The following is a 56147-nucleotide window of genomic DNA, read 5'->3' on the forward strand; positions in this document are numbered from 1 at the left end:
CGTTGCCCCGGCCCCGGCCCCCGTCCACGTCCACATTCGTGCCGGTGCCGGTGCCCTCCCTCGGGCCCCGGCCCCCGCTCTCACCCCGGCCACGGCCCTCGTCCACGTCCGTGTCCGTGCCCCCGCCGTTGCCCCGGCCCCGGCCCCCGTCCACGTCCACATTCGTGCCGGTGCCGGTGCCGGTGCCCTCCGCCCGGCCCCGGCTCTGGCCCCCGCCCCGGCCCCCGTCCACGTCCGTGCCGGTACCCGTGCCCTCGCCCTGGTTCTCGTCCCGATCCCGGCCCTCGCCTACGCCCTCGCCCTCGCCCCGGGCGGCTCCGCCGTCGGCGCCACCCGCGGGCGGTGGCACCACGGCTCCCGCGGCCTCGACCGCGCGCGCCGCCCCGGCCCCCGCCCCCGCCCCCGCCCCGGCCTCCGGCGCGGACGCGGGCTCCGGTGCCGTCTCCGCAGCCCCTCGCGACGCCCCCGCCCCAGCCGGCACGGCCCGCGGCACCCCCACACCCCCCGCACCGGCCCGTCGCCGCGCGTCCGCCAGCAGCCACGCCCGGTGCAGTTCCACGGCCTCCCCCTGCGAAGCCCCGCAGGCCCGCGCGAAGCGGTCCACGGCCGCGAACTCCGTCGGCACCGCCTCGCCGTTGCAGTAGCGGTGCAGGGTCGAGGTGCTCGTGTGGAGCTTGCGCGCCAGGACTCCGTAACTCAGCCCCGCCCGCTCCTTCAGCTCCCGCATCAGCCGCGCGAACCGCTCCGACTCGCCCGTCCCCGTCCCCGCGCGGGCCCCCGCACCCGTTCCCATGCCCGTCCCCGCATCCGTTCCGGTCCCCATGTCCGTTCCCCCGCCCACGCCCACGGCGTTCCCCGTCCCACGACGCCGTTCCATGCAGGGGGTGTTCCCCCAGGTGACAGCACGTACGGCCGTTCCAGTGTCCCGAATCCCCCGCGATCCGTCGCCCGACACCCCGCGCCCGGGCAGGGTTGTCCCCGTACCGCAACGCACCGACACCCACGGGGAGATCCACCGATGTTCCGACGCCCTGGCGCCTCCGCCACCCTCGTCTCCACCACCTTTGCCACCGCGCTCTTCGCGGCGGCCTCCGCGCTCGTCCTCACGGCCTCGTCCACGGCGACGGCGGCCGTCGCCGCCCCCGGGTTCCTCACCGGTACCGACCTGCCGCCGCACGCCAGCTCGCCTTGGTACTCCGGCAAGGTCACCAAGGGGCTGCCCGAGACCGCACCGTTCTGCCTGGAGGGCGCGCTCCCCGCGGCCGGCAGCTGGCACCGTTCGTTCGGCACCGACGTCGACGCCGGCGCCGTCCAGGTCTCCGTACGGGCCGCCTCCGACGCCGCGGCCGTCAAGCTCGCCCGCGCCCTGGAGCGCAAGGTCGCGGCCTGCGCCTCCGACTGGCTGCGCACCACACCGGGCGGCACCGCCTCCTGGCAGGACTACGGGAAGCTGCCCGTCGAGGAGGGCGCCCACGTCTACGGCGTGCACACCTCGATCCCCGATTCCGAGCCGGGGGTGGCCCTCTTCGGCATCGGACGGGACGGCTCCACGGTGACGGTCGTCAAGTGGGGCCAGATGGGACACCTGACCGACGCCCCGGTCCCGGCCTTCAAGAAGACCACCACGAAGGCCGTGAACAAGCTCAATCCCTGATCCGGGAGGCGATCGCCCCGCTCCCGCGGCCTCCCGGCCCCCCGCCGCCGCGGCCGCGGTGGGACCATGGGAACCGAGGCGATGAGCATGCGTACGGGAAACGAGCCGGTGACCGCCCGCAGCCCGCTGCGGCTGCGGTTGTGGCTGAGCCTGTGGGGGCTGCTGTGGGCCGTCGGCGGGGCGGCCGTGTTCTCGCTGGCCGGCCGCCCCGGGTGGGCGGCGGCCTGCGGGGCGCTCGCGCTGCTGGCGGCCGTGGACCTGGCCGTGGTGGTCCGCCGCATCCGCCAGGGGCCGCACTACCAGCCCGGCCGGGACGTCCCGCCGTACGAGCCGCCGCCCGGCTCCTGAGGCCCGTCAGCGGACCCGCCCACGGGCCCGGTCCGTCCGGCCCTGGAGCGGCCTTGGAGCCGTGGCTCAGTCCTCGAAGCGGGCCGCCGCCAGGTACTCGGGCCGGGGGTCGAGGGCGGCGGCGAGCCGGAAGTGCTTGCGGGCCTGCTGGGGGCGGCCGGAGCGCTCGTGGGTACGGGCCAGTGCGAAGTGGGCGAAGGCGTTGTCCGGCTCCCGTTCCAGGACCAGCTCGAACTCCAGCTCCGCCGGGCGCAGTTGGGCGGACGCGAAGAAGGCCCGGGCGCGCAGCAGCCGGGCCGCGGTGTTCTCGGGGTGGGCGGCTATGACGGAGTCGAGCAGCTTGACGGCGCCGCGCGGATCACGCGCGGCGAGCAGTTGCTCGGCGGCCCGGTAGTCGATGACGTGCGTCTCCGGGCTCGCCGCACCGGACGACGAGGACGAAGACGAGGACGGCGACGACGGCGGCGTGGTGTCGGACACGAACTGTTCCTTCCCCCTGCGGGCGCGTTCGACGCATCCGTCCCAGGCGGCCTCTTCCCGATCTCGCCTGGACCCGGTCCCACCCGGCCGGATCTCGTCCCGGCCCGGTCTCACCTCGACCCGATCTCACCCGACCCGATCCCGTCTCGGCCCGGTCCCACTCGGCCCGATCGCACCTCGGCCCGATCTCACCTCGGCCCGATCTCACCTCGACCCGGTCCACCCGGCCCCGGCCCATTGCCCCTGCCGCGGGCGACCGCGGCCCCGGCGGCCGCGCGCGTCAGGCTCCGGCGTCCGGCCGCGCCGCCGCCCGCGCCGCCACGAGCTCCTCCCAGACCGTGCGGACCTGCGGTTCGAGAGCCTCCAGGGGCCCGTCGTTGTCGATGACGAGCGTCGCCACCGCCAGTCGCCGCTCGCGCGTGGCCTGCGCGGCCATCCGGGCCCGTGCCTCCTCCTCGGCCATGCCGCGCAGGTCGACGAGCCGCGTCAGCTGCGTCTGCGGGGCGGCGTCCACCACGACCACCAGGTCGTACAGCGGGGCCAGCCCGTTCTCCGCGAGCAGCGGTACGTCGTGCACCACGATCGCGTCGGGTCCCGCCGCGGCTTCGAGCTCGGCGGACCGTGCCCCGACCAGCGGGTGCACGATCCCGTTCAGGGTCCGGAGCTTCTCCGGGTCGGCGAAGACGATCGATCCGAGCCGGGGCCGGTCCAGCGTCCCCTCGGGGGTCAGTACCGCCTCCCCGAACGCCGCCACGACGGCCGCGAGCCCTGGCGTTCCGGGTTCCACGACCTCCCGCGCGATCCGGTCGGCGTCGACGACGACCGCCCCGTACCCCGCGAGCAGCCGCGAGACCTCGCTCTTGCCGGCGCCGATTCCGCCCGTCAGTCCTACTTTCAGCATGCCCCGCAGCCTAAGGGGTGTCGTTCCCCGTGACGGTTCCGGTGTCAGTTCTCGCCCTCGCGTTCCGCGAGGAACTTCTCGAACTCCCGCCCGATCTCGTCCGCCGACGGGATTTCGGCCGGCTCGGCGATCATGTTGCCCCGGGTCTCGGCCCCGGCGGCCGCGTCGAACTGGTGCTCCAGCCCCTGCACGAGGGCGACCAGCTCCTCGTCGCCCTCCCGGATCTGCCGGTCGATCTCCGTCTGCGTACGGTGCGCCTCGGTCCGCAGCGCGTGCGCCACGGCCGGCAGCACCAGCCCCGTGGCCGCGGTGATCGCCTCCAGCACCGTCAGTGCGGCGTCCGGGTACGCGGAACGCGCCACGTAGTGCGGCACGTGTGCGGCGACGCCCAGCACGTCGTGCCCGGCCTGCCCCAGCCGGAACTCCACCAGGGACTCCGCGCTCCCGGGCACCTGGGCCTCGTCGAAGGGGCTGCGGTGCCCCGGCATGAGGTCGGTCCGGTTCCCGTGCGGGGTGATGCCCACGGGGCGCGTGTGCGGGACGCCCATGGGGATCCCGTGGAAGTTGACGGAGAGGCGGACGCCGAGGCGCTCGACGATCTGGCGGACGGCGAGCGCGAAGCGCTCCCACTCCACGTCCGGCTCGGGGCCGGAGAACAGCAGGAAGGGCGCGCCCGTGGCGTCCTGGACGAGCCGGACCTCCAGCCGGGGCTCCTCGAACTCGGCCCAGTGGTCGCGCTGGAACGTCAGCAGCGGGCGCCGGGCCCGGTAGTCCACCAGCCGGTCCGCGTCGAAGCGGGCCACGACCTGGTGGGGCAGGGTGTCCAGGAGCCGTTCGACGATCTGCTCCCCGGCCTCACCCGCGTCGATGTACCCCTCGAAGTGGTACAGCATGACCAGCCCGGCCGAGTCCTGGGTGAGAGCCAGGTCGGCCACCGCCAGGCCCTGGGCGTCCCATTCGTACAGACCCTGTGGATCAAGCACCGTCACCACTCCTCCTCGCCTCGTTCTGTGGAAGAACGTCCAAACGACCGCCGTCATTCCCCAGTTGACGCCCTTCACGAGAACGCGACGGATCATGTCCGGCCGCCGGCACCGGCGGCGGGCACATCGGCCGGGCACGTCGGCCGGGCACCGCGCGGGCACAGCAGTAAGGCCCGCCCCCCTGAGGGGACGGGCCTTACCTTTCAGCTCTGTTCAGCTCTGCTCGGCATGCTCACACCGGAGTGCGAAGCGTGCTGCGATCAGCTCTGGCCGCCGGCCAGCTTCTCGCGGAGCGCGGCGAGGGCCTCGTCCGACGCCAGGGCGCCGGAGGTCTCGTCCGACTCCGAGGAGTACGAACCACCCGAGATGCCCGCGCTGACGTTGCCGCCACTCGCGGCCGGAGCGGCAGCGCCCTCGGCAGCGGCGGCCTCGTCGGCCTCGCGGCTCTTGATGACCTGGGCCTGGTGCTGCTCGAAGCGCTGCTGCGCCTCGGCGTACTGGCCCTCCCAGGCTTCGCGCTGCTTGTCGAAGCCCTCGAGCCAGTCGTTGGTCTCGGGGTCGAAGCCCTCGGGGTAGATGTAGTTGCCCTGGTCGTCGTACGACGCGGCCATGCCATACAGGGTCGGGTCGAACTCGACCGACGCCGGGTCGGTACCGAAGGACTCGTTGGCCTGCTTCAGCGACAGCGAGATCCGGCGACGCTCAAGGTCGATGTCGATGACCTTGACGAAGATCTCGTCGTTGACCTGGACGACCTGCTCCGGGATCTCCACGTGGCGCTCGGCCAGCTCGGAGATGTGGACCAGACCCTCGATGCCCTCGTCCACGCGGACGAACGCACCGAACGGAACCAGCTTGGTGACCTTACCCGGGACGACCTGACCGATCTGGTGGGTCCGGGCGAACTGCTGCCACGGGTCCTCCTGCGTCGCCTTCAGCGACAGGGAGACGCGCTCGCGGTCCATGTCCACGTCGAGGACCTCGACGGTGACCTCCTGGCCGACCTCGACAACCTCGGACGGGTGGTCGATGTGCTTCCAGGACAGCTCGGAGACGTGCACGAGACCGTCGACGCCGCCCAGGTCCACGAAGGCACCGAAGTTGACGATCGAGGAAACGACGCCGGAGCGGACCTGACCCTTCTGCAGGGTGGTGAGGAACGTCTGACGCACCTCGGACTGGGTCTGCTCGAGCCAGGCGCGGCGGGACAGGACCACGTTGTTGCGGTTCTTGTCCAGCTCGATGATCTTCGCCTCGAGCTCCTTGCCCACGTAGGGCTGGAGGTCGCGGACGCGACGCATCTCGACGAGAGAGGCCGGCAGGAAGCCGCGGAGGCCGATGTCGAGGATGAGACCACCCTTGACGACCTCGATGACGGTACCGGTGACGATGCCGTCTTCTTCCTTGATCTTCTCGATGGTGCCCCAGGCACGCTCGTACTGAGCGCGCTTCTTCGAGAGGATCAGGCGGCCTTCCTTGTCCTCCTTCTGGAGAACCAGGGCCTCGATCTCGTCGCCGACCTTGACGACGTCGTTCGGGTCGACGTCGTGCTTGATCGACAGCTCGCGGCTCGGGATGACACCTTCGGTCTTGTAACCGATGTCGAGGAGAACCTCGTCCCGGTCAACCTTGACGATGACGCCATCGACGATGTCGCCATCGTTGAAGTACTTGATCGTCTCGTCGATCGCCGCGAGGAACGCGTCCGCGTCGCCGATGTCGTTGACCGCAACCTGCGGAGTGGTGGCGGTGGTCTCGGTGCTGCTCGTCATGTGGGAAAGGGCTCCGGTTACGGACAGAAAGTCGTAGGTACTGCTACGCCGGGAGCCCTTATCGGCATCTGCCGAAGCCGGACAGCCAAGGAGACCCCCGTTCCGCAGATGCGGAGGGGCCTCGAAAACCGAGGGGACCTCAACAAATACAAGCGCAGCCTGCTAGGTCTGAGGAGCACAGGCTCGCAGCGCAACTTGTAGCATACGGGGGCAGCCGGACAGGGTCAATGCGCGAAGGCGCACACCACGGGCAGATCGCCGCATCACCGGCACAATTCGTGGGCGGGGTCGCCCCGATGGGACTTCCCTGCCGGATTCCAGCAGACATTCGCAGACTACGACGACGGGCCCCATGAACCAAGAGGACTACGCCCACGAAGACGCCCGCGGAGCCGATCCGGTCCCCGAGGACGACGCCGAGGCCACGCGGCGTGACGCCGGGGAAGCGGAGAGCAGCCGAGCGGCCCGCGGCTGGTGGGACCGCAACGCCGACGACTACCAGAACGAGCACGGCGCGTTCCTCGGCGACGACCGCTTCGTCTGGGGTCCCGAGGGGCTCGACGAGGCCGAGGCCGCTCTGCTCGGTCCCGCCGCCTCCCTGAAGGACAAGGACGTCCTGGAGATCGGCGCCGGCGCCGCGCAGTGCTCGCGCTGGCTGGCCGCGCGGGGTGCCCGTCCGGTCGCCCTCGACCTCTCCCACCGCCAGCTCCAGCACGCCCTGCGCATCGGCGGCTCCGACGCGCCGGCGGTCCGGCTCGTCGAGGCCGACGCCGGCCGGCTGCCCTTCCGGGACGCCTCCTTCGACCTGGCCTGTTCCGCGTACGGCGCCGTCCCCTTCGTCGCCGACCCGGTGAACGTGATGCGCGAGGTCCACCGCGTCCTGCGGCCCGGCGGCCGCTGGGTCTTCTCCGTCACCCACCCCCTGAGGTGGGCCTTCCCCGACGAACCGGGTCCGGAGGGACTGTCCGTCTCCGCGTCCTACTTCGACCGGACCCCGTACGTGGAACAGGACGAGGAGGGCCGCGCCGTCTACGTGGAGCACCACCGCACGGTCGGCGACCGCGTGCGCGACGTCGTCGCCGGCGGCTTCCGCCTGGTCGATCTGGTCGAGCCGCAGTGGCCCGCCTGGAACAGCCAGGAGTGGGGCGGGTGGTCCCCGCTGCGCGGCAATCTGATCCCCGGCACCGCGATCTTCGTCTGCGAGCGCGACTGACCGTGTCCCCGACCCCGCGCACCTCCGACCTCGACGCCCTTCCCGTACGGGAGGCCCTGCCGGCGCTCACGGCCGCGCTCGACGGCCACGGCGCCGCCGTGCTGTGCGCGCCGCCCGGCACGGGCAAGACGACCCTGGTCCCCCTGGTCCTGGCCGGCCTGGCGGGCGGCGGGCCCCGCCGCCGCGTGGTGGTCGCCGAGCCCCGGCGGATCGCCGCCCGGGCGGCGGCCCGTCGGATGGCCTGGCTGCTGGGCGAGCGGGTGGGGGCCTCGGTGGGCTTCACCGTGCGCGGGGAACGGGTCGTGGGCCCGTCGACCGCCGTCGAGGTGGTCACCACGGGCGTCCTGCTCCAGCGGCTCCAGCGGGACCAGGAGCTGGGGGGCGTGGACGTGGTGGTCCTGGACGAGTGCCACGAGCGGCACCTGGACGCCGACACCGTCGCCGCCTTCCTGCTGGACGTACGGGAGACCCTGCGGCCTGAGCTGCGCCTCGTGGCGGCCTCGGCGACGACCGACGCGGAGGGCTGGTCCCGGGTGCTGGGCGGCGCGCCGGTGGTGGAGGCCGCGGGGACCGCGTACCCGGTGGAGACGGTCTGGGCGCCGCCCGCCCGCCCGGTGCGGCCGCCGCACGGGATGCGGGTGGACCCGGCGCAGCTGGCGCACGTGGCGTCGGTGGTGCGGCGGGCGCTGGCGGAACGTTCCGGTGACGTGCTGTGCTTCCTGCCCGGCGTCGGGGAGATCGCCCGGGTCGCCGGGCAGCTGGGCGGGGTGGACGCGGAGGTGCTGCAGGTCCACGGCCGGGCCCCGGCGGCCGTGCAGGACGCGGCGCTGACGGCTTCGGAGCACCGCCGGGTGATCCTCGCGACGGCGGTCGCGGAGTCGAGCCTGACCGTGCCGGGGGTGCGGGTGGTGGTGGACTCCGGGCTGGCGCGCGAGCCCCGGGTGGACCACGCGCGGGGGCTGGGCGCGCTGGCGACCGTACGGGCGTCCCGGGCGGCCGGGCGCCAGCGGGCGGGGCGGGCCGGGCGCGAGGCGCCGGGCGCGGTGTACCGGTGCTGGACCGAAGCGGAGGACGGCCGCCTCCCCTCGTACCCGGCGCCCGAGATCCGCATCGCCGACCTGGCCCAGTTCGCCCTCCAGGCCGCGTGCTGGGGCGACCCGGACGCGGCCGGGCTGGCGCTGCTGGATCCGCCGCCGGCCGGGGCGATGGCCGCGGCGCGGGAGGTGCTGCGCGCGGTGGGCGCGGTGGATCCCGCCGGGCGGCCGACGCCGCGCGGCGTGCGCATGGCCCGGCTGGGGCTCCACCCGCGGCTCGCCCGGGCCCTGCTCGACGGCGCCCCGGCCCTCGGGGCCCGGCGGGCGGCCGAGGTGGTGGCGCTGCTGAGCGAGGAGCCGCCGCGGGAGTACGGGGACGACCTGGCGGGCGCGTGGCGGGCGGCCCGGCGGGGCGGCGACGCCTACGCGGGCCGCTGGCGGGCGGAGGCCGGCCGGTTGGAGCGCGCGGCGGGATCCCCGGGAGCCGACGTCGGCGCGGGCGGCGACGGCGCGGGGGCGGCCTCGGGCGGCGCTGCCGCAGGGGCCGCGCCCGGGGACGGCGCGGGGCGGGGCTCCCGTGGCGCTTCGGGCCGCTCCCCCGGTGCGGTGCTCCCCGACGACGCGGCCGCCGGGCTCGTGGCCGCGCTCGCGTTCCCGGAGCGGGTGGCGCGGGCGCGGGGCGACGGGGCGTTCCTGATGGCGTCCGGGACCGGAGCCGAGCTCGGCGACGGGTCGCGGCTGCGCAGCGCGCCCTGGCTGGCGGTGGCGGTGGCGGACCGCGCCCCGCACGCGGCGTCGGCCCGGGTCCGGCTGGCCGCCGTCATCGACGGGGACACGGCCCGGCTGGCCGCCGGGCACCTCCACTCTGACGCGGAGGAGGTGTGCTGGGAAGACGGCGACCTGACCGCCCGCCGGGCCGAACGGCTCGGGGCGATCGAGCTCACCGTCCGGCCCCTGCGCGCCCCGGATCCGGCGCTGGTGCGCGCGGCCCTGCTCGACGGGCTCCGCACGGAGGGGCTCGGCCTGCTGCACTGGTCGCCCGACGCGCGGGCGCTCCGGGCCCGGCTGGCCTTCCTGCACCGCACCCTCGGCGGGGGCTGGCCGGACGTGGCGGACGACGCCGCCCTGCTGGACCGGGCCGACGACTGGCTGGAGCCCGAGCTGTCCCGGGCCCGGCGCCGCTCGGACCTCGGCCGGATCGGCGCCGCGCAGGCGCTGAACCGGCTGCTGCCGTGGGCGACCGGGGAGGCGTCCCGGCTGGACGAGCTGGCCCCGGAGCGGATCGGGGTGCCCAGCGGCTCCCGGGTCAGGGTGGACTACTCCGGGGAGCAGCCGGTGCTCGCCGTGAAGCTCCAGGAGCTGTTCGGGATGGCCGAGACGCCGCGGGTGGCGGGGGTGCCCGTACTCGTCCACCTGCTGTCCCCCGCCGGGCGGCCGGCGGCCGTCACCGCCGACCTCGCGTCGTTCTGGCGGGGCGGTTACCGCGCCGTCCGTGCCGAGCTGCGCGGCCGGTACCCGAAGCACCCGTGGCCGGAGGACCCGGCCACTGCGGAGGCCACCCGGTACACCAGCGCCCGGCTCAAGCGCTGAGCGCGCCGTCCCCGCCGTCCGGTCGGCGCCGCCGCCCCCGGGCCTCCAGCCACAGCGCCACCCCCAGGAGCACCAGCCCGCCGGCGGCCAGGCCGGTGGGGGCGTACGTGTGGAGCGCGAGGACCTTCGTACGGTTCGCCCGGACGAGGTCGACGGTGTGGTCGCTGTAGTCCTCGCGCATCTTCACGTGACCGGCGAAGGCGGTGATCCTGCCGTCGGGGGCCGCTGCCGCGAACCCGCCGCGCATCTCCTGCTGGATCTGCTGCTCGGCGTTGACGGGCGCGCCGGTCACCGGGTCGACCCAGAACATCGCCTTGGTGGTGTACCAGAGGCTGGTGCCGGTGGTCTGTTCGAGCGTCGTCGGGTCGATGCCCTCGATGGGCATCTTCTTGGGCATGGGGACCTTGGTCCAGGGGACGGTCTGCTCGAAGTAGTAGACGTCCATGCCCTTGAAGGTGCGCGGGCCGACGTAGTGGACGGGCGACGAGGTGCGGGTCTGCGCGTCGAAGTACAGGTAGTCGCGCGGCTCGGTGAAGAAGGGCCATTTGAACTCGATGCCCTCGCGCCTGACGGGGTCCCCGTCGACCATCTCGCCCGTGGCGTGCACCGGGTCCTGGGTGTGGGCGTCGAAGATGTAGCGCTCGGGGATCTGGGAGACCGTCTTGCCGTCCGGGCCCATGATGTGGGACAGGGTGTCCCACACGACGACGTCGCGGCCCGCGCTCGCCTCGATCTCCTTCGAGGCCTCCACGTTGCCCTTGAGGGTCTGGACGATGGTGACCTTGTCGACCTTCTTGGGCTTCATGCCGTCGAGGTAGTCGATGAGGGTCGCGTCCTTCGCCTCCAGGACCATCTCCTGGTACTGGTTCGGCGGGATCTTCGCGAGCCGCGGGTACGCGTACCAGCGCAGGAGCGGCGCGAGGGCCGCGCAGAAGACGGCCAGGGCCAGCAGGACGAGGCTCGCTCTGCGTCGCATCGCCGGGCCCTCCTCTACTTTCCGGGCGCGGGGGGCGCGGTGGTGAGCAGGGGCTTGGGGGAGGTCTGGCCCTCGGGCGCCCCGAGCGCCGTGATGGCGAGGACGAGGAGCACCGCGAGGACGAGCCCGCTGGCGGCGGCGACGAACGGACGCATGCCGGGCCTCCGGAATCTGATGGGGCGTCAGGGCGGAGGCACCGTAGCAATGTGCGGCCGAGATGAGAACCGTCTGGACCCCGGATCCGGCGGAAACCCTTGACCTGCGGGGCCGAACCCCGAGGCGGTGGCTCGGCACAGCCCGGACCCCGCCCTCGTCACCTCGTCGGCGCCGGCCTTCGGGCGGGCCCGGGCCGGGACCGCCGGACCGGCGGGCAGCCCCGGGACACCGGCGGCACGGTGTACGGCCGCAGGGTGGAGCCCCCGACCAGGAGCGGCCGTGCCGGAGCGCGCTTGCGGGGTGGTGCGCCGGCAGACCCCCCGTCGCCTCCGGCGGACGCCGGCCACCGGGACGCCGGGCGGTGTCGCGGGGCCGGGCGGTGTCGCGGCGCCGGGCGGTGCGGGACGGGCGCCGCCGGGGCTACGGGGTCGGGCTCGGGGCGGCCGGGCGCGCGGCGGAGGGGGAACCGGACGGGGACGGGGAGGGGGACGGAGACGCGGACACTGTCGCCGTCGCTGTCGCCGTCGCTCCGGGCTTCGGGGACGCGGCGGGCTTGGTGGGCGTCGGCGTCGGCTTGGGGGACGGGGTGGCCGTAGGAGTGGGCGTCGGAGCCGGGGTGGGGGTGGGCGTCGGGACCGGCGTGGGGGTCGGCGTGGGGGTCGGGGTGGGGGGCGGGGTGGGGGTCGGGGTGGGAGGCGGCGTCGGGACCGGGGTGGGCGTCGGAGCCGGCGTCGGCGTCGGCCTGGGAGGCGGCGTCGGGCTCGGCGTGGGCCGGGGGGCCGGCGCCGGGGCCGGGCCGGGGTGCGGGCCAGGCTTCGGCCGGGCGGCCGGGGCGGCCGGGGCGGCACCCGTACCGGGGCCGGTACCCGTGCCGTCCGGGACCTCGTGCGTCCCCTTCAGGTAGTACGCGAACCAGGACCGCACCGTCCGCAGGTACTCCGTGGACTGGTTGTACGAGAGCACCGCCCGGTCGAGGTCCGCCGCCACCCGCAGGTCCCGCGTGCCGGCGCACAGGTAGCGGCCGGCCGCGAGGGCCGCGTCGTGCACGTTGTTCGGGTTGCGCCGGCCGTCGCCGTCCGCGTCCTGGCCCCAGGCCGCCCAGGTGGAGGGGATGAACTGCATCGGTCCGACCGCCCGGTCGTAGCGGGCGTCGCCGTCGTACGCCCCGCCGTCCGTGTCCGAGATGTTCGCGAAGCCGTTCCCGTCGAGCACCGGCCCCAGGATCGGCCGCAGTGTGGTTCCGGCCGCGTCGACCCGACCGCCGCGCGCCTGCCCCGACTCCACCTTGCCGATCGCCGCGAGGAGCTGCCAGCGCAGCCCGCACCCGGGGTCGCTCTTCCCCACCGTGCGCTCCGCGTTCCGGTACGCGGCGAGGACGCTCGCCGGTATCCCCTGCGCGCCCTCGCCCGCGCCGGTGACCACGGGCTCCGCGCCCCCGGTCGCCGCCGCGGCCTGCCCGGCCGGTGCCGCGGCGTCCGCGGGCGGTACGGCGGGCAGCGGCTCGGGGCCGATCAGCGGGGGCAGTTCGGTGAAGTAGGAGGAGTCGCCGCCGGATCCCTTCTCCGGGGCGGACCGCGCGCTGTCCTCGCCGGCCGTGGCGATGCGGTCCGTGCCGCCCGCGCCGGGCCCCTGGGAGGCCGTCACCGCGGCGACCACCAGAGCGGAGACCAGAGCGGCGGCGCCGCCCCTGCGCACCCTGCGTCCGAATATGCGAGCCGACATGAGCCGGACCCCTCCCCCTCGACGTCCGCGTGACCCTATGTCAGTTCGCTGCACAGGGCACGGACCGCGGTGTGGAACTTCACCACATCCCCACGTCCCTGCGCAGGTCACGCATACTGTCCGGACCCTTCGGGCCGCATTGGCCTGAACTAACCGAAGTAGAGGGCGGGTCCCCGGCCCCGAAGCCCCTCCACAGCCCGCACCGCACACCGCACACCGAGAAGAGGCGCCATGCCGTTCACCCTCAGCCACGCGGCCGCCGTCCTGCCGGCCGTCCGCCGGACCGGCCGGGCGCGCGGCCCGCTCGTGGCCTCGGCGCTGGTCCTGGGGTCGTTCGCCCCGGACACCTTCTACTTCGCGGACGCGGTGGTCGGTGGCGTCATGTCGTACGGCTCCTTCACGCACACGCTGACGGGCGTCCTCACCGCGGACGCCGTCCTCACCGCGGTCCTCGCGGCGTGCTGGCTGCTGATGCGCGAGCCGCTGGTCGCGCTTCTCCCCCGCGGACAGCGGGGCAGGGCGTACGCCCTCCTGCGGGGTGAGCGGTGGCGCGGCCGCCGACTCCCGCTGCTCGCGGGGTGGTTCTACGTCTCGGCGGTCATCGGCTCGCTCACGCACGTCGTGTGGGACAGCTTCACCCACCTGGACCGGTGGGGCACCGACGCGCTGCCCGCGCTCGGCGAGCCGGTCGCCTACGGCCTGCCCCTCTACTCGTACCTGCAGTACGGCACTTCGGCGGTCGCCGCCTGCGTCCTGCTCTGGTTCACGGTGACCGCGCTGCGCCGGATCCCGGCCGCTCCGGCCCCGGCGTCCGTACCGGTGCTGACCCGTGCGGAGACCGTGGGCGCGCTCGTGCTGGTCGTGGTGTGCGTGGCGGTGGGGGTCACGGTGCGCGTGATCCGGTTCTTCACGTTCTTCGACCGGGTGAGCCACCCGCTCGACCTCGTCCCGACCGTCTGTTTCGGCGCGGGCGGCGGGCTCGCGGTGGCCCTGCTGCTGTACGGGGTCCTCGTCCGGCTGCGCCACCGCCACGACCGTACGGCGCGGGCCGCGGCCACGGACTCCGGCACCGGCACCGGCACCGGCACCGACGCGGACGCGCGAACGCCCGTCCCCAGCGCCTAGCGGGGACGGGCGTTCCACGTACGGCGGACGTCAGTGCGCGGCGGACTCCCAGTCGGGTCCGACACCCACCGACACGTCCAGCTCGGCCCGCAGATCGGCGGCGGCGCCCATCTCGCGCCGCACCAGCTCCTCGACCCGCTCCCGCTCGCCCGGGGCGATCTCCAGCACGATTTCGTCGTGGACCTGGAGGAGCATCCGCGACGACAGCCCGGCCTCGGTGATCGCCTTGTCGACGCGCAGCATGGCGACCTTGACGATGTCGGCCGCGGTGCCCTGGATCGGGGCGTTGAGCGCCATCCGCTCGGCGGCCTCGCGGCGCTGGCGGTTGTCGCTGTTGAGGTCGGGCAGGTACCGGCGGCGGCCGAAGACGGTCGCCGTGTACCCGGTGGCGCGGGCCTCGTCGACGACGCGCTGGAGGTACTCGCGGACCCCGCCGAATCTTTCGAAGAAGGTGTCCATCAGGCCCCGTGCCTCGGCGGGCTCGATGTTCAGCTGCTGGGCCAGGCCGAAGGCGGACAGCCCGTACGCCAGCCCGTACGACATCGCCTTGATCTTGCGGCGCATCTCGGCGTCGACCTGGGACCGCTCCACTCCGAAGACCTGGGAGGCGACGGTGGTGTGCAGGTCCTCGCCGGTGGCGAAGGCCTCGATGAGGCCCGCGTCCTCGGAGAGGTGGGCCATGACGCGCAGCTCGATCTGGCTGTAGTCCGCGGTCATGAGGGATTCGAAGCCCTCGCCGACGACGAACCCGCGCCGGATGGCGCGCCCCTCGTCGGTGCGCACCGGCACGTTCTGCAGGTTCGGGTCCGTGGAGGACAGCCGTCCGGTCGCGGCGACGGTCTGGCTGAAGCTGGTGTGCACGCGGCCGTCGGCGGCGACGGACTTGACCAGGCCCTCGACGGTGACGCGCAGCTTGGCCTGCTCGCGGTGGCGCAGCATGATGACCGGCAGTTCGTGGTCGGTCTGGGTGGCCAGCCAGGCGAGCGCGTCGGCGTCCGTGGTGTAGCCGGTCTTGGTCTTCTTCGTCTTCGGCAGGTCCAGCTCGCCGAAGAAGACCTCCTGGAGCTGCTTGGGCGAGCCGAGGTTGAACTCGTGGCCGACCGCGCCGTGCGCCTCCTTCACCGCCTGCTGGACGGCGCCGGCGAACTGCTGCTCCATGGCGTCCAGGTGGTCGCGGTCGGCGGCGATGCCGGCCCGCTCCATCCGGGCGAGCAGTTCGGACGTCGGGAGTTCCATGTCGTGGAGCAGTTCGGTCGCGCCCACCTCGTCGAGCTTGCCGGCGAAGGCGTCGCCCAGGTCCAGCACCGCGCGGGCCTGCGCCATGAGCGCGTCCGCCTCGGCGGTGTCGTCGGCGCCGAAGGCGAGCTGGCCGTCGGCGGCGGCGGGGGCCAGCTCGCGGTGCAGGTACTCGTTGGACAGGGCGTCCAGGGCGAAGGAGCGGCGGCCGGGCTTGACCAGGTAGGCGGCGAGGGCCGTGTCCATGGTGACCCCGGCGAGGGTCCAGCCGTGCTCGGGGAAGACCCGCATGAGGGCCTTGGCGTTGTGCACGACCTTGGGCTTCGCAGGGTCCGCGGCCCAGGCCGCGAAGGCCCGCTCGTCGGCCTCGTCCACCGCGTGCGGCTCGAACCAGGCGGCCGCGCCGTCCGCCGCGGCGAGGGCGATCTCGGTGACCTTGCCCGCGCCGAGGTTCCAGCTGTCGACGGTGGCCACGCCCAGCGGTCCGCCCGCGTGGGCCTCCAGCCAGGGGGCGAGTTCGCCCGCGCCCAGGACGGAGCCGTCCAGCTCCACGGCGGGCGCCGGGGCCGGGGCCTCCTCCTCGGCGGTGCCCGGGTCCACGGCGAGCAGCCGCTCGCGCAGCGAGGCGTTGCGGATCTCCAGCACGTCCAGTACGCCGAGCATCCCGGCGCGGTCGTACGGGAGGCGGGTCAGGTCGGCAGGGGACTTGGGCAGCTCCACGTCCTTGACCATCTCGGTCAGGACGCGGTTGAGCTTGACGGCCTCCAGGTGGTCCCGGAAGTTCTGTCCGGCCTTGCCCTTGACCTCCTCGGCGCGCTCGACGAGTTCCTTGAACGACCCGAACTGGGTGATCCACTTGGCGGCGGTCTTCTCGCCGACGCCGGGGATGCCGGGCAGGTTGTCGGACGGGTCGCCGCGCAGCGCCGCGAAGTCCGGGTACTGCTGGGGGGTGAGCCCGTACTTCTCCTCGACCTTCTCCGGGGTGAACCGGGTGAGCTCGGAGACGCCCTTGGTCGGGTACAGCACGGTGGTGTGCTCGGACACCAGCTGGAAGGAGTCCCGGTCGCCGGTGACGATCAGCACGTCGAAGCCGAGGGCCTCCGCCTGCGTGGCCAGCGTCGCGATCACGTCGTCGGCCTCGAAGCCGTCGACGGCGAACCGCGGCACGTTCATCGTGTCGAGGAGCTCGCCGATCAGCTCGACCTGGCCCTTGAACTCGTCGGGGGTCTTGGAACGGTTCGCCTTGTACTCGGGGAACTCCGTCGAGCGCCACGTCTTGCGGGACACGTCGAACGCGACGGCGAAGTGCGTGGGCGCCTCGTCGCGCAGCGTGTTCGCCAGCATCGACGCGAAGCCGTAGATCGCGTTGGTCGGCTGTCCGGTCGCGGTCGTGAAGTTCTCCGCGGGCAGCGCGAAGAACGCCCGGTACGCCAGGGAGTGCCCGTCCATGAGCATCAGGCGGGGGCGGTCCGCCGCGGTCGTCTGGTCCGTCTTCTGCGCTGCTGTCTCTGCCACGCCCCCGATCCTAGGCGCCCCCGCTGACAATTCCGGCGTCGGCGATGTCGGAGGTCCGTGACAGGATCGGATGTATACGCGCACGACTGCTCGAAGGGGAGCGACATGGCCGCCAAGCCGCCCGCAGGTGATCCGGTACAGGACGCGCCGCAGGTCGCGCCCCCCCAGCACGCCGCGGCGGGGCTGCCGGCGATCGGGCACACCCTGAGGATCGCGCAGCAGCAGATGGGCCTCGCCCGTACCGCCCGCACCCTCCTCAAGGTCAACCAGAAGAACGGCTTCGACTGCCCGGGCTGCGCCTGGCCCGAGGGCGACGAGCGGCACACCGCCGAGTTCTGCGAGAACGGCGCCAAGGCCGTCGCGGAGGAGGCCACGCTGCGCCGGGTCACCCCGGAGTTCTTCGCCGCGCACCCCGTCGCCGAGCTGGCCGAGCGCTCGGGGTACTGGCTGGGGCAGCAGGGCCGGATCACCGAGCCGGTGTACCTGCCGCCGGGCGGCGACCGGTACGAGGCGGTGTCCTGGGAGCGCGCCTTCGCGATCATCGCCGAGGAGCTGCGCGGGCTGGCCTCCCCCGACGAGGCCGTCTTCTACACCTCGGGCCGCACCAGCAACGAGGCCGCGTTCCTCTTCCAGCTCTTCGTCCGCGAGTACGGCACGAACAACCTGCCCGACTGCTCCAACATGTGCCACGAGTCCTCGGGCTCCGCGCTGAACGAGACGATCGGCATCGGCAAGGGCAGCGTCTCCCTGGAGGACCTGCACCAGGCCGACCTGATCATCGTGGCCGGACAGAACCCGGGCACCAACCACCCCCGCATGCTGTCCGCCCTGGAGCGGGCCAAGTCGTCCGGCGCGAAGATCATCTCGGTGAATCCGCTGCCGGAGGCCGGGATGGAGCGGTTCAAGAACCCGCAGACCCCGCTCGGCATACTCAAGGGCACCGCGCTGAACGACCTGTTCCTGCAGATCCGCATCGGCGGCGACCAGGCCCTCTTCCGGCTCCTCAACAAGCTGGTCATCGAGGCGGGCGGGGCCACCGACGAGGCCTTCATCCGCGAACACACCCACGGCTACGAGGAGTTCGCGGCAGCCGCCGGGCAGAGCGACTGGGACGAGACCCTCGCCGCGACCGGCCTGACCCGGCCGGAGATCGAGCGCGCCCTCGCCATGGTCCTGGCCTCCGAGCGGACCGTCGTCTGCTGGGCCATGGGCCTGACCCAGCACAAGCACTCCGTCGCCACCATCCGCGAGGTCGTCAACTTCCTGCTGCTGCGCGGGAACATCGGCCGGCCCGGAGCCGGGGTCTGTCCGGTCCGCGGCCACTCCAACGTCCAGGGCGACCGCACCATGGGCATCTTCGAGCGCCCCGCGCCCGCCTTCCTCGACGCTCTCGACCGCGAGTTCGCGATCACCTCCCCCCGCACGCACGGCTTCGACGTGGTCCGCTCCATCCAGGCCCTGCGGGACGGCGAGGCCAAGGTCTTCTTCGCCATGGGCGGCAACTTCGTCGGCGCGACCCCCGACACCGAGGTCACCGAGGCCGCGGTCCGCCGCGCCTCGCTCACCGTGCACGTCTCCACCAAGCTCAACCGCTCCCACGCGGTGACGGGCCGCCGCGCCCTGATCCTGCCCACCCTGGGCCGCACCGACAAGGACACCCAGGCCTCGGGCAAGCAGTTCGTGACCGTCGAGGACTCCATGGGCATGGTCCACTCCTCGCGCGGCAACCTCGCCCCCGCCGGACCGCACCTGCTGTCCGAGCCCGCCATCGTGGCCCGCATGGCCCGCGCGGTCCTCGGCGAGGCGTCGAAGACCCCGTGGGAGGAGTTCGAGCGGGACTACTCCGCCATCCGCGACCGGATCTCCCGCGTGGTCCCCGGCTTCGAGGACTTCAACGCCCGCGTCGCCCGGCCCGGCGGCTTCCGGTTGCCGCACGCCCCGCGCGACGAGCGCCGCTTCCCGACCGCGACGGGGAAGGCGAACTTCACCGCCGCCCCCGTCGAGTACCCGCGGGTGCCGGCCGGGCGGCTGCTCCTGCAGACCCTGCGCAGCCACGACCAGTACAACACCACCATCTACGGCCTCGACGACCGCTACCGCGGGATCACCGGCGGCCGCCGCGTCGTCATGGTCAACCCCGAGGACGCGGCCGAGCTCGGGCTCGCCGACGGCGCGTACACCGACCTGGTCGGCGAGTGGAAGGACGGGGTGGAGCGGCGCGCGCCCGGCTTCCGCGTCGTGCACTACCCGACCGCCCGGGGCTGCGCGGCCGCGTACTACCCCGAGACCAACGTGCTGGTCCCCCTGGACTCCACCGCGGACACCAGCAACACCCCCGCCAGCAAGTCCGTCGTCGTGCGCTTCGAACCGGCCTGATAGAACGACCTCAGGACAAGCAGGTCAACGACGTTGAGAGGCGGAGCCGGCCCATGGGCGAGCAGCACACCGTGAAGTTCCCGCAGGAGGTGCTCGACGAGTACGCGGCCCTGGGCATCGACCTGCCCACGCTGTTCTCGGCGGGCCACCTCGGCGAGCGGATGGACATCCGCATCCTGGAGGCCTCGGCGGAGCGCGTCGTGGCCACGATGCCGGTCGAGGGCAACACCCAGCCGTACGGACTGCTGCACGGCGGGGCCTCGGCCGTGCTGGCCGAGACCCTCGGCTCCGTCGGCGCGATGATGCACGGCGGCATCAACAAGATCGCCGTGGGCGTGGACCTGAACTGCACCCACCACCGCGGCGCCCGGTCCGGCCTGGTCACCGGCGTCGCGACCCCGGTCCACCGGGGCCGCTCCACCACCACCTACGAGATCGTCATCAGCGACGACCAGGACCGCCGCGTCTGCACCGCCCGGCTGACCTGTCTGCTGCGCGACGCGAACCCGCAACACCCCGGCAACGCCTGACCGTTGTCACCCCCGGCCCACCGGTCTAGCGTGCCTCGCATGGGTACGGGACCGATGCCGGGCAGCGCCCGGGCGACGGGCGCGGCGACACTGATCGCCGCGCTCGCCCTGGGCTGCTCCGGGGCCGGCGGCCCGTCCGGCGCGCCCGCCCCCGCACCCGGGACGCCCGCCCCGCGCACCACCTCGCCCGCCGAGCTGTGCACCGCCCTGGTCACCCACTGGAGCGGCGTCCTGCTCGACGCCGCCGAGGGCCGGGACGCCGTCGGGCTCGACTACCAGGCCATGGGCCTGTCCGGCGCCCAGTACGAGATCCTGCGCGCGGTCACCGCCGCCGCCCGCGCCGAGCAGACGGCCGCGGGCCCGGCCGCCGGACGCGCCCTCGCCGCCCGGGAGGCACGGGCCCGCTGCACCGAGCGCCACCGCTCCGGCGCCCCGACCGACGGCCCGTGGCGGTGAGCCGCCCGGCCGCCGCGGGCGGCCCGCGGTGAGCGGCGTCGGCCCGGTGGAGCCCGGTGAGGGCACCAGGGGCCTCGAACGCCCGCCGGACCGGCCCCGGCCGCTCCCGGCCTGGGCCGCGCGGGCGGCGCGGCACCGCCGCGCGCTGGTCTGTGCGGCCGTGCTGACCGCGCTGGCCGGCGGGGGCGGGCATCTCTACGCCGCCCGTCCGCGGCCGCCCACGCCGGTGGCGGCGGCGGAGCCTGCCGCGCCGTCCCAGGTGGTCTCGTTCGCGTACGGGCACCCCGTGGAGCCCGCCGAGCCGGGCAGCGCCTTCGCCTTCACCGTCCGTGTCGCCGCCTCGTCGGGGCCGCCGGTGACCATCGAGCGGATCACCCAGCCCTCGCGGGCGCTCGCCGTCGCTTCCCGGCCACGGCCGCCGCTCGTCGTCGCCGCGGGCGGGGCCCGTGACCTGGTGGTCGAGATTCGGGCCGTCGACTGCGTGCATGTAGCACGGAATTCAGGGCTTCCATTTCTTGAGGTAACTCTGAGCAATCGGCGCCAGAAGGAAGAGCACGGTTACATCCTGGGTGACCGTTATGCGCGCGATCTCTCCGACGCTCTGACCAGGGCTTGTCCCGAAGATCGAGATGCGGTGGCCTCCGGCGCGTCATGAGCGAAACCCCCAACACTCCTGCACTGTCAGGACTCAAACCACCTGACAGTCCTGCCCCATCTCAGCATGCGGACAAGACGAACCGACCGGAATTCCCCCGTTCCACCCCCAGAGATCCGCTATGTATTACGCCGTGGCATAACAAGAGAGTTACATCATTGGCCTGAGCCCTCCATATCGGCCTATCAGCCGCTTAGAGTCACGGCCAGTCACCGCGACCGCCGGATTTCCTTCAGTTCGGTTTCCCGCGTTACGACTCGGAGCGTCCCACGGGGGACGCTGTGCCTGGAAAGGACTGATCGTGCGTCATCGTTCGCTCATTGCCGTGACGGCCGCGCTTGCCGCGGGTGCCCTCACTCTCACCGCCTGTGGTTCGCGCGACGACAAGGGCGGTAACGACGCCGGCGGCGGCGACACCACGGTCGTCATCGGCGTCGACGCCCCGCTCACCGGCGACCTGTCGGCCCTCGGCCTCGGCATCCGCAACTCCGTCGACCTGGCCGTCCGCCAGGCCAACGAGAAGAAGTACGTCAAGGGCGTCACCTTCAAGATCGAGGCCCTCGACGACCAGGCCCAGGCCTCGTCCGGCCAGCAGAACGCCACGAAGCTGACGGCCAACAAGGACGTCCTCGGTGTCGTCGGCCCGCTGAACTCCTCGGTCTCCGAGTCGATGCAGAAGGTCTTCGACGACGCCAAGCTCGTCCAGATCTCCCCGGCCAACACCAGCCCGTCCCTGTCCCAGGGGCCGAAGTGGGCGACCGGCGAGAAGGTCCGCACCTACAAGAGCTACTTCCGCACCGCCACCACGGACGCCATCCAGGGCCCGTTCGCGGCGCAGTACCTCTTCAACAAGGCGGGCAAGAAGAAGGTCTTCATCATCGATGACAAGAAGACCTACGGCGCCGGCCTCGCCGGAACCTTCAAGGGCGAGTTCACCAAGCTCGGCGGCGCCGTCGCGGGCGAGGGCCACATCGACCCGGAGAGCAAGGACTTCTCCGCGATCGTGACCCAGGTCAAGAGCTCGGGCGCCGACGTCGTCTACTACGGCGGCGAGTACCCGGCGGCCGGCCCGCTCAGCAAGCAGATCAAGGCCTCCGGCACCACCATCCCGCTCGTCGGCGGCGACGGCATCTACGACAAGAAGTTCGTCGAGCTCGCGGGTGAGGGCGCCACCGGCGACCTCTCCACCTCCGTCGGCGCACCGGTCGAGAGCCTGCCCTCCGCCAAGGAGTTCGTCGCCAACTACGAGAAGGCCGGCTTCAAGGAGCCGTTCGCTGCCTACGGCGGCTACTCGTACGACTCCGCCTGGGCCATCATCGAGGGCATCAAGGCCGTCGTCGACGGCAACGGCGGCAAGCTCCCCACCGACGCCCGCGCCAAGGTCCTCGACGCCGTCCAGAAGGTCTCCTTCGAGGGCGTGACCGGCAAGGTCTCCTTCGACGAGTTCGGTGACGCCACCAACAAGCAGCTCACCGTCTACAAGGTCGAGGGCGGCGACTGGAAGTCCGTCGAGTCCGGCACCTTCGGCGGCTGACCTCCACCAGCTAGCGGACCACGTCCCCTGGCGCCCACCACACCTGCCGCGCGGGGCGCGCACACCACAGCGCCCCGCGCGGTGTCACATCCGTCGAAAGACTCGGAGGACCTGCGGTGCACGAACTGCCGCAACAGCTGGTCAACGGCCTGCTACTGGGATCCATGTACGGGCTCGTCGCCATCGGCTACACGATGGTCTATGGCATTGTCCAGCTCATCAACTTCGCCCACGGCGAGATCTTCATGACCGGCGGCTTCGGAGCCCTCACGGTCTGGATGATGCTCCCCACGGGCTCGACCATGTGGGTCGCGCTGCCCCTGATGCTCATAGGCGCGGTCTTCGTGGCCACCACCATCGCAGTCGCCGCGGAACGCTTCGCCTACCGCCCACTGCGCAACGCTCCGCGCCTCGCACCGCTCATCACCGCCATCGGGCTGTCCATCGCCCTCCAGCAGGCGGTATGGGCCTGGTACCCGGGCGCGACGAGCTCGCTCGTCTTCCCCGAGATCCCCGGCGGACCCTTCCACCTCGGAAGCATCACCATCCAGACCGGTGACATCTTCCTCCTGATCGCGGCCCCCATCTCCATGGCCTTCCTCGGGTTCTTCGTCAAGAAGACCCGCACCGGCCGCGGCATGCAGGCCACCGCGCAGGACCCCGACACCGCGAAGCTGATGGGCGTCAACACCGACCGCATCATCACCACCGCGTTCGCCCTCGGCGCCGTCTTCGCCGCCGTCGGAGCCGTCGCCTACGGCCTCAAGTACGGCGAGGTCAACTTCAAGATGGGCTTCCTCCTCGGCCTCAAGGCGTTCACCGCCGCCGTCCTCGGAGGAATCGGCAACATCTACGGCGCCATGGTCGGCGGCCTCGTCCTCGGCCTCGCCGAGACCCTGACCACCGTCTACGTCGCCGAAATCCCCGGCCTCGAACAGCTCGGTGGACAGTCCTGGGGCAACACCTGGGCGTTCGTACTTCTCATCCTCGTGCTCCTCTTCCGGCCGCAGGGCCTGCTGGGCCAGCGCGTGGCGGACAGGGTGTGAGATCCATGACGACGACCATCACCGCGGACACCGCGAAGACCGCCCCCGCACCGGACAAGGGCTTCATCGCCCTCCCCGAGAAGACCGCCCGCGCCCTGGCCACCGTCGGCGGCGCACTCACCGTCCTCTCCGCCTTCCTCGCCTGGACCTGGACCTCCGCCTTCCCCGGCGACCTCACCGTCTACGGCTACCCCGGCGGACTCCAGTGGCTCGCCCTCATCGGCGGCGCCCTCACCACCGCCTTCGGCCTCGCCTCCTACGGCGTCAAGGGCTTCCGCTGGCTCGCACCCTCCGGAGCCGACGCAGCGATCAAGCTCTCCGCCCTCGCCGCGTTCGCCGTCGTCTGGTACACCGTCATCGCCATCGTGGTGAAGCTCGGCGCGATCGTCGACCTCGAACCCGGTGCCGGCGTCGCCGCCCTCGTCAGCCTCCTCGCCGTCGTCGGAGCCTTCGCCCTGCCCTTCGAGCGCCCCTCGCTCGAAGGACCGGACCCCGACGACACCGGCTGGGACAAGCTCAAGCACGAAGCCGGCAACAAGTGGACGACCGTCAAGGCCTCCTTCGCCTCCGGCCCCGCCACCCCCGCCCGCGCCCTGCCCTCCTGGGCCGAGATCCTGCTGATCGCCGCCGTCCTCGGACTCGGCCTCACCGTCTTCACCTACGGCATCACCACCCCGTACCAGGAACTCTTCATCGGCTTCCTGATCACCACCGGCTTCGGTGCCGCCGCGCTCAACAAGGCCGGCCTCATGAGCCGCGTCACCACCCTCACCGCCCGCCACCGCAACGTCGCCCTCGTCGGCGCCTTCGCGGCCGCGGCCGCCTTCCCCCTCACCCAGACCGACGACCAGTACGCGAACCTCGGGGTCAACATCCTGATCTTCGCCACCGTCGCCCTCGGCCTGAACATCGTCGTCGGCCTCACCGGCCTCCTCGACCTCGGCTACGTCGCCTTCCTCGGAGTCGGCGCCTACACCGCGGCCCTGGTCTCCGGCTCCCCGAACTCCCCGTTCGGCGTGCAGCTCCCCTTCTGGGCCGCACTCCTCGCCGGCGCCGCCGCCTCGATGATCTTCGGTGTCCTCATCGGCGCCCCGACCCTGCGCCTGCGCGGCGACTACCTCGCCATCGTGACGCTCGGCTTCGGAGAGATCTTCCGCATCTCCATGAACAACCTCGACGGCGTCTCCGGCCCCGACGTCACCAACGGGCCCAACGGCATCGCCAACATCCCCAACATCAACCTCTTCGGGTTCGACTTCGGGGCAGCACACACGATCGCCGGCTTCACCATCGGCCGGTTCGCGAACTACTTCCTGCTGATGCTGCTGATCACCCTCATCGTGGTCCTCGTGTTCCGCCGCAGCGCGGAATCCCGCATCGGCCGGGCCTGGGTCGCCATCCGCGAAGACGAGACCGCCGCCGAAGCCATGGGCATCAACGGCTTCCGCGTCAAGCTCATCGCCTTCGCCCTCGGCGCCACCCTCGCCGGCCTCGCCGGCGTCGTCCAGGCACACGTCCAGTACACGGTCACCCCCGACCAGTACCAGTTCGCCAACGCCGTACCGCCGAACTCCGCCTTCCTCCTCGCCGCGGTCGTCCTCGGCGGCATGGGCACCATCGCCGGACCGCTCGTCGGCGGATCACTCCTCTTCCTGATCCCCAACAAGCTCCAGTTCCTCGGCGAGTACCAGCTCCTCGTCTTCGGGTTCGCACTCATCATCCTCATGCGACTGCGCCCCGAAGGCCTCATCCCCAACCGCCGCAACCAGCTCGAACTCCACCCCGAGGCTGCGGCTCCGACGGTCCTCGGCAAGGCAGGGGTCTGACCCATGACGACCACCACCACCGCCCCCAGCACGGCGGAGACCGTCCTCGACGCACGCGGCGTCACGATGCGCTTCGGCGGCCTCACCGCCGTCCGCAACGTCGACCTGACCGTCCGCAGCGGCGAAATCGTCGGACTCATCGGCCCCAACGGCGCCGGCAAGACCACCTTCTTCAACTGCCTCACCGGCCTCTACATCCCCACCGAGGGCGAAGTCCGGTACAAGGGCACGGTCCTGCCGCCCAAGTCCTACAAGGTCACCGCCGCAGGCGTCGCCCGCACCTTCCAGAACATCCGTCTCTTCAACAACATGACGGTCCTGGAAAACGTGCTCGTCGGCCGCCACACCCGCACCAAGGAAGGCCTCTGGTCCGCCCTGCTGCGCCTCCCCGGCTTCCACCGGGAGGAGAAGGCCAGCCGCGAGAAGGCCATGGAACTCCTGGAGTTCATCGGCCTCGACAGCAAGGCCGAACACCTCGCCCGCAACCTCCCGTACGGCGACCAGCGCAAGCTGGAGATCGCCCGCGCGCTCGCCAGCGACCCCGGCCTCATCCTCCTGGACGAGCCCACCGCCGGCATGAACCCGCAGGAGACCCGGACCACCGAAGAGCTCATCTTCGCCATCCGGGACAAGGGCATCGCCGTCCTCGTCATCGAGCACGACATGCGCTTCATCTTCAACCTCTGCGACCGGGTGGCCTGCCTCGTCCAGGGCGAGAAGCTCATCGAGGGCACCGCCAGCGAGGTCCAGGGCGACGAGCGCGTCGTCGCCGCCTACCTCGGGGAGCCCTTCGAGGGCGCCCCCGGCGCCGAAGAGGTCGCCGAGGTCGAGGCCGCGGAAATCGACGTCGCCGAGGCCGTCGCCGCGGACGCCGAAGCCGCCGAGGCCGAGGCCTCCGAGGCCGAAGCCGCGGAGGCCGAGGCCGAGGCGCACAGCACCACCCGCACGGACGGAGAAGCCAAGTGACCGCACTCCTCGAGGTCGAGGACCTCCGCGTCGCCTACGGCAAGATCGAAGCCGTCAAGGGCATCTCGTTCAGCGTCGACGCCGGCCAGATCGTCACCCTCATCGGCACCAACGGCGCGGGCAAGACGACCACGCTGCGCACCCTGTCGGGCCTGATCAAGCCGCGCGGCGGCCAGATCAAGTTCAACGGGAAGTCGCTGAAGAAGGTGCCCGCGCACGACATCGTCGCGCTCGGACTCGCCCACTCCCCCGAGGGGCGGCACATCTTCCCGCGCATGACGATCGAGGACAACCTCCTCCTGGGCGCCTTCCTCCGCAAGGACAAGGAAGGCATCCAGCAGGACGTCCAGCGCGCCTACGACCTCTTCCCCATCCTGGGAGAGCGTCGCAAGCAGGCGGCCGGCACGCTGTCCGGCGGCGAGCAGCAGATGCTGGCCATGGGCCGTGCGCTCATGTCCCGGCCGAAGCTGCTGATGCTGGACGAGCCCTCGATGGGCCTCTCGCCGATCATGATGCAGAAGATCATGGCGACTATCGCCGAGCTCAAGGCACAGGGCACCACCATCCTGCTGGTCGAGCAGAACGCCCAGGCGGCGCTCTCGCTGGCCGACCAGGGCCACGTGATGGAGATCGGCAACGTGGTCCTGTCGGGCCCGGGCCGCGAGCTCCTGGTCAACGAGGACGTCCGCAAGGCGTACCTCGGCGAGGACTGAGAAACGTGTGAGGCCCGCCTCCCCCCGGGGGGAGGCGGGCCTCACGCATGCCCGGGCACGGCGGGCGCACGGTGTGCGTGCGCGGCGCGGGCTCAGCCCTTGGCGGCGTTCTTCTTCTCCTCGGCGTCCTCGATGACCGCCTCGGCGACCTGCTGCATGGACATGCGGCGGTCCATGGAGGTCTTCTGGATCCAGCGGAAGGCATTCGGCTCGGTGAGGCCGTACTGGGTCTGCAGGATGCTCTTGGCCCGGTCGACGAGCTTGCGGGTCTCCAGGCGCAGGGAGAGGTCGGCGACCTCCTTCTCCAGCGCCTTCAGCTCGGCGAAGCGGGACACGGCCATCTCGATGGCCGGCACGACGTCGCTCTTGCTGAACGGCTTCACGAGGTACGCCATGGCCCCGGCGTCGCGGGCGCGCTCGACGAGGTCGCGCTGCGAGAACGCGGTGAGCATGAGCACGGGGGCGATGGACTCCGCGCCGATCTTCTCAGCGGCGGAGATCCCGTCCAGGACGGGCATCTTCACGTCGAGGATGACCAGGTCGGGGCGGTGCTCGCGGGCGAGCTCCACGGCCGTTTGCCCGTCACCGGCCTCGCCTACGACGGAGTACCCCTCCTCCTCGAGCATCTCCTTGAGGTCGAGACGGATGAGCGCCTCGTCCTCGGCGATGACGACGCGGGTCGTCAGCGGCGGAACGTGCGACTGGTCGGCGTCGGGCGTGGGCGTCGACTCGTGCTCGGCGGTCACGGGGGCTCCTCTATGCGGGGCTCTGCTGCTTGTATGAGCCTACCTAGCAGCGCAGACGCATGGTCACCCGGTACACTCCGACGTGCAACCCGGCCGGGTTGGTGGAATGGCATACACGGATGTCTCAAACACATCTGCCCGTGAGGGCTTGCGGGTTCGAGTCCCGCACCCGGCACAGCTGACACAAGCGGACGTCCACCTTCGCGTGAACGTCCGCCTTTCGCTACCCAGGGACACAGGCCGTGACGCAGGGTAGCGACATGGAACTCCACACTGCGGAAGTCCGCCATGCCGCACTTTCCCTGCTGCACACCGGCGCGGGGAACGCCGAGGTCGCCCGCCGCCTCGGCGTCCCACCGGGCACGGTCGGCTACTGGAAGCACTTGGACCGTGCAGCGCGCGGCGAGAGCCCCGGCCGCCACCGCACGGCCTGTCCGCGCTGCGATGACAGCCCCCTCGACACATCGGCCTACGCTTATCTGCTCGGCCTGTACCTGGGTGACGGCCACATAAGCCACTACTCCGCGCACCGTGTGCCCAACCTCATGATCACGTGTGATGACAACTGGCCCGGCCTGATGAGCGATGCCCAGCAGGCAATGGAGCGCGTATTCCCCTCCAACCGGGTCTGCCGGGTCCGCAAGACCGGGTGCCACAACGTGAAGGTGTACTCGAAGCACCTTGAGTGCCTGTTCCCGCAGCACGGACCAGGACGGAAGCACGAGCGGGCCATCGTGCTGGAAGCGTGGCAGCAGAAGATCGTCGACGCGCACCCCTGGGAGTTTCTCCGCGGACTCATCCACTCGGACGGATGCCGGGTCACCAACTGGACCACCCGCGTGGTGGCCGGCGAGCGGAAACGGTACGAGTACCCCCGCTACCTGTTCACCAACAAGTCCGACGACATCCGCAAGCTCTGCACCGACACCCTCACCCGCGTCGGCGTGCGGTGGACGGTGTTGGCGCGGGGCAGCGACCCGTTCAACGTGTCGATCGCGCGGAAGGAATCCGTCGCCCTCATGGACCTGCACATCGGGCCGAAGCACTGACCCGGGGATATTGATGTGCGGGCCATCCATGCTCACCGTAGAGTCGACGCCCGTGGAACCGCTCTCCGAGAAACAGATCCGCTCGTCCTTCGTGAACTGCACCAAGGGCGAGGCGTCGCGGCTGAGACTGCCGCTCGACTTCGCCGAACTGCCCTGGCAGGACCTGGACTTCCTCGGGTGGGTGGATCCGGGGGCGCCCCTGCGGGCGCACCTGGTGCTGCCCCGGGAGGAGGGCCCGCTGGGGATCTCCCTGCGGGTTCCCTCCGTGGGGCGGACGAGCGCGATGAAGTCCAGCCTGTGCCAGATCTGCCTGACGGGGCACGCCTCGTCCGGGGTCACCCTGCTCGCCGCCCCGCTGGCGGGTGCCCGGGGCCGTGAGGGGAACACGGTGGGCACGTACTTCTGCGCGGACCTCGCCTGCTCCCTGTACGTGCGCGGGAAGCGGCAGCCGAAGCTGCGTACGACGCGGTACGAGGAGTCGCTGACGGTGGACGAGCGGATCGCGCGGATGGCGGGCAACCTGGACGCGTTCGCGGCCAAGGTCGCGGCCGGCTGAGCGGTTACGGGAGGTTGCCGTCGCCGCCCAGGTTGGCGACGGTGCGGCGCAGGACGTCGATGGTGTGGGCGTAGGCGGCGTCGTCGATGCCTTCGCGCATGCGGGCGTGGACCAGGGCGGCGTGGTCCTTGGCGCGGCCGCGTCCCGCTTCTCCGGCTTCGGTGAGGGTCAGGGTGCCGTCGGCGGCTTCGGTGGTCCAGCCGCGGGCGGCGAGGTCGGCGTGGACGGCTTCGAAGTCGGTGTCCTGGTCGTCGTACGGGGCGAGCTTGTCGGTGAGGGCGGCGCGCTGCCAGGTTCCGGGGGCTCCGGCGATGTGGTTGAGGATCCACCAGTGGGGCTGGGTGAGGTTCTCCTCGGCGAGGGCGCCGCGGATGGCGCCGATGACCAGGTGGGCGGCGGTGCGGGTCCAGTGGCCGAGGGGCTGGGCGGCGAGTTGCTGCTGGGTGTACTCGTTGATCGTCATGCCGTGAACGTACGACCTCGACGTAGGTTGAGGTCAAGGCTTTGGTGACGGAGACGAAGGGGACCGCGTGATGAGTGAGAAGGCCCGGAAGCTGTTCGAGGCGCTGGATCTGGACGCGAACGGGGAGCTGACCCGTGTCGAGGTGATCTCGGCGCTGCGGTCGAAGGGGCCGACGCTGGCGGCGCGGGGGGATCTGCCGTTCTGGGGGGTGGGGGACGCGGACGCGTCGTCGGCGTTGTTCGACGCGGCGGATCAGAACGGGGACGCGGTGTTGTCGTTCGAGGAGTTCGCGGCCGTGGTCGACCGGCGGTTCGGCTGGTAGGCCGGTGCGCGGCCGGATACCGCGTCGGGCGGGTTCCCGACGCGGTGGGGGCGGCGGTCAGCGGACGGCGTCGCCGATGTGGTGGATGCGGACCAGGTTGGTCGATCCGGTGACGCCGGGGGGCGAGCCGGCGGTGATCACGACGACGTCGCCGGGGACGCAGCGGCCGATGCGCAGGAGTTCTTCCTCGACCTGGGCGACCATCGCGTCGGTGGAGTCGACGTGGGGGCCGAGGAAGGTTTCGACGCCCCAGGTGAGGTTGAGCTGGGAGCGGGTGGCGGGGTCCGGGGTGAAGGCGAGGAGCGGGATCGGCGAGCGGTAGCGGGAGAGGCGCCGGACGGTGTCGCCGCTCTGGGTGAAGGCGACGAGGAACTTCGCGTCGAGGAAGTCGCCCATCTCGGCGGCGGCGCGGGCGACGGCTCCGCCCTGGGTGCGGGGTTTGTTGCGGTCGGTGAGGGGCGGGAGGCCCTTGGCGAGGATGTCCTCTTCGGCGGCTTCGACGATGCGGGACATCGTGCGGACCGTTTCGACGGGGTACTTGCCGACGCTGGTCTCGCCGGAGAGCATCACGGCGTCGGTGCCGTCGATGACGGCGTTGGCGACGTCGGAGGCTTCGGCGCGGGTGGGCCGGGAGTTCTCGATCATCGAGTCGAGCATCTGGGTCGCGACGATGACGGGTTTGGCGTTGCGCTTGGCGAGTTTGACGGCGCGCTTCTGGACGATCGGGACCTGTTCCAGGGGCATTTCGACGCCGAGGTCGCCGCGGGCGACCATGATGCCGTCGAAGGCGGCGACGATGTCGTCGATGTTCTCGACGGCCTGGGGCTTCTCGACCTTGGCGATGACGGGGAGGCGGTGGCCTTCCTCGTCCATGATGCGGTGGACGTCCTCGATGTCGCGGCCGCTGCGGACGAAGGAGAGGGCGATGACGTCGGCGCCGATGCGCAGGGCCCAGCGGAGGTCGTCGATGTCCTTTTCGGAGAGGGCGGGGACGGATACGGCGACGCCGGGGAGGTTGAGTCCCTTGTGGTCGGAGACCATGCCGCCTTCGATGACGGTGGTGCGGACGCGGGGGCCGTCGACGGCGGTGACTTCGAGGGTGACGCGGCCGTCGTCGACGAGGATGCGCTCCCCGGTGGTGACGTCGGCGGCGAGGCCCTTGTAGGTGGTGCCGCAGGTGTGGCGGTCGCCTTCGTGGTCTTCGACGGTGATGGTGAACTCGTCGCCGCGTTCAAGGAGTACGGGGCCTTCGCGGAAGCGACCGAGGCGGATCTTCGGGCCTTGAAGGTCGGCGAGGATGCCGACGCTGCGGCCGGTCTCGTCGGAGGCCTTGCGTACGCGCTGGTAGCGCTCCTCGTGTTCGGCGTAGGTGCCGTGGCTGAGGTTGAAGCGGGCGATGTCCATCCCGGCTTCGACCAGGGCTTTGATCTGGTCGTATGAGTCGGTGGCGGGGCCCAGGGTACATACGATTTTCGCTCGGCGCATGAGGCGAGCGTATTCCCCTACCAACGGGTAGGTAATCGCTTCCAGGTGTCCACTCAACAACCTTTGGGAAAAACGTTGTTGACAACTGTTGAATGTGCATGGGGGTGCTCTGATGAGCACCCCCATGGGCGTGCTGTCAACGGTTCCTCAGAGCTGCGGCGGGGTCATCGTGAAGCGGGCGTTCACCTGGGCGTAGACGGTCTGTCGCTGGGGTTCGAGGTCGATCGGCGGTGCGCCCGCGTCCTCCGTGGCGCTGAAGGCCATGGTGCGCATGCCCGCGCCGGGGGCCGACGCCTGGAAGGGGACGGCGTTCTCCGCGCCCAGGTCGGCGAGTTCGACGAGGGCGGAGAGGCGGGCGCCGAGGGCGTCGGCGTACTCGCGGGCGCGCTGGACGGCTTCGAGCACGGCCTGCCGGCGGGCCTCGCCGTGGGCGGGCGAGGTGGGGCGCAGGGCCCACCAGGGGCCGTCGACCTGGGTGAGGTCGAGGTCGGCGAGGCGGGTGGTGAGTTCACCCAAGGTGGTGAAGTCGTTGAGCTCCGCGGTGATGTGCACGCGGCCGTGGTAGGCGCGGATCCGGTCGCCGCGGCCGTGGCGGGTCAGTTCGGGGCTGATGGAGAAGGCGCCGGTCTCCAGCTTCTCCACGGGGTCGCCGTAGCTCTTGACGAGGTCGAGGACGGCGTTGTTGCGCCGGGTCAGGTCGTCGAGCGCGGTGCGGCGGTCGGTGCCGCGGGCGCTCACGGTGATGCCGATGCGGGCGATCTCGGGGTCGACCTCGATGCGGGCCTCGCCGCAGACGGCGACACGGGGGACTTCCGGGGTTCCGTAGGGCTGGTGCGCTGCGTCCTGAGTCATGCCTTCCACTGTCGCACTGTCGTCCGTACGAGTGGGGTCATCGGATCGAAACCTGCTGGGGGTGTTGCGGCTTGTTACCGCTGGGTCAGAATCTACGCGCGTTGTTCACGCCTCAAAAGGGGAGATGGCATGCCGTTCGACCGCAGGACTTTTCTGGGCACCACGGCCGCGACCGGTGCGGCCGTGGCGTTGACGGGGGCCACGAGCACCCCGGCCGCCGCCCGTTCCGGGCCGCGGACCTACTCGTTCACCGTGATGGGCACGACCGATCTGCACGGGAACGTCTTCAACTGGGACTACTTCACGGACAGGGAGTTCGACGACAAGGCGCACAACGACGTCGGCCTGGCGAAGATCTCCACCCTGGTGAACCAGGTCCGGGAGGAGAAGGGCCGGTGCAACACGCTGCTGATCGACGCGGGTGACACGATCCAGGGCACCCAGCTGTCGTACTACTACGCGAAGGTCGACCCGATCACGGCGCGGCGGGGCCCGGTGCACCCGATGGCCCAGGCGATGAACGCGATCGGCTACGACGCGGCGGCGCTGGGCAACCACGAGTTCAACTACGGCATCCCGGTGCTGCGCGCGTTCGAGGAGCAGTGCGACTTCCCGCTGCTCGGGGCGAACGCGCTGGACGCGAAGACGCTGCGGCCGGCGTTCCCGCCGTACAGCATGCACCGGCTGCGGACGCCGCACGGTCCGGACGTGAAGGTGGCGGTGCTGGGGCTGACGAACCCGGGGATCGCGATATGGGACAAGGCCAACGTGCAGGGCAGGATGACCTTCCCGGGGCTGGAGGAGCAGGCGGCGAAGTACGTGCCGAAGCTGCGCTCGATGGGCGCCGACGTGGTGATCGTCTCGGCGCACTCCGGGTCGAGCGGGACGTCCTCGTACGGGGACCAGCTGCCGTACGTCGAGAACGCCGCGGGGCTGGTGGCGGAGCAGGTCCCGGGGATCGACGCGATCCTGGTGGGGCACGCGCACACGGAGATCCCGGAGTACCGGGTGAAGAACCGGGCGACCGGCAAGGACGTGGTGCTGTCGGAGCCGCTCAAGTGGGGTCAGCGGCTGACCCTGTTCGACTTCGAGCTGACGTGGGCGAAGGGCCGCTGGTCGGTGGCGAAGGTCGCGGCGAAGGTGCTGAACTCCAACGAGGTCGCCGAGGACCCGAAGATCACCGGGCTGCTGTCGGACGAGCACCGCAAGGTCGTCGCGTACGTGAACCAGGTGATCGGCACGTCCACGCGGGCGATGTCCTCGGCGGACGGGCCGGTCAAGGACGTGGCGATCATCGACCTGATCAACCACGTGCAGGCGGAGACGGTCAGGGCCGCGCTGGCGGGTACGGAGTGGGCGGCGCTGCCGGTGCTGTCGCAGGCCTCGTGCTTCTCCCGGACGGCGGCCATCCCGGCCGGGCAGGTGACGCTCAGGGACGCGGCGGGCCTGTACCCGTTCGAGAACACCCTGGAGGCGCGGCTGCTGACCGGCGCGCAGCTGAAGGACTATCTGGAGTACTCGGCGCGGTACTTCGTGCGGACCGCGCCCGGTGACGTGGTGGACCCGGCGAAGCTGACGAACGCCGACGGGATTCCGGACTACAACTACGACGCGGTGTACGGGTTCACGTACGACATCGACATCGCGCAGCCGGCCGGTTCGCGGATCACGGGGTTGTCGTTCGGCGGTGCGCCGGTGGATCCGGCGGCCCGGTTCGTGCTCGCGGTGAACAACTACCGGGCGTCGGGGGGCGGGAACTTCCCGCACGTGCCGCAGGCCCGGCAGGTGTGGGCGGACTCGGACGAGATCCGCAACACGATCATCCAGTGGGTGAAGGCGCGGGGGACGGTGGATCCGTCGGGGTTCGCCTCGGTGGACTGGCGGCTGACGCGGGCGGGCGTGCCGGTCTTCGGGGCCTGATCGTCCGTTCCGGAGGGCCGGGGCCCGCTTCGGCGGCGTCCCGGCCCTCCGGCGTGTGGCGCCTACGGGTGTTCGACGAGCGGGAGGAGTTCGCCGGCGGGCTGGGGCCGGGTGTGTTCGCGCTGGTCGAGGCCGAAGGTGGTGAACGCGGTGCGCGCCGGCTGGGGGTAGGGCTCCTTGCCGGTGAGGGTGTTGAGGATGGCGGCGCTGCGCCATGCGGCGAGGCCGAGGTCGGGGGCTCCGACGCCGTGGGTGTGGCGTTCGCCGTTCTGGACGAAGACGCTGCCGGTGACGCTGGGGTCGAGGACCATGCGGTGGCGGTCGTCGATGCGGGGGCGGCCGGAGGAGTCCTTGCGCAGGTACGGGTCGAGGCCGGCGAGGAGGCTGCCGAGGGGCCGTTCGCGGTATCCGGTGGCGAGGACGACGGCGTCGGTGGTGAGGCGGGAGCGGGTGCCCTGTTCGAGGTGTTCGAGGTGGAGTTCCACCTTCGTGGTGGCGACGCGGCCGGCGGTGCGGACGCTGACGCCGGGGGTGAGGACGGCGTCGGGCCAGCCGCCGTGCAGGGAGCGGCGGTAGAGCTCCTCGTGGATGGCGGCGATGGTCTCGGAGTCGATGCCCTTGTGGAGCTGCCACTGGGAGGGGACGAGGCGGTCGCGGACCGGTTCGGGCAGGGCGTGGAAGTACCGAGTGTAGTCGGGGGTGAAGTGCTCCAGGCCGAGCTTGGAGTACTCCATGGGCGCGAAGGAGGCGGTGCGGGCGAGCCAGGTGAGGCCTTCGCGGCCGGCGGGGCGGGCGCGGAGCAGGTCGAGGAAGACCTCGGCGCCGGACTGGCCGGATCCGATGACGGTGACGTGGGCGGCGCCGAGGATGCGTTCGCGGTGGTCGAGGTAGTCGGCGGAGTGGATGACCGGGACAGTGGGCGCTTCCGCGAGGGGACGCAGCGGTTCGGGGACGAACGGGGCGGTGCCGATGCCGAGGGCGAGGTTGCGGGTGTGGGTGCGGCCGAGGGCTTCGGCTTCGCCGTCGGCGTCGACCTGGGTGAAGTCGACCTCGAAGACGTCGCGTTCGGGGTTCCAGCGGACGGCGTCGACCTGATGGCCGAAGTGGAGTCCGGGGATGCGGCCGGCGACCCAGCGGCAGTAGGCGTCGTACTCGGCGCGCTGGATGTGGAACCGCTCGGCGAAGTAGAAGGGGAAGAGTCGTTCCTTCTGCTTCAGGTAGTTCAGGAAGCTCCACGGGCTGGCCGGGTCGGCGAGGGTGACCAGGTCGGCGAGGAAGGGGACCTGGAGGGTGGCGCCGTCGATGAGGAGGCCGGGGTGCCAGCGGAAGTCGCGGCGCTGGTCGTAGAAGGCGGTGGCGAGTTCGCCCGCCCCCTGCTGCGGCAGGCCGTGGGCGAGGGCCGCGAGGGACAGGTTGAACGGGCCGATGCCGATTCCGACGAGGTCGTGGGGCGCATCGAGGTGGGCGGTCATCGGTGGGTGCTGCCTTCCAGAAGGGCGACGAGGGTGTCCAGGTCCCCGGGCGTGGTGTGGGGGTTGAGCAGGGTCGCCTTGAGCCAGAGGCGGCCGTCGGCGCGGGCGCGGCCGAGGACGGCGCGGCCTTCGTGGAGGAGGGTGCGGCGCAGGGCGGCGAGCTGCTCGTCGTCGGCGTGGGCGGGCCGGAAGAGGACGGTGCTGATGGTGGGCGGGGCGTGGAGTTCGAAGCCGGGGTGGGCGTCGAGGCGCCGTGCGAGGTCCTCGGCCAGGGCGCAGGTGCGGTCGATGAGGCGGACGAGGCCGTCGCGGCCGAGGGATCGGAGGGTCGTCGCGATCTTCAGGGCGTCGGGGCGGCGGGTGGTGCGCAGGGAGCGGCCGAGGAGGTCGGGCAGGCCGGCTTCGGTGTCGTCGGTGGCGTTGAGGTAGTCGGCCTGGTGGGCGAGGGGGGCGAGGAGCGCGGCGTCGGGGACGGTGAGGAGTCCGGCGGCGACGGGCTGCCAGCCGAGCTTGTGGAGGTCGACGGTGAGGGACCGGGCGCGGTGGAGGCCGGCGAGCTTGGGGCGGTGGCGGGGGCTCAGGGCGAGGAGTCCGCCGTAGGCGGCGTCGATGTGGAGTTCGGCGCTGCCGTGCCGGTCGCAGAGGTCGGCGATCTCGGGGAGGGGGTCGATGAGGCCGGCGTCGGTGGTTCCGGCGGTGGCGGTGACGAGGACGGGTCCGGTGGTGGCGGCGAGGGCCTCGGCGAGGTCGGCGGGGTGGAGGGTGCCGGTGGGGGCCGGTACGGACACGGCGGGCGGGAGGCCGAGGAGCCAGGCGGCGCGGGGCACGGAGTGGTGGGCGTTGGCGCCGTGCAGGACGGTCAGGGCCGGGCCGTGGCGTTCGCGGGCGAGGAGCACGGCGAGCTGGTTGGACTCGGTGCCGCCGGTGGTGACGAGGGCGTCGGGGTGGGGGGCGTCCGGGTGGAACTCGGCGGCGAGGGCGCGGGTGAGGAGGGCTTCGAGGGCGGAGGCGGCGGGGGCCTGGTCCCAGGAGTCGAGGGAGGGGTTGAGGGCGCCGGCGGCGAGGTCGGCGGCGGCCGCGACGGCGAGCGGCGGGCAGTGCAGGTGGGCCGCGCAGAGCGGGTCGGCGGGGTCGGCGGCGCCGGCGGCGAGGGCGTGCACGAGGGTCCGGAGCGCTTCGTGGTCGCCGGTGCCGTACGCGGGGAGCACCTCGCCCACCGCCGCCCGGACCCGGGCGGTGACGGTGTCGGGCCCGCCGGCCGGGAGGGGGCCGCCGCGTTCCGCGGTGCCGGTGCGCAGGGCGTCGAGGACGGTGTCGAGCAGGGGCCGCAGGGCGTCGGGGCCGTGGTGGCCGCCGGCGAGCGGCGGCGGGGGCGGCGGCGGGGTGCGGGTGCCGGGCAGCGCCGTCATGCGGGGTCCCTCCGGTGGCTGGGCGGGTGGGCCGCGTCCGCGCCCGCCGAGGCGGGGCGGGGCACACCCGGCCCGTACAACGACCAGACCCGAACGGGGTAACCGCCGGGGTTTGTCCGGGGACGATTTTCAGCCGTGGCTTCCCGGGGGGGGGTACGGGTGCGCCGGGGGTGGGGGCCGGGGCCGGGTGGCGGGGGCGCCGGCCTGGTGCCGTGCGGGGTGCCGGGCCGCCGCGGGCGGGTGCGGGTGCCGGGCGCGGGGCGGGCGGGTGTGCCGGGCCGGGGACGGGTGCCGGGGGCCGGGCGGGCGGGTGCGGGGCCGGGGGCGGGTGCCGGGCCCGGGGCGGGCGGCCGCCGGGCCGCCGCGGGCGGGTGCGGGGGTCGCGGGCGGGTGCGGGGGTCGCGGGCGGGTGCCGGGGGCCGGGCGGGGCGCTGCGCGCGCTGCTCCCCTGCCCGCCCTTCCTCCGTTCCCCGGGCTCCGCCCGGACCCGGTCCTCACACGCCGGACGGGCTGAAAAGGCCCGACGGGAGACCCGGACCGGAGGCTCGCCCGGACGGGCGGCCGGGGTGGACATGCCGGACCGCCGGGCCAGGCCCCACGGGGGGTGCGGGCCACCGGGCTGGGCCCCACGGGGGGTGCGGACCGCCGGGCCGGGCCCCACGGGGGGTGCGGACCGCCGGGCCGGGCCCCCGTGGGGGGTGCGGACCGCCGGGCCCGGCCCCCACGGGGGGTGCGGACCACCGGGCCGGGCCCCCACGGGGGGTGCGGCCCGGGGGGCCGGGCGGGTCAGGGGGTGCGGATGCGGAGGGCGCGGGACAGGTCGTCGAGCTGGTCCACGAGCTTGCGGCGCAGCAGCGGGAGGATCCCGGGGTTCTCCAGGCAGGCGCGGCCCGCCCGGAGGCTGGCCTCGTCGGCGGCGTGGACGGGGAACGCCCAGCGGCCGGCGGCCTCGGCGATGGCCGGGCCGCGGCGGGCTCCGAGGGCGACGGCCTCGGGGTAGAACCGCGGCACGTACTCCCGTACGAGATCGGCCTGTTCGGGCTGCCAGAAGCCCTGGGCCGTGGCGCTGAACAGGTAGTTGGACAGGCTGTCGTCGTGGAAGAGGCGGTCCCAGGCGGCGGCCTTGGCCTCCGGGGTGGGGAGGGCGGCGCGGCAGCGGGCCGCGCCTTCCTCGCCGGTGGCGCTGGGGTCGGCGGCGAAGGCTGCGGCGATCCGCTCCTCCCCCACCGCGCCGAGGACGGACAGCCGGGCCAGGATGCGCCAGCGCAGTTCGGGGTCGAGTGCGGGGCCGCCGGGGACGATGTCGTCGTCGAGCCAGGCGGCGAGGGTGTCGGGACGGGTGGCGCTGTCGATGAGGACGCGTACGGCGGCCAGCCGCAGGCCGGGCGCCGAGCCGTCCTCGGTCCGCCGCAGCAGGTCGCGGGCCAGATCGGTGAGGGTGCCGAGCGCCTCGGTCCGCTGCGCGGGGGCCAGGTAGCGGTCGGCGATCTGGGTGCGGGCGAAGGCGAGGACGCCTTGGACGACGGCCAGGTCGGCCTCCTCCGGCAGGTGCGCCGCGGCGGTCGCCAGGTAGACGGCCGGGGCGAGTTCGCCGTCGCGGACCATGTCGCGCAGGGCGTTCCAGACGACGGCGCGGGTGAGCGCGTCGGGGATGCCGGAGAGGCTGCCCAGGACGGTCTCGACGGAGGTCTCGTCGAGGCGGACCTTGGCGTAGCCGAGGTCGCCGTCGTTGAGGAGCAGCAGTGCGGGGCGGGGGCCGTCGGCGGAGACGACCTCGTCGGAGGGGACGTCGAGGTGGAGGAGCGCGGTGCGCTCCAGGGTCCGCCCGTCGCCGGGGTCGCGGTGGTAGACGCCGACCCCGATGTGGTGCGGGCGGCTGCCGTCGCGGTCGACGGTGAGGGTCCAGCCGCCGGGGCCGCCGGGGCTGTCCTCGATCTGCGGGCGGAGGGTGTCGATGCCGGTGGTGCGCAGCCAGACCTCGGCCCAGGCGTGGACGTCGCGGTCGGTGTGGGCGGCGAGGGAGTCGACGAAGTCGGCGAGGGAGGCGTTGGCGAACTTGTGGCGGGCGAAGTGGGTGTTGATGCCGGCCAGGAAGTCCTTCTCGCCGAGCCAGGCGACGAGCTGGCGCAGGGCGGAGGCACCCTTGGCGTAGGAGATCCCGTCGAAGTTGAGGAGCGCCGACGCGGTGTCGGGGACGTCCTCGGGGGCGGGGGCGACGGGGTGGGTGGAGGGGCGCTGGTCGGCGTCGTAGCCCCAGGACTTGCGGGTGACGCCGAAGTCGACCCAGGTGTCGGTGAAGCGGGTGGCTTCGGTGAGGGTCTGGTAGCCCATGTACTCGGCGAAGGACTCGTTCAGCCAGATGTCGTCGAACCAGGCGAGGGTGACGAGGTCGCCGAACCACATGTGGGCCATCTCGTGGGCGATGACCATGGCGCGGGTCTGGCGCTCGGTCTCGGTGACGGCGGAGCGGTAGATGAACTCGTCGCGGAAGGTGACCAGTCCGGGGTTCTCCATGGCGCCCGCGTTGAACTCCGGGACGAAGGCCTGGTCGTACGAGTCGAAGGGGTAGGGCTCGCTGAACTTCTCCTGGTAGCGGTCGAAGCAGTCCCGGGTGACGGAGAGGATCTCCTCGGCGTCCTCGTCCATGTGGGGTGCGAGGGACTGCCGGCAGTGGATGCCGAAGGGCAGTCCGGCGTGTTCGACGCGCACGCTGTGCCAGGGGCCGGCGGCGACGGCGGCGAGGTAGGTGGAGATGAGGGGGGTCGGGGCGGAGCGCCAGACGCCGGCTCCGTCCGTTTCGCGGTCCCCGGTGCGCGTGGTGATGCCGTTGGCGAGGACGGTCCAGTGTGCGGGGGCGGTGACGGTGAACTCGAAGACGGCTTTGAGGTCGGGCTGGTCGAAGGCGGGGAAGACGCGCTGGACGTCGTCCATGAACATCTGGCTGTAGACGTACGTCTCGCCGTCCGCGGGATCGGTGAAGCGGTGCAGGCCTTCCCCGGTGCGGGAGTAGCGCATGCGGGTGTCGATGCGCAGCTCGTGGGGGCCTTCGGTGAGGCCGGTGAGCGGGAGGCGGTTGTCGGTGAGGGCCGCCGGGTCGAGGGGGTCTCCGTCGAGGGTGGCGGAGCGCAGCTCGTCCGGTTTCAGTTCCAGGAAGGTGTCGCCGGGGGCTAGGGCCGTGAACCGGATGACGGTGCTGGAATCGAAGGTGTCGTCGCCGCCGGTGAGGTCGAGGGTGACGGCGTAGTGCCGGACGTCGAGGAGCCGGGCTCGGTGCTGCGCTTCGGTGCGGGTCAGTGCGGACATGGGCCCATGCTGCCGCAGCGGGCGGCCGGACCCCAGTCTTCTACTCTTCGCCCGCGGCGATCGTCTCGTGGTGGCGGATGACCTCGGCGATGATGAAGGTGAGGAGCTTCTCCGCGAAGGCCGGGTCGAGCTTGGCGTTCTCGGCGAGTTGGCGCAGCCGGGCGATCTGGCTGGCCTCGCGGCCCGGGTCGGCCGGGGGCAGCTGGTGGCGGGCCTTGAGGTGGCCGACCTGCTGGGTGCACTTGAAGCGTTCGGCGAGCATGTGGACGACGGCCGCGTCGATGTTGTCGATGCTGTCCCGCAGTCGGGCCAGCTCGGCGGCGACGTTCTCGTCGGTCCCGCCGGTGGCCGGGGGCGTGCCGTGGTCGGTGGCGCTGTTGTTCATGGTTCCCGAGAATACGTGGCGCCGGCGGCTGGTCCGCCGTGCCGGTCGGTGGATGAGACGGCCCCCGGGTCGGTCCGGCGCCTGCCGGTCCTTTCGCGCGGCGGCCGGCCTCACAGGGGCAGGGTGGCGGTGACGAGCCAGCCGCCCTCGGGGGCGGGGCCCGCGGTGAGGTGGCCGCCGAGGGCCTCGGCGCGTTCGGCCATGCCGACGAGGCCGTAGCCGCCGCCCCGGGCGTTGTCGGAGAGCTTGGCGGGGCGGCCGCCGTCGTCGGCGATGCGGATCTCCAGCCCGGCCGGTACGGTCCGCAGGCCGACCCGGACGGCGGTGGCGGTGGCGGCGTGCTTGCCGATGTTGGTGAGGGCTTCGAGGACGATGCGGTGGGCGGTGGCGGCGACGTCGCCGGGGAGCCGGTCCGCCAGGCCCTCCTCGACGAAGAGGGCGACGGGCGGCCCGGTGACGGAGAACCGTTCGGTGAGCCCGCGCAGGTCGGCGAGGCCCGCGACCGGGGCGGTTCCGGGCCGGGGCCCGGCCGCCGCGTCGTTCTCCCGGAGGATCTTGACGAGGCGGCGCATCGAGCCGAGGGCCTCGTCGCCCGCGGTCTCGATCCGGCCGAAGATCTCGGCGGCGCGATCGGCGGAGACCCCGGTGAAGCGGGCCGCCCGTGCCTCGACCACGATCCCGGTGACGTGGTGGGCGACGAGGTCGTGCAGCTCGCGGGCGAGCTCCAGGCGCTCCGCGGTCCGTACGGCGCTCAGCTCGCGCACCCGCTGGCCGGACTGGAGGCGCAGCAGGAGGGAGTACGCGGCGACGACCACGGCCAGCACGGAGAAGAGCAGCGTGAACCGTCCGGGGTCGGTGTCCCGCACCGGTACGGCCATGCAGCCGAGGCCCAGGAGCGGGCCGAGGACGGCGGCGGTGCGGGCGGGGGCCCGGAGCAGGACCTGGGAGAGCAGGACGAGGAGGGCGATGGCCTCGCCGCCGCCCCAGACGACGAGGGGGTGGTTGCCGAAGATCAGCAGGAGGGTGACGGTCCAGGTGACGGCCGCCGCGAACCAGGCGCGGGCCAGGAGGGGGACGGCGGGCCAGGGCGCGGCGCTCAGGCAGACGAGGATGCCGGACGCCCACACGGCGGCGTGCGGGAGGCTGGGCTGGCGGGCCAGGACCACGCCCTCGAAGGTGACGAGGGCGAGCAGGACGAGGGAGAGGGCGAGGCGGATCACGGCGGCGGCGCGCGGGTGCCGGCGGGCCCAGCTGGCGACCGGGCTCACCGCCGCCCCCCGCCGGCGCCGGGACCGCACCGCCGGCCGGTTGCGGGTGCACCCGCCGTACGGGGACCCGCGCACCCGGGCCCGTACGGGGCCCGGCGGGCGACCGCGGCGGGAGCGGGTCCGGTGCCGGTGCCGGGGGAACGCACCCGGGCACGGGGACGCACCCGGGTGCCGGGGCGTACCCCGGCGGGCGGGCGTACCCGGGCCGGCGGGGGTGGGGTCACGCCGCGCCGGCGGCCAGGCCGCTTTCCCAGGCCCAGGCGGCGATCTCGACGCGGTTGCGGGCGTCGAGCTTGGTCTGGACGTTCGCCAGGTGGGTCTTGACGGTGGAGAGGGAGACGAACAGCTCGCCCGCGATCTCCGCGTTGGTCAGACCGCGCGCCACACAGCGCACGACCTCGCGTTCCCGCTCGGTCAGCGGCTCGGCGGGCCTGCGGGCGGTCGCCGCGGCGGGGGTGCGCGGGGCCATCTCGCGCAGCAGCCGCACGGTGATGGCCGGCGAGACGAGGGAGTCCCCGACGGCCGCCGCCCGGACGGCTTCAACCAGCATGGCCGGGCTCGCGTCCTTCAGGAGGAAGCCGGACGCTCCGCCGTGGAGCGCGGCGTGGACGTACTCGTCGAGGTCGAAGGTGGTGACGATGACGATGCGCGGGCCGTCGCGGCCGGAGAGCCGCCGGGTGACTTCGAGCCCGTCGAGCTTCGGCATCCGGATGTCGAGGAGCAGGACGTCCGGCCGGTGCTCGGCGACGGCCGCGAGGGCGGCCTCGCCGTCGACCACGTCGGCGACGACCTCGATGTCGGGCTGGCTTTCGAGGATCATCTGGAAGCCGGTCCTGACCATCTCCTGGTCGTCCGCGATGACCACCCTGATCGCCATGCGCCACCCGTCCCGCCGTCACCCGCCGCCACTGCCGGTCCCCACCCATGGGACATTTGCGCGCCGCGGCCCGCAACCGCAGGGGGAGTCGCGGGAGGGGCGCCGCGGGACGGGGAGGGCGGTGATCCGGCCGTACGGCGCTCCGGACGAGGTGGCGTACGTCCGGGGGACGGCTCCTCGTCCTTCCGGCCGGATCCGTCCCGGCCGGAAGGACGAGTCGGTACTACAGGCCGGCCGCGGCGCTCTTGATCGCGGCGGCGAAGGTGGACACCTCGGTGTAGACGCCGGGGTAGCCGGGGCGGGCGCAGCCCTCGCCCCAGCTGACGATGCCGACCTGGATCCAGGCGTTCGCGTTGTCGCGGCGGAACATCGGGCCGCCCGAGTCGCCCTGGCAGGTGTCGACGCCGCCCTGGTTGTAACCGGCGCAGATCTCCTCGGACGGGACGAGGCTGCTGCCGTACGCGTTCTTGCAGCTGGCGTCGGAGACGAACGGGACGGTGGCCTTCATGAGGTACCGCTGCTGGCCGCCGCCCTCGCGGGTGGCGCCCCAGCCGGCGACGGTGAAGGTGCCGCTGTCGTAGGCCTTGGTCTCGGCGATCTTGAGGGTGGGCAGGTTGATGGGCTGGGCGAGCTTGATGAGGGCCCAGTCCTTGCCCGTGCCGTTGTATCCGGGGGCCCGGAGGACCTTGGTGGACTTCACCTTGATCGCGCTGGCGCTGTTGAGGTCGACGACTCCGGCGGTGGCGGTGATGGAGGTGTTGTTGCCGGAGCCGTTCACACAGTGGGCCGCGGTGAGGACTATCTGCTGGGTGTAGAGGGCGCCGCCGCAGCCCATGGAGAGGCGCACCATGAAGGGGAACTCGCCCTGTGCGGCGCGGGTTCCGCCGACGACGGGGCTCGGGGCGGCGCCGGCGTTGGAGGGCTGGAGGCTGACGGCGGCGAGGGCGACGGCGCCGACGGCGAGGGTGCGCTTCATGAAGCTGACAAGAGTGCTCACGCTCAACACACTGCCTTTCGTGGGGGGTTGGGCTGTGCGTGTCATCGGGTGAATGACGAGTCCATGACACATCACCCACATGGCCGACATCAAGAACGCATTTTTGGCCAACCGCCCGCTCCGGCGGAAGGGATTGCGGCGAGGAGCACCCGATGACGCGGAACGGCGGGCCCCCGGGGCCGATCGAGCACGGATTTCCACACCTGGACGTCGTCCGCGCCTCCATCACCGCGCTCTTCCGCCGACTGTCGGCCGACGGGATCCGCGTATACGACACGAGCTTCGCCCCCGCCGACGCGGCCTTCGGGCCCGAGGAGGACCTGCACCTGGGTGCGCAGCGGGTGGCGTCGGCGATGGTCCGCGCCCTGCGGCTGCCCGGCGCGCGCGTGGTGGTCGCCTTCCGGCCGATGGAGCAGGCCGCCACCGTCGAACTGGCCGCCGGACCCGAGTACTTCATCGAGGTCAGCGACCGCTTCCGGACCCGCCGCGGGGACCTCGCGGCGGCCCTCTCCCACGAGGTCGCGCACGTCCTGCTGCACCGCCTGGACCTGCGCTTCCCGGCCACCGCGGACAACGAGATCCTCACCGACACCACCGCCGCCTATCTCGGGGCGGGCTGGCTGCTGCTCGACGCCTACCGCGAGGACGCCCTGACCCACCAGAAGTTCGGCTACCTCACCCCGGAGGAGTTCGGCTACGTCCTCGCCCGCCGGGGCCGGCTCCTCGGCGAGGACCTCTCCGCCTGGTTCACCAGCCCCCGGGCGTACGAGGCGTACGTGCGCGGCCGCGCACGGGCCGACCGGGACCACCGCCGGGCGCCGCTGGCCGCGGCGGGCCCGATCGAGCGGCTCCGCTACACCCGCGGCCGCCGGGCCGGGAGCGCCCCGGGGCGCGGGGCGGAGTACCGCTTCGAGGAGCACGGCGCCGGGCCGCTGGTGAGCTTCCCCTGCCCGGTCTGCGATCAGCGGCTGCGCCTGCCGGTGCGGGGTCCGGTGCGGGCGCGGTGCGGACTGTGCCGCACGGTGCTGGAGTGCGACACGTAGCGGGGAGTTCACCGCCCGGCCGCGAAAAGTTACTTACCGGCCAGTAGACACGGGGTACGGGCATCGCTCAGCCTGGTCGCGTCCATGTCAATCCGCGACCCAGGGAGCGCTCCCCCATGCGCATCACCCGCCGCACCCGCACGTCCCGTACGCCCCGTACCGCCGCCGCTCTGGCCGCGGCGGCCGCCGCCCTGACGCTGCTTCCGGCCACGACCGCCTCGGCGGCCCCGGCCGCGAGCCCTGCTGCGACCTCCACGAGCGTCACCGCGCTCACCGCGGCCACCGCCTCCGCCCCCGGCGGCAACGCGGCGATCCTCGGCATCGACTACGGCACCTGGCAGCGGGACGTCGCCGCCGTCATCGACGCGGTACGGCCCGCCATCGAGCAGCGCATCGCCGCGTCGCCGGCCGGCGAGCGGCCCGCGATCGTCCTCGACATCGACAATTCCTCGCTGGAGACGGACTTCCACTGGTTCTGGACCTTCCCGACCCCGGCGATCTCCAAGGTCCGCGAGCTGACCCGGTACGCGAGCGAGCGCGGCGTCGCCGTCTTCTTCGTCACCGCCCGCCCGGGGATCATCCAGTCCCTCACCGAGCACAATCTCAAGGCCGTCGGCTACCCGGTGTCGGGGCTCTACGTCCGCGACCTGCCCGACCTGTTCGACGAGGTCAGCGCCTACAAGACGGGCAAGCGCGCCGAGATCGAGAGCCGCGGCTACACGATCATCGCCAACATCGGCAACAAGCAGAGCGACCTCGTCGGCGGACACGCCGAACGGACCGTCAAGCTCCCGGACTACGGCGGCAAGCTTTCCTGAACCCCGGTCCGCGCCCGGGCCCCGGACCCGGTCCACAGCCCGCCCCGGAGCCCGGCGCGGACGACGGACAACATGGTGGGTCCGGCGCGGTTCAGCGGGCGGGTGGAGCGGGTATTGATACCCCATCGCACGAGTGAAGGACCCGGACCCGACCCCTCGCCAGGGGGCCGGGCCCGGCCTTTTTTCATGGCCCGGACGGACAGGACGGCGGCCGGCCGGGACGCACCCGGCCACGGGCCGCCGGAAGCCGGGCGCGCACCGGGGGGCGGGCACGCAGCGGCCCCGCCCCCGGTCCGCCCGCCTACCGGCCGGGGCACACCTGCCAGGCGAGGTGGTAGAGGGTGCTGACGCTGGCGTCGGTGGAGTCCATCGCCATGAAGCTCGTCACCGCCTGCGGGTTGGACGTGCCCGCGTTCACGCGCAGCTCGGTGTTGATGTTGAAGTTGCGCTTCTCCCCGCAGGGCGCCCAGACCAGGTCGGCGAATTCCGTCCGGTCGGTCGCCTGCCAGCTGTCGTTGAACGGACCGTTGAACTGGTGCGTCCGCTGGGAGGTCTGGGGCATTCCCTGGAAGTAGTAACTCGCCCTTTCCTGTCCCCACGCGCCGGGTTGGAGAAAGGCGAATCCGCGGTAATCCGCCTGGACGATCGCGTAGGTGAAGCCCGACGGGACGTGGACGCGCAGATTGAGCTGGCAGTTCTTGCGGAAGGCGGTCGGCGGGGCACCGGGCCCGACCTGTGCGAGGTACTCACTGTAGGTGACGGTGAAGGCCGTGTTGTCGGGCGCGACGGCCACCTCGGCGGTGCCCTCCCGGCAGCCGGATCCGTTCACCGTGGCGAGCTCGATCACGATCTTGTCGGGCGGCGCGGTGATCGGACCGCCGCCGGCGCCGGCCGCTCCGGCCGGTGTCGCCACCGCCGCGGCGATCAGGGCGGCGATGGCGCCGCCGGTGAGCAGAGTGCGGGACAGGGGATGAGACATCGTTGTCACTCCTGGCCGTGAGTCGGGATTCCTGTCGCGCTCCGTCAGACCTCGGTGCACTGCTTCCACTCGAAGTGGTAGACCGTGCTGACGCTGCCGTCGGTCGAGTCCATGCTCATGAAGCTCTGGGCCTGCGGGTTCGACGAGCCCGCGTAGACGCGCAGTTCGGTGTTGACGTTGAGGTTGCGCTCCTCGCCGCAGGGTGCCCAGACCAGGTCCGCGTACTCGGTCCGGTCGCTCGCCTGCCAGTTGTCCGAGTACGGACCGTTGAACTGGTGGGTCGTGCGGGCCGACTGGGCGGCGCCCTGGAAGTAGTAGTTCGCGCGCTCCTGGCCGAAGGCGCCGCGCTGGAGGTGCGCGAAGCCGCGGTAGTCGGCCCTGGCGATGGCGTACGTGAATCCCTGGGGCACGTGGATGCGCAGGGCGAGCTGGCAGTTCTTGCGGAACTCGGTGCCGCCGGATCCGGCGCCCGTCTGGGCGAGGTAGTCGCTGTACGTGACGGTGAAGGCGGTGTTGTCGGAGGCCGCGGCGACGTCCGCGGTCCCTTGCGGACATCCCGAACCGTTGACCCCGACCACGTCGACGGTGATTCTCCCGGGCGGCGTGGGGACGGTATCGGCGTGTGCGGGTGCGGCGACGGCCAGGAGGGCCGTGACCGCCGCGCCGACGAGGGGTCTGCGGAGCGACGTCATTGTTTCTCCAATTCGTCCGGAGCCCGGCGGAATCGCATTCCGAAGGGGCGCGCACAGGGATGGGGCATGCCCATGAATGAGCCATGCACATGCCATCACGGTGGGACCGGGCGGGGAAGGCCCGGATACGGCCAACGCCCGCCGTCCCGGTCCCCTGGCCGGAACCGATGACTCCGCCACCCCCTCCCCGACCCCGCCCATCAGCCCGGCGGCCCCGCCCGGTCGGGCACCGACACCCCCCGGAGAGGCCCAGGATGACCGGATCCCCGCAACCGGGCCGCCGCCGGCCGGCCGTGCACCGGCCTACCGGGACCCGTACACCGGCAGCGGCGGTTCCGCGGCCGACAGGAGCTTCGCCGCCGTCTCCCCCGCCTCCGCCGGGGTCCGGCGGGCGCCCCGGTCGGATGTGGGACCGGGGCGCCAGCCCTCCATCACCGTGATGCGGCCGCCCTCCGCCTCGAAGACCCGGCCCGTCACCCCCGCCGAGGCGTCCGAGCCCAGCCACACCACCAGCGGGGACACGTTCTCCGGCGCCATCGCGTCGAATCCGCCCTCCCCCGGGGCCGCCATGGTCTCCGCGAAGGTCTGCTCCGTCATCCGGGTGCGGGCCGCGGGGGCGATGGCGTTGACCTGGACCCCGTACCGGGCCATCTCCGCGGCCGAGACCAGGGTCAGCCCCAGGATGCCCGCTTTGGCCGCGCTGTAGTTGCCCTGACCCACCGAGCCCAGCAGTCCGGCTCCGGAGGAGGTGTTGACGACTCGGGCCGCCACCCGGCGGCCCGCCTTCGCCTCCGCCCGCCACCAGGCGGCCGCGGAGCGCAGCGGCAGGAAGTGGCCCTTCAGGTGGACCCGCATCACCGCGTCCCAGTCGTCCTCGTCCAGGTTGACGAGCATCCGGTCGCGCAGGAACCCGGCGTTGTTGACCAGGGTGTCCAGCCGGCCGAAGCGGCCGACCGCGCAGTCGACCAGCGAAGCGGCTCCTTCGCCCGTCGCGACGTCCCCGCCGTGCGCGACCGCCTCCCCGCCCAGCGCCTCGATCTCCGCGACCACCCGGGCCGCCGGGCTCCCGGGGCCCGGGAGCCCGTCGAGCCCCACCCCGAGGTCGTTCACGACGACCTTCGCGCCCTCCGCCGCGAAGGCCAGCGCGTGTGCCCGCCCCAGCCCCCGACCCGCTCCCGTCACGATCACGACCCTGCCTTCGGCCATGCCCATCTCAGTCCTCCTCGTTCGCAGTCGCCGCATCCGTGCCCGCGGGGCCCGTGCCCGCCGCGCCTCGGCCCGCCGTGTCCTCGGCCGCATCCACCGCGGCCGCCGCCGCCTCCCTGTTCACCGTCGCCGCGTCCAGGAACGCCGGCCGCTCCCCGCCCCCGTGCACCAGCAGGCTGGCCCCGCTGACGTACCCGGCGCGCGGCGAGGCCAGGAACACGGCCGCCTCGCCCACGTCCGCGGGGTCCGCCAGCCGTCCCAGCGGCACGGTCGCCGCCACCGCCGCGATCCCCGCGCCGTCCCCGTAGTGCAGGTGGGACAGCTCGGTCCGCACCATGCCCAGGACCAGCGAGTTCACCCGTACCTCGGGGGCCCACTCCACGGCCATCGACCGGGCCAGGCTCTCCAGCCCCGCCTTCGCCGCCCCGTACGCCGCCGTCCCCGGCGACGGACGGCCGCCGCTGACGCTGCCGATCATCACCACCGAGCCCCGGCTCGCGCGCAGCCACGGGTACGCGGCCAGGGACGCCGTCATCGGAGCCACCAGGTTCAGCTCGACGACCCGTGCGTGCCGCTGCGCCTCCGCCTCGCCCAGCAACCGGTACGGGGTCCCGCCCGCGTTGTTGACCAGGCAGTCGATCCGCCCGTACCGCTCCGCGACCCCGGCGCAGAAGTCCCGCACGGCGGCGGGGTCGCGCAGGTCGAGCGCCGCGAACGAGGCCTCGCGACCGGCCGACGCCACCGGTTCGTCCGGCGGCCGCCGCGCGCAGACGACGACGTCCGCCCCGGCCTTGAGGAACGACCGGGCGATCCCGGCGCCGACGCCGCGGGTTCCCCCGGTCACGACGACGACCCTCCCGTCGAGCTCCATGGGCTGCTACCTTCCTCACCTAACAAATGTTTGGTGGAAAGGTAGCTGATCCGTTCATGGGTGTCTCCACTTCCATCCCGGACAAGGGCGTCGCACGCGTCACCGTCGACTTCCCGCCCGTCAACGCCCTTCCCGTACGGGGTTGGTACGACCTCGCCGACGCCCTGCGCGCGGCCGGCCGCGACCCGGAGGTCCGGTGTGTGGTGCTCGCCGCCGAGGGCCGCGGTTTCAACGCGGGCGTCGACATCAAGGAGATGCAGCGCGATCCCGGCCACGCCTCCCTCATCGGTGCGAACCGGGGCTGTGACGAGGCCTTCGCCGCCGTGTACGAGTGCGAGGTGCCGGTGGTCGCCGCCGTGAACGGGTTCTGCCTGGGCGGCGGCATCGGGCTGGTCGGCAACGCCGACGCGATCGTCGCCTCCGACGACGCGACCTTCGGACTGCCCGAGCTGGACCGGGGCGCGCTCGGCGCCGCGACCCACCTGTCCCGCCTGGTCCCGCAGCACCTGATGCGCACCCTCTACTACACCTCGCGCACCGCGACCGCCGCCGAACTGCACGCCCACGGCTCGGTCTGGAAGGTGGTCCCGCCCGCGGAACTGCGCGCCGCGGCCCTGGAACTGGCCGCCGAGATCGCGCGCAAGGACGGCTACCTGATCCGCCTGGCCAAGGCCGCCATCAACGGCATCGACCCCGTCGACGTACGCCGCAGCTACCGCTTCGAGCAGGGCTTCACCTTCGAGGCCAACCTCAGCGGAGTGGCCGACCGGGTCCGTGACACCTTCGGGAAGGAAACGACCCCGTGACCGACAAGACGATGACCCCCGACGAGGTGGTCCGGCAGCTGCGCAGCGGAATGACCCTCGGCATCGGCGGCTGGGGCTCGCGGCGCAAGCCCATGGCGCTGGTGCGGGCACTGCTCCGCTCGGAGATCACCGATCTCACCGTGATCGCGTACGGGGGCCCCGACGTCGGCCTGCTGGCCGCCGCGGGGCGGATCCGGCGGCTCGTCGCCCCCTTCGCCACCCTGGACTCCATTCCGCTGGAGCCCCACTTCCGGGCCGCCCGCGAGCGCGCCGCCTTCGCCCTCACCGAGCTCGACGAGGCCATGTTCATGTGGGGCCTGCACGCCGCCGCGAACCGGCTGCCGTTCCTGCCCGTCCGGGCCGGCCTCGGCTCCGACGTGATGCGGGTCAACCCGGAGCTGCGGACCGTGACCTCCCCGTACGACGACGGCGAGGAGCTCGTCGCCGTCCCCGCCCTGCGCATGGACGCCGCCTTGGTCCACCTCAACCGCGCCGACCGCCTCGGCAACGGCCAGTACCTGGGCCCGGACCCGTACTTCGACGACCTCTTCTGCGAGGCCGCCGACGCCGCGTACGTCTCCTGCGAGCAGCTCGTCGAAACCGCCGAGCTCTCCAAGGCCGGCCCCCCGCAGTCCCTCCTCGTCAGCCGCCACTGCGTCACCGGGGTCGTCGAGACCCCGAACGGCGCGCACTTCACCTCCTGTGCCCCCGACTACGGCCGCGACGAGGCCTTCCAGAAGCTGTACGCGACCACCCCCTGGCCCGAGTTCGCCGCGCGCTTCCTCTCCGGCGCGGGCGAGCACGACTACCAGTCCGCCGTCCGGACCTGGCACGAGGAGCAGCAGTGAGCGCCCCGACGACCACCCGTGCCGAGTACTGCGTGATCGCCTGCGCCGAGGCCTGGCGCGGCGACGGGGAGGTCCTCGCCAGCCCCATGGGCCTGATCCCCTCCTTCGGCGCCCGTCTGGCCAAGCGGACGTTCTCCCCCGACCTGCTGCTGACCGACGGCGAGGCGATGCTCGTCGGGCTGGACGGCACGGCCGAGGGGTGGCTGCCGTACCGCCGCCACCTGGCGATGGTCACCGGCGGCAAACGGCACGTGATGATGGGCGCCAGCCAGATCGACCGCTTCGGCAACCAGAACATCTCCTGCATCGGCGACTGGGAGCAGCCGGCCCGCCAGCTCCTCGGCGTGCGCGGGGCGCCCGTCAACACCCTGAACAACCCGGTGAGCTACTGGGTCCCGAAGCACTCCCCCCGGGTGTTCGTCGCGCGCGTGGACATGGTCAGCGGGGTGGGCTACGACCGCGCCGAGGCGGCGGGCCCCTCGGCCACCCGCTACCACCGGCTCCCCCGGGTCGTCAGCGACCTGGGCGTCTTCGACTTCTCCGGGCCCGGCCACTCGATGCGCGTGGTGTCGGTGCACCCCGGGGTCACCGTGGAACAGGTCCGGGCGGCCACCGGCTTCGAGCTGGCCGCCGCGGACGAGGTCCCGTACACGCGGGAGCCGACCGCGCGGGAGCTGCGGCTGATCCGCGAGGTGATCGACCCCCGGGGCTCGCGCGACCGGGAAGTACGGGGCTGATCCGATGGAGACGGCGTTCACGAAGCTGGTCGGGGTCCGGTACCCGATCGTGCAGACCGGCATGGGCTGGGTGGCCGGGCCGCGCCTGGTGGCGGGCGCGGCCAACGCGGGCGCGCTCGGCATCCTGGCCTCCGCGACGATGTCCCTGGACCAGCTCCGGTCGGCGGTCCGCGAGGTCAGGTCCCGTACCCCGGAGGGGACCCCCTTCGGTGTCAACCTGCGCGCGGACGCCGGGGACGCGGCCGAGCGGGCCCGGCTGATCATCGACGAGGGGGTCCGGGTCGCGTCCTTCGCACTCGCCCCCTCCCCGGAGCTGATCGCGCTGCTCAAGGGCGCGGGCGTGGTCGTCGTCCCCTCCGTCGGGGCCCGCCGGCACGCCGAGAAGGTCGCCGCCTGGGGCGCCGACGCGGTGATCGTGCAGGGTGGCGAGGGCGGCGGCCACACCGGCGACGTGGCCACGACCGTCCTGCTGCCCCAGGTCGTGGACGCCGTGGACGTCCCGGTCGTCGCGGCGGGCGGCTTCGCCGACGGCCGCGGTCTGGTCGCGGCACTGGCGTACGGGGCCGCGGGCATCGCCATGGGCACCCGCTTCCTGCTGACCTCCGACTCCACCGTCCCGGACGCGGTCAAGGCGCAGTACCTGAAAGCGACGGTCAAGGACGTCACCGTCACCACCGCCGTCGACGGCCTCCCGCACCGCATGCTGCGCTCCGCGCTGGTCGACTCCCTGGAGCGGGCGGGCCGTACCCGGGCGCTGGCCCGGGCGGTCCGCCACGCGGCGGGCTTCCGGAAGGTCTCCGGCCTCACCTGGTCGCAGATGGTGCGGGACGGCCTGGCCATGAAACACGGCAAGGACCTGTCCTGGAGCCAGGTCCTGCTCGCCGCGAACACCCCCATGCTCCTCAAGGCGTCCATGGTCGAGGGCCGTACGGACCTCGGAGTCATGGCATCGGGCCAGGTCGCGGGGGTGATCGACGACCTCCCGTCCTGCGCGGAGCTCGTCTCCCGCGTCATGGCCGAGGCGTATGACGTGCTGGAACGGCTGCACGGCGCCCACCCCCCACACCCGCACCCGCACCCGCACCCGCACCCGCACGGCACCCTGCCTCCACCAGGGTGACCCCTTCTCCGTTACAGGAGTCGCATCAGATGAGCCGTGCCCGAATCCGTCTGGCGACCGCGGCGCTCGTCTCCGCCCTCGCCTTCGGGACCCTGCCCGCCTCCGCGTACGCGGCGGCGGGACCGGACGCCGGGGCCGGCGCCCGGCACCACGGGTCCCACCCGTCCGTAGAAACGATCCGCCACATCCCGCTGCAGGGCGCCGTCAACGTCCGGGACGTCGGCGGCCAGCACACCTACACCGGCGGCCAGGTCCGCCGGGGCCTGGTCTACCGCGCCGACGCGCTGAGCAAGCTGACCGCCGCCGACCTCACCGCCGTCTCCGGGCTGGGCCTGGGCAGGGTCCTGGACTTCCGCATCCCCATGGAGATCCAGTACGACGGCCCCGACCGACTGCCCGCCGGCCTCACCGCGACCCCGCGCCCGGTCAGCGACCTCGGTCTGTACGGAACCCTCGTCGCCGCCATCACCAGCGGCGATCCCGTGACCCAGGAGCAGATGCTCGGCAGCGGCCGCGCCGAGGCCTACATGCGCGACATCTACCGCACCTTCGTCACCAGCCCCGAGAGCCGGGCGCAGTTCGCGGCGACCCTACGGGAGATCGCCGACGGCCGGCAGGGCCCGGTCCTGTACCACTGCACCTCGGGCAAGGACCGTACCGGCTGGATGAGTTACGTGCTGCTGCGCGCCCTCGCCGTTCCCGAGAGCGCCGCCGAGCGCGACTACCTGGCGTCGAACACCTACCGCGCCGCGTACGACGCCCAGCTGCGGGCGGGCCTCAAGCAGTCCGGGCGGATGCAGAATCCGGACCTGCTGATCCCGCTCCAGGAGGTCCGCCAGGACTACCTGGACGCGGCGACGGCCCGGATGGAGGCCGAGTACGGCGGCTTCTACGGCTATCTCACGGACGGCCTCGGCCTGGACCTGCGGACCCTGGCGAAGCTCCAGTCCCGGATGGTCCGCTGACCGTTCCGCCCGGGTACGGCGAAACGCCGGGCGGCGCGTGTGCGCTGCCCGGCGTCCCGGTGTTCGTACGAGGTGCCCCGCCGTCAGGCGGACCGGCGCCGTGCCTGGCCCGGGCCACCGACGCGGCTGCGGGCCGAAGCCGCCGCCGCACCGCCGGAGGCGCCGCCCCCGGTACGCCGGCCGCGCTCGCCGGAGCCGGCGGCTGCCGCACCCTGGCCGCCCTGGCCGCGCCGGGCCTGGCCCGCGGCGGAACCGGCGCCCTGACCGGCGGCGCCGCCGCCCGTACGGCGTCCGCGCGTGCCGGCGGCCGGAGCCGCACCCGCGGCGGAACCGGTGCGCGGGCCGGCCGAGCGGCGGCGACCGCCACCGCCGGCGCCGTTGCCCGTGGCCGGCTTCGACGCGGAACGCTGCCGCGGCGGGGTCGGCTGCGGCACGTCCAGCACCACCGGGATGCCCGAGGGCTCCTTGGCGCCGGTCAGCCGGGCCAGCTCCTCGTCGGAGGACTTGATCTGGGCGGTGCGCGGGGAGATCCCGGCGTCCGACATCAGACGGGTCATGTCCCGCTTCTGGTCGGGCAGCACCAGGGTGACCACGCTGCCGGACTCGCCCGCACGGGCGGTACGGCCACCTCGGTGCAGGTAGTCCTTGTGGTCGGTCGGCGGGTCGACGTTGACGACGAGGTCGAGGTCGTCGATGTGGATGCCGCGCGCCGCGACGTTGGTGGCCACCAGCGCGGTGACCTCGCCCGTCTTGAACCAGTCCAGGGTCCGGTTGCGCTGCGGCTGCGAGCGCCCGCCGTGCAGGCCGGAGGCGCGGACGCCGTCCGCCAGGAGCTTCTTGACCATGCGGTCGACACCGCGCTTGGTGTCCACGAACATGATCACCCGGCCGTCGCGAGCGGCTATGCGCGTCGCCACGGCCTTCTTGTCGGTCTCGTCCATGACGTACAGGACGTGGTGCTCCATGGTGGTGACCGCACCGGCCGACGGGTCGACGGAGTGGCCGACCGGGTCGGTGAGGAACATCTTGACGAGCTTGTCGATGTTCTTGTCCAGCGTCGCCGAGAACAGCATCCGCTGGCCGTCCGACCGGACCTGCTTCAGCAGGGCGGTGACCTGCGGCATGAAGCCCATGTCGGTCATCTGGTCGGCCTCGTCGAGGACGGTGATCTCGACCTGCGAGAGGTCGGCGTCACCGCGCTCGATGAGGTCCTTCAGACGGCCGGGGGTGGCGACCAGCACCTCGGAGCCGCGGCGCAGGGCGCCCGACTGCCGGTTGATCGACATTCCGCCGACGACGGTGGCGATGCGCAGGTTGACGGCCGTGGCGTACGGGGCCAGCGCGTCGGTCACCTGCTGAGCGAGCTCGCGGGTCGGTACGAGGACCAGCGCGAGGGGAGCCTTGGGCTCCGCGCGGCGGCCCGCGATACGGGCCAGCAGCGCCAGGCCGAAGGCCAGCGTCTTGCCGGAACCGGTGCGGCCGCGGCCGAGCAGGTCACGGCCGACGAGCGAGTTCGGCAGCGTGGCGGACTGGATCGGGAACGGCGAGGTGACGCCTTGGGCGGCGAGGGTCTTCAGCAGCGCCTCGGGCATGTCCATGTCCTCGAACGCCTCGACCGGCGGGAGCGCCGGGGTCAGCGGTTCGGGCATGGTGAATTCCTGGGGCCTGGCCACGGGGGCGGACTTCTGCCGTCCCGCGCCAGCCTTCGGACGTCCCTGGGCCGCACCTCGGCCCCGGGTGGGGCGGCGGCTGGGTCGTGCGGAGCTGGAGCTGGTCATGCGGAAAACGCCCTCCTGAAACCGGCGGTGCAACAAGCAGTCGAAACAGCAGACAAGCCGGGGTCCGCACCTTCACGGTGCGGACCCCGGCGTGCTGATGACGTCAGTTGGCGGGGAGGATGTTCTCCGCCTGGGGGCCCTTCTGGCCCTGGGTGACGTCGAAGGACACGCGCTGGCCCTCCTGGAGCTCACGGAAGCCCTGGGTGGCGATGTTCGAGTAGTGGGCGAAGACGTCCGGGCCGCCACCGTCCTGCTCGATGAAGCCGAAGCCCTTTTCCGAGTTGAACCACTTCACGGTGCCAAGTGCCATTTTGAATCTCCTGAATAGGCGGCAAAGGGCCCCATCCGGAGATTCCGGCAAAACAATAAAAGC

The 56147-nt window shown here is 72.7% G+C and carries 51 protein-coding genes and 1 tRNA gene; 26 read left to right on the forward strand and 26 right to left on the reverse strand.

The genetic code is table 11. The features are described 5' to 3' along the window. Window positions 1-823 (reverse strand): helix-turn-helix domain-containing protein (locus ACFWW8_RS00670; protein ID WP_386521705.1); only part of this gene is annotated, 823 nt, incomplete at its 3' end. A 195-nt stretch (window positions 824-1018) separates the two neighbouring features. Here ACFWW8_RS00670 and ACFWW8_RS00675 point away from each other — a divergent pair. After that, entirely contained in the window at window positions 1019-1654 is a 636-nt protein-coding gene (locus ACFWW8_RS00675; RefSeq protein WP_386521708.1) for a hypothetical protein, read from the forward strand. Window positions 1655-1741: 87 nt separating this feature from the next. Then, window positions 1742-2002 carry a DUF6343 family protein gene (locus tag ACFWW8_RS00680; protein ID WP_386521711.1) on the forward strand — a complete coding sequence of 87 codons (261 nt, stop codon included), beginning with the start codon at window positions 1742-1744 and terminating at the stop codon, window positions 2000-2002. Between the two features lie 66 nt (window positions 2003-2068). On the opposite strand, the gene ACFWW8_RS00685 is transcribed toward ACFWW8_RS00680, so the two are convergent. The 4 genes from ACFWW8_RS00685 to rpsA form a co-directional block, all read right to left on the reverse strand. After that, window positions 2069-2401, reverse strand: coding sequence for a tetratricopeptide repeat protein (locus ACFWW8_RS00685; RefSeq protein ID WP_384025778.1), 333 nt, complete (start codon window positions 2399-2401; stop codon window positions 2069-2071). Between the two features lie 361 nt (window positions 2402-2762). Further along, window positions 2763-3383 (reverse strand): dephospho-CoA kinase, encoded by a 621-nt coding sequence (gene coaE / locus ACFWW8_RS00690; protein WP_386521714.1) that lies wholly within the window; start codon window positions 3381-3383, stop codon window positions 2763-2765. A 44-nt stretch (window positions 3384-3427) separates the two neighbouring features. Next, the gene (locus ACFWW8_RS00695) at window positions 3428-4366 is read right to left on the reverse strand and encodes a PAC2 family protein (protein WP_386521717.1); all 939 of its coding nucleotides are present in this window, start codon (window positions 4364-4366) and stop codon (window positions 3428-3430) included. Window positions 4367-4626: 260 nt separating this feature from the next. Then, window positions 4627-6138, reverse strand: a complete 1512-nt coding sequence (rpsA, locus tag ACFWW8_RS00700) for a 30S ribosomal protein S1 (protein WP_386521720.1) — start codon at window positions 6136-6138, stop codon at window positions 4627-4629. Between the two features lie 352 nt (window positions 6139-6490). On the opposite strand from rpsA, the gene ACFWW8_RS00705 reads away from it, so the two are divergent. Continuing rightward, on the forward strand, window positions 6491-7351 hold the full coding sequence (locus tag ACFWW8_RS00705; protein ID WP_386521723.1) for a class I SAM-dependent methyltransferase: 861 nt from the start codon (window positions 6491-6493) through the stop codon (window positions 7349-7351). A gap of 2 nt (window positions 7352-7353) precedes the next feature. After that, window positions 7354-9975, forward strand: coding sequence for an ATP-dependent RNA helicase (locus tag ACFWW8_RS00710; protein ID WP_386521725.1), 2622 nt, complete (start codon window positions 7354-7356; stop codon window positions 9973-9975). On the opposite strand, the gene ACFWW8_RS00715 is transcribed toward ACFWW8_RS00710, so the two are convergent. The 3 genes from ACFWW8_RS00715 to ACFWW8_RS00725 form a co-directional block, all read right to left on the reverse strand. Beyond that, a complete protein-coding gene (locus tag ACFWW8_RS00715; RefSeq protein ID WP_386521729.1) occupies window positions 9965-10951 on the reverse strand; it encodes a DUF3068 domain-containing protein in 987 nt (328 codons plus the stop codon). The two genes, ACFWW8_RS00710 and ACFWW8_RS00715, sit on opposite strands and share 11 nt — an antisense overlap. 14 nt (window positions 10952-10965) lie before the next feature. Beyond that, window positions 10966-11106, reverse strand: coding sequence for an SPW_0924 family protein (locus tag ACFWW8_RS00720; RefSeq protein ID WP_386521731.1), 141 nt, complete (start codon window positions 11104-11106; stop codon window positions 10966-10968). A 421-nt stretch (window positions 11107-11527) separates the two neighbouring features. Next, window positions 11528-12829 carry a lytic transglycosylase domain-containing protein gene (locus tag ACFWW8_RS00725; RefSeq protein WP_386521734.1) on the reverse strand — a complete coding sequence of 434 codons (1302 nt, stop codon included), beginning with the start codon at window positions 12827-12829 and terminating at the stop codon, window positions 11528-11530. A 231-nt stretch (window positions 12830-13060) separates the two neighbouring features. Here ACFWW8_RS00725 and ACFWW8_RS00730 point away from each other — a divergent pair, with 231 nt between their 5' ends. After that, window positions 13061-13954: a DUF4184 family protein gene (locus ACFWW8_RS00730; RefSeq protein WP_386521736.1), complete on the forward strand. Its 894-nt coding sequence runs from the start codon at window positions 13061-13063 to the stop codon at window positions 13952-13954. A gap of 30 nt (window positions 13955-13984) precedes the next feature. Here ACFWW8_RS00730 and polA read toward each other — a convergent pair whose 3' ends face one another. Further along, window positions 13985-16705, reverse strand: coding sequence for a DNA polymerase I (gene polA / locus ACFWW8_RS00735; RefSeq protein ID WP_386521738.1), 2721 nt, complete (start codon window positions 16703-16705; stop codon window positions 13985-13987). Between the two features lie 105 nt (window positions 16706-16810). Between polA and ACFWW8_RS00740 the strand changes: the two genes are divergently transcribed. From ACFWW8_RS00740 to ACFWW8_RS00780, 9 genes are all read left to right on the forward strand, one after another. Beyond that, a complete protein-coding gene (locus ACFWW8_RS00740; RefSeq protein ID WP_386521741.1) occupies window positions 16811-19081 on the forward strand; it encodes an FdhF/YdeP family oxidoreductase in 2271 nt (756 codons plus the stop codon). A gap of 53 nt (window positions 19082-19134) precedes the next feature. Further along, window positions 19135-19611 (forward strand): PaaI family thioesterase, encoded by a 477-nt coding sequence (locus ACFWW8_RS00745; protein ID WP_267722266.1) that lies wholly within the window; start codon window positions 19135-19137, stop codon window positions 19609-19611. Window positions 19612-19650: 39 nt separating this feature from the next. After that, entirely contained in the window at window positions 19651-20067 is a 417-nt protein-coding gene (locus tag ACFWW8_RS00750) for a hypothetical protein (RefSeq protein WP_386521745.1), read from the forward strand. 160 nt (window positions 20068-20227) lie between these two features. Beyond that, window positions 20228-20722, forward strand: coding sequence for a Tat pathway signal sequence domain protein (locus ACFWW8_RS00755; protein WP_386521747.1), 495 nt, complete (start codon window positions 20228-20230; stop codon window positions 20720-20722). Between the two features lie 301 nt (window positions 20723-21023). Then, window positions 21024-22256, forward strand: coding sequence for a branched-chain amino acid ABC transporter substrate-binding protein (locus ACFWW8_RS00760; protein WP_386521750.1), 1233 nt, complete (start codon window positions 21024-21026; stop codon window positions 22254-22256). Window positions 22257-22372: 116 nt separating this feature from the next. Further along, window positions 22373-23302, forward strand: coding sequence for a branched-chain amino acid ABC transporter permease (locus tag ACFWW8_RS00765; RefSeq protein WP_383915215.1), 930 nt, complete (start codon window positions 22373-22375; stop codon window positions 23300-23302). 5 nt (window positions 23303-23307) lie between these two features. Further along, entirely contained in the window at window positions 23308-25128 is a 1821-nt protein-coding gene (locus ACFWW8_RS00770; RefSeq protein WP_386521752.1) for a branched-chain amino acid ABC transporter permease, read from the forward strand. Between the two features lie 3 nt (window positions 25129-25131). Next, complete coding sequence (locus ACFWW8_RS00775) at window positions 25132-26094, forward strand: ABC transporter ATP-binding protein (protein ID WP_386521755.1); 963 nt, start codon at window positions 25132-25134, stop codon at window positions 26092-26094. Beyond that, window positions 26091-26807 (forward strand): ABC transporter ATP-binding protein, encoded by a 717-nt coding sequence (locus tag ACFWW8_RS00780; RefSeq protein ID WP_267722255.1) that lies wholly within the window; start codon window positions 26091-26093, stop codon window positions 26805-26807. Before ACFWW8_RS00775 ends, ACFWW8_RS00780 begins: the two co-directional genes overlap by 4 nt. Before the next feature lie 92 nt (window positions 26808-26899). Here the strand turns inward: ACFWW8_RS00780 and ACFWW8_RS00785 are convergent, their stop codons facing one another. Continuing rightward, a complete protein-coding gene (locus ACFWW8_RS00785) occupies window positions 26900-27553 on the reverse strand; it encodes an ANTAR domain-containing response regulator (protein ID WP_386521758.1) in 654 nt (217 codons plus the stop codon). Between the two features lie 92 nt (window positions 27554-27645). On the opposite strand from ACFWW8_RS00785, the gene ACFWW8_RS00790 reads away from it, so the two are divergent. The 3 genes from ACFWW8_RS00790 to ACFWW8_RS00800 all read left to right on the forward strand — a co-directional run bounded on the left by ACFWW8_RS00790 (window position 27646) and on the right by ACFWW8_RS00800 (window position 29158). Continuing rightward, window positions 27646-27728, forward strand: a tRNA-Leu gene (locus ACFWW8_RS00790). An 85-nt stretch (window positions 27729-27813) separates the two neighbouring features. Continuing rightward, window positions 27814-28602: a helix-turn-helix domain-containing protein gene (locus ACFWW8_RS00795; RefSeq protein ID WP_386521761.1), complete on the forward strand. Its 789-nt coding sequence runs from the start codon at window positions 27814-27816 to the stop codon at window positions 28600-28602. Window positions 28603-28654: 52 nt separating this feature from the next. Next, window positions 28655-29158, forward strand: coding sequence for an FBP domain-containing protein (locus ACFWW8_RS00800; RefSeq protein WP_386522199.1), 504 nt, complete (start codon window positions 28655-28657; stop codon window positions 29156-29158). A gap of 4 nt (window positions 29159-29162) precedes the next feature. Here the strand turns inward: ACFWW8_RS00800 and ACFWW8_RS00805 are convergent, their stop codons facing one another. After that, window positions 29163-29621, reverse strand: coding sequence for a MarR family transcriptional regulator (locus ACFWW8_RS00805; RefSeq protein ID WP_386521764.1), 459 nt, complete (start codon window positions 29619-29621; stop codon window positions 29163-29165). Between the two features lie 70 nt (window positions 29622-29691). Here ACFWW8_RS00805 and ACFWW8_RS00810 point away from each other — a divergent pair, with 70 nt between their 5' ends. Further along, window positions 29692-29943 (forward strand): EF-hand domain-containing protein, encoded by a 252-nt coding sequence (locus ACFWW8_RS00810; protein WP_386521767.1) that lies wholly within the window; start codon window positions 29692-29694, stop codon window positions 29941-29943. Between the two features lie 57 nt (window positions 29944-30000). On the opposite strand, the gene pyk is transcribed toward ACFWW8_RS00810, so the two are convergent. Together pyk and ACFWW8_RS00820 are read right to left on the reverse strand one after the other, a co-directional pair. Further along, entirely contained in the window at window positions 30001-31428 is a 1428-nt protein-coding gene (gene pyk, locus ACFWW8_RS00815) for a pyruvate kinase (RefSeq protein ID WP_386521770.1), read from the reverse strand. Window positions 31429-31575: 147 nt separating this feature from the next. Next, entirely contained in the window at window positions 31576-32280 is a 705-nt protein-coding gene (locus ACFWW8_RS00820; protein ID WP_386521773.1) for an SIMPL domain-containing protein, read from the reverse strand. A 129-nt stretch (window positions 32281-32409) separates the two neighbouring features. Between ACFWW8_RS00820 and ACFWW8_RS00825 the strand changes: the two genes are divergently transcribed. After that, window positions 32410-34200: a bifunctional metallophosphatase/5'-nucleotidase gene (locus ACFWW8_RS00825; protein ID WP_386521774.1), complete on the forward strand. Its 1791-nt coding sequence runs from the start codon at window positions 32410-32412 to the stop codon at window positions 34198-34200. Between the two features lie 62 nt (window positions 34201-34262). Here the strand turns inward: ACFWW8_RS00825 and ACFWW8_RS00830 are convergent, their stop codons facing one another. From ACFWW8_RS00830 to ACFWW8_RS00860, 7 genes are all read right to left on the reverse strand, one after another. Continuing rightward, window positions 34263-35672: a lysine N(6)-hydroxylase/L-ornithine N(5)-oxygenase family protein gene (locus ACFWW8_RS00830; RefSeq protein WP_386521777.1), complete on the reverse strand. Its 1410-nt coding sequence runs from the start codon at window positions 35670-35672 to the stop codon at window positions 34263-34265. Further along, on the reverse strand, window positions 35669-37081 hold the full coding sequence (locus ACFWW8_RS00835; RefSeq protein ID WP_386521779.1) for a pyridoxal phosphate-dependent decarboxylase family protein: 1413 nt from the start codon (window positions 37079-37081) through the stop codon (window positions 35669-35671). The genes ACFWW8_RS00830 and ACFWW8_RS00835 overlap by 4 nt, the downstream gene beginning before the upstream one ends. A 786-nt stretch (window positions 37082-37867) precedes the next feature. Then, complete coding sequence (pepN, locus tag ACFWW8_RS00840) at window positions 37868-40384, reverse strand: aminopeptidase N (RefSeq protein ID WP_386521782.1); 2517 nt, start codon at window positions 40382-40384, stop codon at window positions 37868-37870. A 40-nt stretch (window positions 40385-40424) separates the two neighbouring features. Further along, window positions 40425-40769: a chorismate mutase gene (locus ACFWW8_RS00845; RefSeq protein ID WP_386521785.1), complete on the reverse strand. Its 345-nt coding sequence runs from the start codon at window positions 40767-40769 to the stop codon at window positions 40425-40427. 110 nt (window positions 40770-40879) lie between these two features. Next, a complete protein-coding gene (locus ACFWW8_RS00850) occupies window positions 40880-42037 on the reverse strand; it encodes a sensor histidine kinase (RefSeq protein ID WP_386521788.1) in 1158 nt (385 codons plus the stop codon). A gap of 220 nt (window positions 42038-42257) precedes the next feature. Further along, the gene (locus ACFWW8_RS00855) at window positions 42258-42914 is read right to left on the reverse strand and encodes a response regulator (RefSeq protein WP_386521790.1); all 657 of its coding nucleotides are present in this window, start codon (window positions 42912-42914) and stop codon (window positions 42258-42260) included. Window positions 42915-43137: 223 nt separating this feature from the next. Next, on the reverse strand, window positions 43138-43890 hold the full coding sequence (locus ACFWW8_RS00860; protein ID WP_386522202.1) for a serine protease: 753 nt from the start codon (window positions 43888-43890) through the stop codon (window positions 43138-43140). A 173-nt stretch (window positions 43891-44063) separates the two neighbouring features. On the opposite strand from ACFWW8_RS00860, the gene ACFWW8_RS00865 reads away from it, so the two are divergent. Then, entirely contained in the window at window positions 44064-44954 is an 891-nt protein-coding gene (locus tag ACFWW8_RS00865) for a hypothetical protein (RefSeq protein ID WP_386521792.1), read from the forward strand. 116 nt (window positions 44955-45070) lie between these two features. After that, window positions 45071-45772 (forward strand): HAD family acid phosphatase, encoded by a 702-nt coding sequence (locus ACFWW8_RS00870; protein WP_386521794.1) that lies wholly within the window; start codon window positions 45071-45073, stop codon window positions 45770-45772. Window positions 45773-46073: 301 nt separating this feature from the next. On the opposite strand, the gene ACFWW8_RS00875 is transcribed toward ACFWW8_RS00870, so the two are convergent. The 4 genes from ACFWW8_RS00875 to ACFWW8_RS00890 form a co-directional block, all read right to left on the reverse strand. Next, window positions 46074-46751, reverse strand: coding sequence for a DUF4360 domain-containing protein (locus ACFWW8_RS00875; RefSeq protein ID WP_386521797.1), 678 nt, complete (start codon window positions 46749-46751; stop codon window positions 46074-46076). Window positions 46752-46795: 44 nt separating this feature from the next. Beyond that, window positions 46796-47443, reverse strand: coding sequence for a DUF4360 domain-containing protein (locus ACFWW8_RS00880; RefSeq protein WP_386521798.1), 648 nt, complete (start codon window positions 47441-47443; stop codon window positions 46796-46798). A 303-nt stretch (window positions 47444-47746) separates the two neighbouring features. Beyond that, window positions 47747-48655, reverse strand: a complete 909-nt coding sequence (locus ACFWW8_RS00885) for an SDR family oxidoreductase (protein ID WP_386521801.1) — start codon at window positions 48653-48655, stop codon at window positions 47747-47749. A gap of 1 nt (window position 48656) precedes the next feature. Beyond that, window positions 48657-49520, reverse strand: a complete 864-nt coding sequence (locus ACFWW8_RS00890; protein ID WP_386521803.1) for an SDR family oxidoreductase — start codon at window positions 49518-49520, stop codon at window positions 48657-48659. 56 nt (window positions 49521-49576) lie between these two features. Here ACFWW8_RS00890 and ACFWW8_RS00895 point away from each other — a divergent pair, with 56 nt between their 5' ends. Genes ACFWW8_RS00895 through ACFWW8_RS00915 form a run of 5 tightly spaced genes read left to right on the forward strand, consistent with a single transcriptional unit; the run spans window position 49577 to window position 53996 of the window. Continuing rightward, window positions 49577-50326 carry an enoyl-CoA hydratase family protein gene (locus ACFWW8_RS00895; RefSeq protein ID WP_386521806.1) on the forward strand — a complete coding sequence of 250 codons (750 nt, stop codon included), beginning with the start codon at window positions 49577-49579 and terminating at the stop codon, window positions 50324-50326. Next, window positions 50323-51174, forward strand: coding sequence for a CoA transferase subunit A (locus ACFWW8_RS00900; protein WP_386521808.1), 852 nt, complete (start codon window positions 50323-50325; stop codon window positions 51172-51174). Before ACFWW8_RS00895 ends, ACFWW8_RS00900 begins: the two co-directional genes overlap by 4 nt. Then, complete coding sequence (locus ACFWW8_RS00905; RefSeq protein WP_386521810.1) at window positions 51171-51911, forward strand: CoA-transferase subunit beta; 741 nt, start codon at window positions 51171-51173, stop codon at window positions 51909-51911. Before ACFWW8_RS00900 ends, ACFWW8_RS00905 begins: the two co-directional genes overlap by 4 nt. 4 nt (window positions 51912-51915) lie before the next feature. Then, window positions 51916-53031: an NAD(P)H-dependent flavin oxidoreductase gene (locus ACFWW8_RS00910; RefSeq protein ID WP_386521812.1), complete on the forward strand. Its 1116-nt coding sequence runs from the start codon at window positions 51916-51918 to the stop codon at window positions 53029-53031. Window positions 53032-53060: 29 nt separating this feature from the next. Next, window positions 53061-53996: a tyrosine-protein phosphatase gene (locus ACFWW8_RS00915; protein ID WP_386521815.1), complete on the forward strand. Its 936-nt coding sequence runs from the start codon at window positions 53061-53063 to the stop codon at window positions 53994-53996. An 83-nt stretch (window positions 53997-54079) separates the two neighbouring features. On the opposite strand, the gene ACFWW8_RS00920 is transcribed toward ACFWW8_RS00915, so the two are convergent. Next, window positions 54080-55774, reverse strand: a complete 1695-nt coding sequence (locus ACFWW8_RS00920) for a DEAD/DEAH box helicase (protein WP_386521818.1) — start codon at window positions 55772-55774, stop codon at window positions 54080-54082. A 103-nt stretch (window positions 55775-55877) separates the two neighbouring features. Further along, on the reverse strand, window positions 55878-56084 hold the full coding sequence (locus ACFWW8_RS00925; RefSeq protein ID WP_030707191.1) for a cold-shock protein: 207 nt from the start codon (window positions 56082-56084) through the stop codon (window positions 55878-55880). Window positions 56085-56147 lie beyond the last annotated feature (63 nt).

It is taken from the genome of Streptomyces sp. NPDC058701 (genome assembly GCF_042715295.1).
GTDB lineage: Bacteria > Actinomycetota > Actinomycetes > Streptomycetales > Streptomycetaceae > Streptomyces.

What these genes read in the sequence shown, in the direction of transcription:
- ACFWW8_RS00825 (WP_386521774.1), top strand. Translation starts at nt 32,410, where the DNA reads ATGCCGTTCGACCGCAGGACTTTTCTGGGCACCACGGCCGCGACCGGT.
- ACFWW8_RS00875 (WP_386521797.1), bottom strand. Translation starts at nt 46,751, where the DNA reads ATGTCTCATCCCCTGTCCCGCACTCTGCTCACCGGCGGCGCCATCGCC.
- ACFWW8_RS00895 (WP_386521806.1), top strand. Translation starts at nt 49,577, where the DNA reads ATGGGTGTCTCCACTTCCATCCCGGACAAGGGCGTCGCACGCGTCACC.
- pyk (WP_386521770.1), bottom strand. Translation starts at nt 31,428, where the DNA reads ATGCGCCGAGCGAAAATCGTATGTACCCTGGGCCCCGCCACCGACTCA.
- ACFWW8_RS00845 (WP_386521785.1), bottom strand. Translation starts at nt 40,769, where the DNA reads ATGAACAACAGCGCCACCGACCACGGCACGCCCCCGGCCACCGGCGGG.
- ACFWW8_RS00860 (WP_386522202.1), bottom strand. Translation starts at nt 43,890, where the DNA reads ATGAAGCGCACCCTCGCCGTCGGCGCCGTCGCCCTCGCCGCCGTCAGC.
- ACFWW8_RS00705 (WP_386521723.1), top strand. Translation starts at nt 6,491, where the DNA reads ATGAACCAAGAGGACTACGCCCACGAAGACGCCCGCGGAGCCGATCCG.
- ACFWW8_RS00795 (WP_386521761.1), top strand. Translation starts at nt 27,814, where the DNA reads ATGGAACTCCACACTGCGGAAGTCCGCCATGCCGCACTTTCCCTGCTG.
- pepN (WP_386521782.1), bottom strand. Translation starts at nt 40,384, where the DNA reads ATGTCCGCACTGACCCGCACCGAAGCGCAGCACCGAGCCCGGCTCCTC.
- ACFWW8_RS00870 (WP_386521794.1), top strand. Translation starts at nt 45,071, where the DNA reads ATGCGCATCACCCGCCGCACCCGCACGTCCCGTACGCCCCGTACCGCC.
- ACFWW8_RS00770 (WP_386521752.1), top strand. Translation starts at nt 23,308, where the DNA reads ATGACGACGACCATCACCGCGGACACCGCGAAGACCGCCCCCGCACCG.
- ACFWW8_RS00715 (WP_386521729.1), bottom strand. Translation starts at nt 10,951, where the DNA reads ATGCGACGCAGAGCGAGCCTCGTCCTGCTGGCCCTGGCCGTCTTCTGC.
- ACFWW8_RS00925 (WP_030707191.1), bottom strand. Translation starts at nt 56,084, where the DNA reads ATGGCACTTGGCACCGTGAAGTGGTTCAACTCGGAAAAGGGCTTCGGC.
- ACFWW8_RS00820 (WP_386521773.1), bottom strand. Translation starts at nt 32,280, where the DNA reads ATGACTCAGGACGCAGCGCACCAGCCCTACGGAACCCCGGAAGTCCCC.
- ACFWW8_RS00750 (WP_386521745.1), top strand. Translation starts at nt 19,651, where the DNA reads ATGGGTACGGGACCGATGCCGGGCAGCGCCCGGGCGACGGGCGCGGCG.
- ACFWW8_RS00740 (WP_386521741.1), top strand. Translation starts at nt 16,811, where the DNA reads ATGGCCGCCAAGCCGCCCGCAGGTGATCCGGTACAGGACGCGCCGCAG.
- ACFWW8_RS00725 (WP_386521734.1), bottom strand. Translation starts at nt 12,829, where the DNA reads ATGTCGGCTCGCATATTCGGACGCAGGGTGCGCAGGGGCGGCGCCGCC.
- rpsA (WP_386521720.1), bottom strand. Translation starts at nt 6,138, where the DNA reads ATGACGAGCAGCACCGAGACCACCGCCACCACTCCGCAGGTTGCGGTC.
- ACFWW8_RS00720 (WP_386521731.1), bottom strand. Translation starts at nt 11,106, where the DNA reads ATGCGTCCGTTCGTCGCCGCCGCCAGCGGGCTCGTCCTCGCGGTGCTC.
- ACFWW8_RS00730 (WP_386521736.1), top strand. Translation starts at nt 13,061, where the DNA reads ATGCCGTTCACCCTCAGCCACGCGGCCGCCGTCCTGCCGGCCGTCCGC.
- ACFWW8_RS00885 (WP_386521801.1), bottom strand. Translation starts at nt 48,655, where the DNA reads ATGGGCATGGCCGAAGGCAGGGTCGTGATCGTGACGGGAGCGGGTCGG.
- ACFWW8_RS00865 (WP_386521792.1), top strand. Translation starts at nt 44,064, where the DNA reads ATGACGCGGAACGGCGGGCCCCCGGGGCCGATCGAGCACGGATTTCCA.
- ACFWW8_RS00880 (WP_386521798.1), bottom strand. Translation starts at nt 47,443, where the DNA reads ATGACGTCGCTCCGCAGACCCCTCGTCGGCGCGGCGGTCACGGCCCTC.
- ACFWW8_RS00915 (WP_386521815.1), top strand. Translation starts at nt 53,061, where the DNA reads ATGAGCCGTGCCCGAATCCGTCTGGCGACCGCGGCGCTCGTCTCCGCC.
- ACFWW8_RS00835 (WP_386521779.1), bottom strand. Translation starts at nt 37,081, where the DNA reads ATGACGGCGCTGCCCGGCACCCGCACCCCGCCGCCGCCCCCGCCGCCG.
- ACFWW8_RS00920 (WP_386521818.1), bottom strand. Translation starts at nt 55,774, where the DNA reads ATGACCAGCTCCAGCTCCGCACGACCCAGCCGCCGCCCCACCCGGGGC.
- ACFWW8_RS00855 (WP_386521790.1), bottom strand. Translation starts at nt 42,914, where the DNA reads ATGGCGATCAGGGTGGTCATCGCGGACGACCAGGAGATGGTCAGGACC.
- ACFWW8_RS00890 (WP_386521803.1), bottom strand. Translation starts at nt 49,520, where the DNA reads ATGGAGCTCGACGGGAGGGTCGTCGTCGTGACCGGGGGAACCCGCGGC.
- ACFWW8_RS00805 (WP_386521764.1), bottom strand. Translation starts at nt 29,621, where the DNA reads ATGACGATCAACGAGTACACCCAGCAGCAACTCGCCGCCCAGCCCCTC.
- ACFWW8_RS00680 (WP_386521711.1), top strand. Translation starts at nt 1,742, where the DNA reads ATGCGTACGGGAAACGAGCCGGTGACCGCCCGCAGCCCGCTGCGGCTG.
- ACFWW8_RS00745 (WP_267722266.1), top strand. Translation starts at nt 19,135, where the DNA reads ATGGGCGAGCAGCACACCGTGAAGTTCCCGCAGGAGGTGCTCGACGAG.
- ACFWW8_RS00830 (WP_386521777.1), bottom strand. Translation starts at nt 35,672, where the DNA reads ATGACCGCCCACCTCGATGCGCCCCACGACCTCGTCGGAATCGGCATC.
- ACFWW8_RS00910 (WP_386521812.1), top strand. Translation starts at nt 51,916, where the DNA reads ATGGAGACGGCGTTCACGAAGCTGGTCGGGGTCCGGTACCCGATCGTG.
- ACFWW8_RS00675 (WP_386521708.1), top strand. Translation starts at nt 1,019, where the DNA reads ATGTTCCGACGCCCTGGCGCCTCCGCCACCCTCGTCTCCACCACCTTT.
- coaE (WP_386521714.1), bottom strand. Translation starts at nt 3,383, where the DNA reads ATGCTGAAAGTAGGACTGACGGGCGGAATCGGCGCCGGCAAGAGCGAG.
- ACFWW8_RS00775 (WP_386521755.1), top strand. Translation starts at nt 25,132, where the DNA reads ATGACGACCACCACCACCGCCCCCAGCACGGCGGAGACCGTCCTCGAC.
- ACFWW8_RS00810 (WP_386521767.1), top strand. Translation starts at nt 29,692, where the DNA reads ATGAGTGAGAAGGCCCGGAAGCTGTTCGAGGCGCTGGATCTGGACGCG.